The sequence below is a fragment of the Lysobacter sp. P5_B12 genome (assembly GCF_056400425.1).
In genome coordinates, this window is the sequence record NZ_JBFULG010000004.1 from 113006 (window position 1) to 170676 (window position 57671).

Annotated in this window: 46 protein-coding genes and 2 tRNA genes (2 of these 48 running past the window's edge); 33 read left to right on the plus strand and 15 right to left on the minus strand. The window is 66.3% G+C overall.

The window, feature by feature from the left end; all coding sequences use genetic code 11:
• Together dnaK and dnaJ are read left to right on the plus strand one after the other, a co-directional pair.
• On the plus strand, positions 1 to 178 hold the final stretch of the coding sequence (dnaK, locus tag AC1DOM_RS08340) for a molecular chaperone DnaK (RefSeq protein ID WP_498962140.1). Its footprint begins 1739 nt before the window's first position; the window shows 178 of its 1917 coding nt (coding positions 1740-1917); its start codon lies beyond the left edge, outside the window; it ends in the stop codon at positions 176 to 178.
• A 7-nt stretch (positions 179 to 185) separates the two neighbouring features.
• Positions 186 to 1316 (plus strand): molecular chaperone DnaJ, encoded by a 1131-nt coding sequence (gene dnaJ / locus AC1DOM_RS08345; protein ID WP_498962142.1) that lies wholly within the window; start codon positions 186 to 188, stop codon positions 1314 to 1316.
• A gap of 21 nt (positions 1317 to 1337) precedes the next feature.
• Here the strand turns inward: dnaJ and AC1DOM_RS08350 are convergent, their stop codons facing one another.
• Entirely contained in the window at positions 1338 to 2831 is a 1494-nt protein-coding gene (locus AC1DOM_RS08350) for a tyrosinase family protein (RefSeq protein ID WP_498962144.1), read from the minus strand.
• A gap of 179 nt (positions 2832 to 3010) precedes the next feature.
• Positions 3011 to 4561, minus strand: a complete 1551-nt coding sequence (locus AC1DOM_RS08355; RefSeq protein WP_498962146.1) for a tyrosinase family protein — start codon at positions 4559 to 4561, stop codon at positions 3011 to 3013.
• 214 nt (positions 4562 to 4775) lie between these two features.
• Between AC1DOM_RS08355 and dapB the strand changes: the two genes are divergently transcribed.
• From dapB to AC1DOM_RS08420, 13 genes are all read left to right on the plus strand, one after another.
• Positions 4776 to 5507, plus strand: coding sequence for a 4-hydroxy-tetrahydrodipicolinate reductase (dapB, locus tag AC1DOM_RS08360; RefSeq protein WP_498962148.1), 732 nt, complete (start codon positions 4776 to 4778; stop codon positions 5505 to 5507).
• Between the two features lie 173 nt (positions 5508 to 5680).
• Entirely contained in the window at positions 5681 to 6823 is a 1143-nt protein-coding gene (gene carA, locus AC1DOM_RS08365; RefSeq protein ID WP_498962150.1) for a glutamine-hydrolyzing carbamoyl-phosphate synthase small subunit, read from the plus strand.
• Complete coding sequence (locus AC1DOM_RS08370) at positions 6820 to 7245, plus strand: DUF6973 domain-containing protein (RefSeq protein WP_498962152.1); 426 nt, start codon at positions 6820 to 6822, stop codon at positions 7243 to 7245. The genes carA and AC1DOM_RS08370 overlap by 4 nt, the downstream gene beginning before the upstream one ends.
• A 10-nt stretch (positions 7246 to 7255) precedes the next feature.
• Positions 7256 to 10504 carry a carbamoyl-phosphate synthase large subunit gene (carB, locus tag AC1DOM_RS08375; RefSeq protein WP_498962154.1) on the plus strand — a complete coding sequence of 1083 codons (3249 nt, stop codon included), beginning with the start codon at positions 7256 to 7258 and terminating at the stop codon, positions 10502 to 10504.
• A gap of 17 nt (positions 10505 to 10521) precedes the next feature.
• Entirely contained in the window at positions 10522 to 10986 is a 465-nt protein-coding gene (gene greA / locus AC1DOM_RS08380; RefSeq protein WP_498962495.1) for a transcription elongation factor GreA, read from the plus strand.
• Positions 10987 to 11056: 70 nt separating this feature from the next.
• Positions 11057 to 11932 carry a phosphoglycerate mutase gene (locus tag AC1DOM_RS08385; protein ID WP_498962497.1) on the plus strand — a complete coding sequence of 292 codons (876 nt, stop codon included), beginning with the start codon at positions 11057 to 11059 and terminating at the stop codon, positions 11930 to 11932.
• On the plus strand, positions 11929 to 13644 hold the full coding sequence (gene recJ, locus AC1DOM_RS08390; RefSeq protein ID WP_498962156.1) for a single-stranded-DNA-specific exonuclease RecJ: 1716 nt from the start codon (positions 11929 to 11931) through the stop codon (positions 13642 to 13644). The genes AC1DOM_RS08385 and recJ overlap by 4 nt, the downstream gene beginning before the upstream one ends.
• A 60-nt stretch (positions 13645 to 13704) precedes the next feature.
• Positions 13705 to 16386 (plus strand): DUF2135 domain-containing protein, encoded by a 2682-nt coding sequence (locus AC1DOM_RS08395; protein ID WP_498962158.1) that lies wholly within the window; start codon positions 13705 to 13707, stop codon positions 16384 to 16386.
• Between the two features lie 75 nt (positions 16387 to 16461).
• Positions 16462 to 17590, plus strand: a protein-coding gene (gene prfB / locus AC1DOM_RS08400; protein WP_498962160.1) for a peptide chain release factor 2 whose coding sequence is annotated in 2 segments (ribosomal slippage) — positions 16462 to 16536 and positions 16538 to 17590 — 1128 coding nt in all. Because the reading frame shifts where the segments join, the coding sequence is not laid out codon by codon here.
• Positions 17591 to 17603: 13 nt separating this feature from the next.
• Positions 17604 to 19124 carry a lysine--tRNA ligase gene (gene lysS, locus AC1DOM_RS08405; RefSeq protein ID WP_498962162.1) on the plus strand — a complete coding sequence of 507 codons (1521 nt, stop codon included), beginning with the start codon at positions 17604 to 17606 and terminating at the stop codon, positions 19122 to 19124.
• An 87-nt stretch (positions 19125 to 19211) separates the two neighbouring features.
• Entirely contained in the window at positions 19212 to 19583 is a 372-nt protein-coding gene (locus tag AC1DOM_RS08410) for a PilZ domain-containing protein (RefSeq protein ID WP_498962165.1), read from the plus strand.
• A gap of 114 nt (positions 19584 to 19697) precedes the next feature.
• Entirely contained in the window at positions 19698 to 20774 is a 1077-nt protein-coding gene (locus AC1DOM_RS08415; protein ID WP_498962167.1) for an HD domain-containing phosphohydrolase, read from the plus strand.
• A complete protein-coding gene (locus tag AC1DOM_RS08420) occupies positions 20774 to 22957 on the plus strand; it encodes an ATP-binding protein (RefSeq protein WP_498962499.1) in 2184 nt (727 codons plus the stop codon). The genes AC1DOM_RS08415 and AC1DOM_RS08420 overlap by 1 nt, the downstream gene beginning before the upstream one ends.
• 47 nt (positions 22958 to 23004) lie before the next feature.
• On the opposite strand, the gene AC1DOM_RS08425 is transcribed toward AC1DOM_RS08420, so the two are convergent.
• The gene (locus AC1DOM_RS08425; RefSeq protein ID WP_498962169.1) at positions 23005 to 23877 is read right to left on the minus strand and encodes a crotonase/enoyl-CoA hydratase family protein; all 873 of its coding nucleotides are present in this window, start codon (positions 23875 to 23877) and stop codon (positions 23005 to 23007) included.
• A 175-nt stretch (positions 23878 to 24052) separates the two neighbouring features.
• Positions 24053 to 25735: a long-chain fatty acid--CoA ligase gene (locus AC1DOM_RS08430; RefSeq protein WP_498962171.1), complete on the minus strand. Its 1683-nt coding sequence runs from the start codon at positions 25733 to 25735 to the stop codon at positions 24053 to 24055.
• A 145-nt stretch (positions 25736 to 25880) separates the two neighbouring features.
• On the opposite strand from AC1DOM_RS08430, the gene AC1DOM_RS08435 reads away from it, so the two are divergent.
• Positions 25881 to 26306, plus strand: coding sequence for a nuclear transport factor 2 family protein (locus AC1DOM_RS08435; RefSeq protein ID WP_498962173.1), 426 nt, complete (start codon positions 25881 to 25883; stop codon positions 26304 to 26306).
• A gap of 51 nt (positions 26307 to 26357) precedes the next feature.
• Here the strand turns inward: AC1DOM_RS08435 and acnA are convergent, their stop codons facing one another.
• The 4 genes from acnA to AC1DOM_RS08455 form a co-directional block, all read right to left on the minus strand.
• Positions 26358 to 29129: an aconitate hydratase AcnA gene (gene acnA, locus AC1DOM_RS08440; protein ID WP_498962175.1), complete on the minus strand. Its 2772-nt coding sequence runs from the start codon at positions 29127 to 29129 to the stop codon at positions 26358 to 26360.
• Positions 29130 to 29251: 122 nt separating this feature from the next.
• Positions 29252 to 29884, minus strand: a complete 633-nt coding sequence (hflD, locus tag AC1DOM_RS08445; RefSeq protein WP_498962177.1) for a high frequency lysogenization protein HflD — start codon at positions 29882 to 29884, stop codon at positions 29252 to 29254.
• A 19-nt stretch (positions 29885 to 29903) separates the two neighbouring features.
• The gene (mnmA, locus tag AC1DOM_RS08450; RefSeq protein WP_498962501.1) at positions 29904 to 31001 is read right to left on the minus strand and encodes a tRNA 2-thiouridine(34) synthase MnmA; all 1098 of its coding nucleotides are present in this window, start codon (positions 30999 to 31001) and stop codon (positions 29904 to 29906) included.
• A 44-nt stretch (positions 31002 to 31045) separates the two neighbouring features.
• Positions 31046 to 31507 carry an NUDIX hydrolase gene (locus AC1DOM_RS08455; RefSeq protein WP_498962179.1) on the minus strand — a complete coding sequence of 154 codons (462 nt, stop codon included), beginning with the start codon at positions 31505 to 31507 and terminating at the stop codon, positions 31046 to 31048.
• 125 nt (positions 31508 to 31632) lie between these two features.
• Between AC1DOM_RS08455 and clpS the strand changes: the two genes are divergently transcribed.
• Both clpS and clpA read left to right on the plus strand, forming a co-directional pair.
• On the plus strand, positions 31633 to 31953 hold the full coding sequence (clpS, locus tag AC1DOM_RS08460; protein ID WP_498962181.1) for an ATP-dependent Clp protease adapter ClpS: 321 nt from the start codon (positions 31633 to 31635) through the stop codon (positions 31951 to 31953).
• 119 nt (positions 31954 to 32072) lie between these two features.
• Positions 32073 to 34343 (plus strand): ATP-dependent Clp protease ATP-binding subunit ClpA, encoded by a 2271-nt coding sequence (gene clpA, locus AC1DOM_RS08465; protein ID WP_498962183.1) that lies wholly within the window; start codon positions 32073 to 32075, stop codon positions 34341 to 34343.
• 69 nt (positions 34344 to 34412) lie between these two features.
• Here clpA and infA read toward each other — a convergent pair whose 3' ends face one another.
• The 4 genes from infA to trxB all read right to left on the minus strand — a co-directional run bounded on the left by infA (position 34413) and on the right by trxB (position 37549).
• Positions 34413 to 34631 carry a translation initiation factor IF-1 gene (gene infA, locus AC1DOM_RS08470; protein ID WP_036168934.1) on the minus strand — a complete coding sequence of 73 codons (219 nt, stop codon included), beginning with the start codon at positions 34629 to 34631 and terminating at the stop codon, positions 34413 to 34415.
• A 93-nt stretch (positions 34632 to 34724) separates the two neighbouring features.
• Complete coding sequence (gene aat / locus AC1DOM_RS08475; RefSeq protein ID WP_498962185.1) at positions 34725 to 35471, minus strand: leucyl/phenylalanyl-tRNA--protein transferase; 747 nt, start codon at positions 35469 to 35471, stop codon at positions 34725 to 34727.
• Positions 35468 to 36586, minus strand: coding sequence for a GNAT family N-acetyltransferase (locus tag AC1DOM_RS08480; RefSeq protein ID WP_498962187.1), 1119 nt, complete (start codon positions 36584 to 36586; stop codon positions 35468 to 35470). The genes aat and AC1DOM_RS08480 overlap by 4 nt, the downstream gene beginning before the upstream one ends.
• Positions 36587 to 36595: 9 nt before the next feature.
• Positions 36596 to 37549, minus strand: coding sequence for a thioredoxin-disulfide reductase (gene trxB, locus AC1DOM_RS08485; RefSeq protein ID WP_498962189.1), 954 nt, complete (start codon positions 37547 to 37549; stop codon positions 36596 to 36598).
• A gap of 132 nt (positions 37550 to 37681) precedes the next feature.
• Here trxB and ald point away from each other — a divergent pair, with 132 nt between their 5' ends.
• The 15 genes from ald (at position 37682) to AC1DOM_RS08560 (ending at position 54362) form a co-directional block, all read left to right on the plus strand.
• Positions 37682 to 38749, plus strand: coding sequence for an alanine dehydrogenase (ald, locus tag AC1DOM_RS08490; protein ID WP_498962191.1), 1068 nt, complete (start codon positions 37682 to 37684; stop codon positions 38747 to 38749).
• A 60-nt stretch (positions 38750 to 38809) separates the two neighbouring features.
• Positions 38810 to 41158 carry a DNA translocase FtsK gene (locus AC1DOM_RS08495; RefSeq protein ID WP_498962193.1) on the plus strand — a complete coding sequence of 783 codons (2349 nt, stop codon included), beginning with the start codon at positions 38810 to 38812 and terminating at the stop codon, positions 41156 to 41158.
• 144 nt (positions 41159 to 41302) lie between these two features.
• The gene (lolA, locus tag AC1DOM_RS08500; RefSeq protein WP_498962195.1) at positions 41303 to 41920 is read left to right on the plus strand and encodes an outer membrane lipoprotein periplasmic chaperone LolA; all 618 of its coding nucleotides are present in this window, start codon (positions 41303 to 41305) and stop codon (positions 41918 to 41920) included.
• 16 nt (positions 41921 to 41936) lie between these two features.
• Positions 41937 to 43316 carry a replication-associated recombination protein A gene (locus AC1DOM_RS08505; protein WP_498962197.1) on the plus strand — a complete coding sequence of 460 codons (1380 nt, stop codon included), beginning with the start codon at positions 41937 to 41939 and terminating at the stop codon, positions 43314 to 43316.
• Complete coding sequence (locus AC1DOM_RS08510; RefSeq protein WP_498962199.1) at positions 43316 to 44497, plus strand: MFS transporter; 1182 nt, start codon at positions 43316 to 43318, stop codon at positions 44495 to 44497. Before AC1DOM_RS08505 ends, AC1DOM_RS08510 begins: the two co-directional genes overlap by 1 nt.
• Entirely contained in the window at positions 44494 to 44892 is a 399-nt protein-coding gene (gene crcB, locus AC1DOM_RS08515) for a fluoride efflux transporter CrcB (protein WP_498962201.1), read from the plus strand. The genes AC1DOM_RS08510 and crcB overlap by 4 nt, the downstream gene beginning before the upstream one ends.
• A gap of 68 nt (positions 44893 to 44960) precedes the next feature.
• A complete protein-coding gene (locus AC1DOM_RS08520) occupies positions 44961 to 45527 on the plus strand; it encodes a hypothetical protein (RefSeq protein WP_498962203.1) in 567 nt (188 codons plus the stop codon).
• Between the two features lie 25 nt (positions 45528 to 45552).
• Positions 45553 to 47685 carry a diguanylate cyclase domain-containing protein gene (locus tag AC1DOM_RS08525; protein WP_498962205.1) on the plus strand — a complete coding sequence of 711 codons (2133 nt, stop codon included), beginning with the start codon at positions 45553 to 45555 and terminating at the stop codon, positions 47683 to 47685.
• 210 nt (positions 47686 to 47895) lie between these two features.
• Positions 47896 to 48300, plus strand: coding sequence for a hypothetical protein (locus AC1DOM_RS08530; protein WP_498962207.1), 405 nt, complete (start codon positions 47896 to 47898; stop codon positions 48298 to 48300).
• 113 nt (positions 48301 to 48413) lie between these two features.
• Positions 48414 to 51440 (plus strand): tyrosinase family protein, encoded by a 3027-nt coding sequence (locus tag AC1DOM_RS08535; RefSeq protein ID WP_498962209.1) that lies wholly within the window; start codon positions 48414 to 48416, stop codon positions 51438 to 51440.
• Between the two features lie 74 nt (positions 51441 to 51514).
• Positions 51515 to 52144, plus strand: coding sequence for a VC1465 family Xer recombination activation factor (locus tag AC1DOM_RS08540; protein ID WP_498962210.1), 630 nt, complete (start codon positions 51515 to 51517; stop codon positions 52142 to 52144).
• Positions 52141 to 52359: a hypothetical protein gene (locus AC1DOM_RS08545; protein ID WP_498962212.1), complete on the plus strand. Its 219-nt coding sequence runs from the start codon at positions 52141 to 52143 to the stop codon at positions 52357 to 52359. The genes AC1DOM_RS08540 and AC1DOM_RS08545 overlap by 4 nt, the downstream gene beginning before the upstream one ends.
• Before the next feature lie 67 nt (positions 52360 to 52426).
• Positions 52427 to 52843 (plus strand): hypothetical protein, encoded by a 417-nt coding sequence (locus AC1DOM_RS08550; protein ID WP_498962214.1) that lies wholly within the window; start codon positions 52427 to 52429, stop codon positions 52841 to 52843.
• 369 nt (positions 52844 to 53212) lie between these two features.
• Entirely contained in the window at positions 53213 to 53758 is a 546-nt protein-coding gene (locus AC1DOM_RS08555; RefSeq protein ID WP_498962216.1) for a helix-turn-helix transcriptional regulator, read from the plus strand.
• Between the two features lie 241 nt (positions 53759 to 53999).
• The gene (locus AC1DOM_RS08560; RefSeq protein WP_498962218.1) at positions 54000 to 54362 is read left to right on the plus strand and encodes a hypothetical protein; all 363 of its coding nucleotides are present in this window, start codon (positions 54000 to 54002) and stop codon (positions 54360 to 54362) included.
• A gap of 136 nt (positions 54363 to 54498) precedes the next feature.
• Here the strand turns inward: AC1DOM_RS08560 and AC1DOM_RS08565 are convergent.
• The 3 genes from AC1DOM_RS08565 to AC1DOM_RS08575 form a co-directional block, all read right to left on the minus strand.
• Positions 54499 to 54574 (minus strand) — tRNA-Glu (locus tag AC1DOM_RS08565).
• A 25-nt stretch (positions 54575 to 54599) separates the two neighbouring features.
• Positions 54600 to 54675, minus strand: a tRNA-Ala gene (locus AC1DOM_RS08570).
• A 66-nt stretch (positions 54676 to 54741) separates the two neighbouring features.
• A protein-coding gene (locus AC1DOM_RS08575) for a hybrid sensor histidine kinase/response regulator (protein ID WP_498962220.1) crosses the window boundary here: on the minus strand, positions 54742 to 57671 show its 3' portion. It continues 1024 nt past the right edge of the window; only the last 2930 of its 3954 coding nucleotides appear in the window; the start codon falls outside the window, past its right edge; it ends in the stop codon at positions 54742 to 54744.

Consider the following 57671-nt stretch of genomic DNA (forward strand, 5'->3'; position numbering starts at 1 on the left):
CGACAAGGGCCAGATCGAAGCCAAGACGCGTGCGCTGGAGGAAGCGGCGCAGGCGATCGCGGCGGCGGCCTCGGCCGGGCAGGGCGGCGGCGACGCCGGCGGCCCGCAGGGCGGTGGCGCGGCGGGCGACGACGTCGTCGATGCCGAATTCACCGAGGTCAAGGACGACAAGAAGTAATTGACGGATGAAACGCGACTACTACGAAGTCCTCGGCGTTGCCCGGGACGCCAGCGACGATGACCTGAAGAAGGCCTATCGCCGCTGCGCGATGAAGCATCACCCGGACCGCAATCCCGGCGACCACGCCGCGGAAGCCGCGTTCAAGGAATGCAAGGAAGCCTATGAAGTGTTGTCCGAGCCGGCCAAGCGCCGGCTCTACGACCAGCACGGCCATGCCGCGTTCGAACACGGCATGGGCGGTGGCGGCGGGCCCGGCGGTGCCGGGTACGCCGACATGGGCGATATCTTCGGCGACATCTTCGGCAACATCTTCGGCGGTGGCGGTGCGCGCGGCGGTCCACGCCGCGGCGCCGACATCGGCTACGTGATGGAGCTGGACCTGGAGGAAGCCGTTTCGGGCCTCGAAAAGCGCATCGAAGTGCCGACGCTGGTCTCGTGCCACCACTGCGCGGGCACCGGTTCCAACGACGGCATCCTCGAAGACTGCAAGACCTGCCACGGTCGCGGCCAGGTGCGCATGCAGCGCGGCATCTTCCAGATGCAGCAGACCTGCCCGCACTGCGCCGGCCGCGGCAAGACGATCCCCAATCCGTGCAAGCCGTGCATGGGGCAGGGGCGTCTTGAAGAAGAAAAAGTCCTGTCGGTGAAGATCCCCGCGGGTGTCGACAACGGCGACCGCATCCGCCTGCAGGGCGAAGGCGAAGCCGGCCCGGCCGGCACGCCGCCGGGCGATCTGTTCGTCGAAGTGCGCGTGCGTCCGCATCCGATCTTCGAGCGCGACGGCGACGACCTGCACTGCGACATCCCCTTGCGCATTTCGCAGGCCGCGTTGGGCGACACGATCCGCGTGCCCACGCTGCATGGCGATCTCGAATTGCGCGTGCCCGCCGAAACGCAGACCGGGAAAGTCTTCCGCCTGCGCGATCGCGGCGTGCGCTCGGTGCGCAGCCGCGCGCCCGGCGATCTCTACTGCAAGGCGGTCGTCGAAACGCCGGTCAACCTCACGGCCGAACAGCGCGAGATCCTGGAGAAGTTCGAAGCCACCTTCGTCGGCGACGGCGCGCGCAAGCACTCGCCGAAGTCGAGCACCTTCATCGATGGCGTGAAGGGCTTCTGGGATCGGATGACGAACTGATCCCGGTTTGGATCCGGCAGATTACTGCCGGATCAGATCGACCTGGGCGACCATCGCATCGGCGCCCTTTTCCGGAACGCCACCGGGCACGAGCTTCACGAACAGCATGTCGCGCGTGGAGCTCGAATGGCTGGTCTTCGCCAGGCCCGCCAGCAGCGGCGTGACATCGAAGCTGTAGAAGTTGTCGCCCAGCGCGGTATCCAGCTTGCTGCCGCCGCCGTGTTCGTGGAACTCGGCGTCGAAGAAGTTGATGTTGCCCACGTAGTTGCGCGCGGCGGGCGCCACGTTCGGCGACTCGCACAGATAGACGTGATACAGCACGCCCGGCTGCTTCCACGCATGCAACTTGCGAAGCACCAAGTAGGTGTGGCGAGCATCGGCATCCAGGCCGAGCATCGCCGTGGCCTTCGCATTCGGCTCGCGCGCGAGTTTCACAGTCGTCGCCGCGTTGCCCAGGTTCACCATGTTCACCGCGGAGGCGACCTTCTGCGCCCCGGCCACGCCCTTCGCAGCCAATGTCGCCGGCGGCGGCGTCGTGGGTGCGACAGGCGGACGCGGGAAGAACGCGTCGTAGTCGTAGCCCAGTTGCAGCGCACTGAACAGATTCTTAGCGCTGCGCTGCTGGCGCAGGCCGCGTTCGTCGGCGAGCGTGAACGCGGTATTGATCCAGGGATTGGCGACCGCGTCGGTCGGATTCTTGTTGCCGTTCCGGTTCCAGCTGGCCCACATGCGGTCGATGTTGGCGTGGTGCACGAAGAACAGCGGATCGTTGCCCGCATACGGCACCGCGCCCATGCCGCGCGTGTTGCCCACGAGCGTGTGGATGCGGCCGTGGATGGTCGAATCGATCGTGCGGCCGAAGCCGGTCACGCTGCCGACGGTGGAGTAGTTCGTCTTCGACATCGCCTCGTCGATGTTCATCGCATCGCCGGGCTGCAGTGCGTGGATGGGCAGGCCGCTGTTCGCGCGCGAGGCGCGGTTCGGGCGATACAACACGCCGAACACTGGGTCGTCGGGCATGCGGAATTGCTCCGGTACCACGCCGCGCTGCGCCGGATCGGACGAGGTGTAATTCCAGTACGGCATCGTGAAATCGGTGCGCCCGGTGACCACGCGGATCATGCGTTCGAGCATGTAGACGTAGTAGCGATGCCACGGCAGGAAGAAGTTCGAACTCTGGCCGGAGTGCGACTGGCAGGTGTTCCAGACTTCTTCGGCGAGCGTGCGCTGCGGCGTGACGGTATCTCCCCACACGCGCGTGATTTCGTCGGTCTTGACCGTCGCGCCGTCGACGAAGTGCGTGTACCACTGCCACATCCAACTGCACGGATTGTCGGGCGTCATCGCCTGCATCAGGCGGATGCCGTTGGCATACGTGGCCAGCATGTCCAGGCCGCCGGGCGTGGACAGATCGCAGCGCAGCAGCGTTGCCGCGCTTGCGTTGCGCGCGAAGCCGAAGACCAGCGGCGTGGCCGCCATGGCCTTGATCAGATTGCGTCGGGTGATGTCGCTCATACGGGCACTCCTGCAAATTCACATGCAGCAGTGGCGCTCGCACCCCCTGCCGCGATAGGGGCGAGCATGCCCCCCGCTCGGGTGATGGCAGGGTGTAAGCGGCTCTTGCGCAACGCGAAGTACATCCCCCGACAACCCTTCGCCGCGCGCCCGTCCCCAGGCGCGCGGCGTTTCGCGCCTTACTGGCGCACCAGCTCGATGCTCGCGACCATGCTGCCGGCGCCCGCGGTGGGCTTGCCGCCCGGCACGAAGGTCACTTGCAGGGCATCGCGCGAAACCGCGCCACTGCGTTCGAAACGGCGCAGCAGATCGGTCACGTCGAAGCTGTAGAAGTTCTCGCCCAATGCGGTGTCCAGCTTCGCGCCGTGGCCGCCGTGATCGTGGAATTCAGCGTCGAAGAAGTTGATCGCACCGACGTAGGTGTTCTTGTTCAGCGCAACGTTACTTTGCGCACCCTTCGCCGGGCCGAGGTACACGTGGTAGAGCACTTCCGGCTGCTTCCACGTATGCAGGTTCTTCAACACCAGGTAAGTGCGTTGCGGTGCGGTGGCGGGCACGAGGCCCAGCACGGGCGAGACCTGCTTGGCGGCCGCAAGGCGCTGGACGTTCACGCGCGTGTTGGTCGCGCCGAGCTCGGCCATCGTGCTCGAGGAGGCGACGCGCTCGGGCGTGCTCGCCATGAGGGCGGCGACGCGCTGCACCGTGGTGAGCGTCTTCTTTCTCTTCGGCGCCTGCTGCTGCTGTTGCGGCGGCGGCGGAGGCGGAGGCGGCGGTGCGATCAGCGAGTCGTAGCTGTAGCCGAGCAGGTTGGTGTCGAAGAAGTCCTTCAACTTGCCCGTCACGCGCTGGCCCAGGCGATCGGCGAACACGAACTGGGTGTTGCCCCACGTCGAGAGCGGATTCACGCCGGCGTAGTTCGCGTTCCAGCTCGCCCACATGCGATCGATGGTGGAGTGATGCACCCAGAACAGCGGGTCGCGCGCGGCGTAAGGCACGGCGCCCATGTTCGACGCAGTGCCCACGAGCACGTGGATGCGCCCGTGGATGTTGGAATCGATCGAGCGGCAGAAGCCCAGCACCGTGCCGACCGTGCTGTAGGCCGCGCACGCCATGGTCGCGCTGATGTCCATCTGGTCGGTGGGCTGCGTCTTGTCGATGCGCTGGCCGGTGTTGGCGAGCGAGGTTCGATTGGAGCGATACAGCACGTTGAACACCGGATCCAGCGGCAGACGGAACTGCAGCGGCACGATGCCGCGCTTGAGCGGATCGGCGGAGGTGTAATCCCAATAGGGGAGGGTGAAGTCCGGGCGGCCGCTGACTTCGCGGATGATCTGTTCGAAGAAGAACACGAACATGCGGTGCCAGGGCAGGAAGTGGTTGGTGTTCTGCCCGGCGTGCGACTGGCAGGTATTCCACATTTCGTTGGCGAGCATGCTCTGCGGCGTGACGGTGGTGCCGAAGATGCGCGCTTGCTCGGCGGCCTTGGTGGTCGCGCCGCTGACGAAGTGCGTGTACCACTGCCAGAGCCAGCTGGTCGGATCGGTTTCGGGACGCGCGAGCATCGTGCGCATCGCATTGGCATACGTCGTCAACATGTCCAGGCCTTGCGGCGAGGCGATGTCGTAACGCACGAGCGACATGGATTGGGCGAACGCGTTGTTCGAAAGCCATGCGGCCAGCGGCATCGCGCTGGCCCCTTGCAGGAAGCGGCGGCGGGACAGCGAAATCATGGTGGAGCTCTCCGCGAAACGAATCGATTGGGGAAGTCGCCGCGGATGGTCCTTCCCAGTCCCATCCAACCCTTTGGTCGGCGTCCTTCGACACACAAGACCGTGTTTTGCGTGAGATTCCGGTCACGGCCGCTCGCATCCGCACAAGGAGTTCAGCAACGTCATCGCGTCGTCACGCGTGCGCGGACAAAGCACTTCCGTTAGCCTCACCCGCATGGACGAACCCCTCACGCCGGCTTCACCGATTCGACTGCTGGTTCACGGCGCCAACGGGCGCATGGGCCAGGCACTGCTCCGGCTGGCGGCCGAGCGACCGGACTCTTTCATCATCGTGGGCGCGGTCTCGCGCAAGGTGGGGCAGCGCGTGATCGACGGCGTGCCGCAATTCGCCGCCAGCGAACTGGCCGCCGCTCCCGATTGCGACGTGGTGGTCGACTTCAGCCTGCCCGAAGCCTTCGACGGCGTCCTCGCGCATTGCGCCGGCAAGGGCTGCGCGCTGGTCAGCGGGACGACGGGGCTGTCCGAATCGCAGGTCGCCGCGCTCGACGCGGCCGCCGCGCGCATCCCGGTGTTGTGGGCGTCGAACTTCAGCCTCGGCGTCGCGGTGCTGGCCGACCTGGTCGAACGCGCCGCGCGTGCGCTGCCCGGGTGGGACGTCGACATCGTCGAACAACACCACGTGCGCAAGGTCGACGCGCCCTCGGGCACGGCGCTCACCCTCGGCGACGCCGCGGGGCAGGGCGGCGCGATCCCGCGCTATGCATCGCTGCGCGCAGGCGACATCGTTGGCGAGCACACGGTGCAATTCGCGACCCTGGGCGAGCGCATCGAGCTGGTCCACCGCGCGACCAACCGCGACATCTTCGCCCGCGGCGCGCTCCACGCCGCCGCTTGGCTCGCGCGCCAGGGGCCCGCGCGCTACCGGATCGGCGACCTGCTGGGCTGAACACCGCGGGGCGGCCCGGCAGCATCGTTTGTCGGAAGCGTCCGGCATCGGTACAATCCCGGCTCGCCTGCCACCTGCCAGCACGGACCGGAAGAAACGCCGCGTTCGCGCTTTGCTGCAACCTCTCATCGGGGGTTCGCGCCAGGGGCATCCCCCCGACATAGGCGAAGCCCGTGATCCCAACCGCACTCCTCGCACTCGAAGACGGCACGATCTTCGAGGGCGTTTCCGTCGGCGCGCCCGGCCTGTCCGTCGGCGAAGTGGTGTTCAACACCGCGATGACCGGCTACCAGGAGATCCTCACCGATCCCTCCTACGCGCGCCAGCTCGTCACGCTGACCTATCCCCACATCGGCAACACCGGCTGCACCGACCAGGACGACGAAGCCCGCCAGGTCTGGGCCGCCGGCCTGATCGTGCGCGACGTCCCGCGCCGCCCGAGCAACTGGCGCAACCAGCAGGCGCTGCCCGAGTGGATGAAGCAGCGCGGCGTGGTGGCCATCGCCGACATCGACACCCGCAAGCTCACGCGCCTGCTGCGCGATCGCGGCGCCATGAACGGCGCGCTGCTCGCAGCGTCCGCGCCCGGCGAAGTGCTCGACGTCGACAGGGCGATCGAAGCCGCCCGCAAGTTCCCCGGCCTGAAGGGCATGGACCTGGCCAAGGAAGTCAGCACGCGTACGGCGTACGGCTGGCGCGAAGGCCAGCTCGACCTGGACCGCAACGTCTTCGTCGACACGCCGTCCAAATACAAAGTGGTTGCCTACGACTTCGGCGTGAAGCAGAACATCCTGCGCATGCTGGCCGAACGCGGCTGCGACGTGACCGTCGTGCCCGCGCAGACACCGGCCGACCAGGTACTCGCGATGCAGCCCGACGGCGTGTTCCTGTCCAACGGCCCCGGCGACCCGGCTCCGTGCGATTACGCGATCGACGCCATCCGCACCTTCGTCGACCGCAAGGTCCCGACCTACGGCATCTGCCTGGGTCACCAGCTCCTCGGTCTGGCCATTGGCGCGACGACGAGCAAGATGAAGTTCGGCCACCACGGCGCGAACCACCCGGTGATCGACCTGGACTCCGGCCGCGTGATGATCACTTCGCAGAACCATGGGTTCGCGGTGGATGAAGCCTCGCTGCCGAAGAATGCGCGCGTGACGCATCGTTCGCTGTTCGATGGTTCGAACCAGGGCATTGCGCTCACCGACGCACCGGCCTTCTCCTTCCAGGGGCATCCGGAAGCGAGCCCGGGCCCGCACGATGTCGCGCCGCTGTTCGACCGCTTCATCGATGCGATGGAGGCACGCGCGAAGTGAAGCGCCCGTCCCGTCGCCTGCGGGTGTTCGCCGCCGCCTTCGTGGTGCTGGCTGCCTATCCGGCGTTCGTGTTGGGCACTGTGTACGCGCATTGGTTCGGCGCCAATCTTCCGGGCGGCCGCAACGGCCCGGCGGATGCCTATCGCCACACGCTCGCAAGCGCGACCGTCGCTTACACCACCTCGCCGCGCCTGGTCGCCTTCGTGACGCGCGTGATGGAACGCGACGGGCAGGGCAGCCCGATGCGCTGGATGGATGCGCACAACAACCGCATCGGCGCGCGCATCGGCACGCAGGCGGGCAGTTGGAACGACATGCAGGCGCGCGTGCGCGCCGCGATCGACGCCGGCGCCATCGGCGCCACCGACCAAAACCAGATCACCTGGCTGCCGCGCGAGCGGTGGCAGGACCGAATGTACTGAAGGGCGAGAAATGCCGAAGAGAACCGACCTCAAGACCATCCTCATCATCGGCGCGGGCCCGATCGTCATCGGGCAGGCGTGCGAGTTCGACTACTCCGGCGCGCAGGCCTGCAAGGCGCTGCGCGACGAGGGGTATCGCGTGGTGCTCGTCAACAGCAATCCGGCGACGATCATGACCGACCCGGAGATGGCCGATGCGGTCTACATCGAGCCGATCAACTGGCAGACGGTCGAAAAGATCATCGCCAAGGAAAAGCCCGACGCGCTGCTGCCGACGATGGGCGGCCAGACCGCGCTGAACTGCGCGTTGGACCTGGCCGACAACGGCGTGCTCGAGAAATACAACGTCGAGCTGATCGGCGCCAAGCGCGACGCGATCCGCATGGCCGAAGACCGCGAGCTGTTCCGCGTCGCGATGTCCGAGATCGGCCTGGAATGTCCGAAGGCCGCGGTGGCGCGCACCTTCGAACAGGCCGTCGAGATCCAGGCGACCGTCGGCTATCCGACGATCATCCGTCCGTCCTTCACGCTCGGCGGCACCGGCGGCGGCATCGCCTACAACAAGGAAGAATTCGAGGAGATCGCACGCCGCGGCCTCGAACTCTCGCCCGTGCACGAAATCCTCGTCGAGGAATCGGTGTTGGGCTGGAAGGAATTCGAGATGGAAGTCGTCCGCGACACCGCGGACAACTGCATCATCGTCTGCTCGATCGAAAACCTCGATGCGATGGGCGTGCACACCGGCGATTCGATCACCGTCGCGCCGGCGCAGACGCTCACCGACAAGGAATACCAGCGCCTGCGCGATGCCTCGGTCGCGGTGCTGCGCAAGATCGGCGTCGATACCGGCGGCTCGAACGTGCAGTTCGGCATCAACGCGCAGACCGGCCGCGTGGTCGTGATCGAGATGAATCCGCGCGTGTCGCGTTCCTCGGCGCTGGCTTCGAAGGCCACGGGCTTCCCGATCGCCAAGGTCGCCGCCAAGCTCGCGGTGGGCTACACGCTCGACGAGCTGCGCAACGAGATCACCGGCGGCAAGACGCCGGCCTCGTTCGAACCGACGATCGATTACGTCGTCACCAAGATCCCGCGCTTCGCCTTCGAAAAATTCCCGGCCGCCGATGCGCGCCTGACGACGCAGATGAAGTCGGTCGGCGAAGTGATGGCGATCGGCCGCAGCTTCCAGGAATCGCTGCAGAAGGCGCTGCGTGGCCTGGAAACCGGCAAGGTCGGCCTGGATCCCACGGGCCTGGATCTATCGAACGAAGACGACCTGGCCAAGATGCGCCGCGAACTCAAGGAGCCGGGCCCGGAACGCATGTTCCACCTCGGCGATGCCTTCCGCGCGGGCATGTCGGTCGAAGACGTGCATGCGCTGTCCTTCGTCGATCCGTGGTTCCTGGACCAGATCGAAGAACTGATCGCGATGGAACGCGATGTCGTCGCCGCGGGCCTGGACGGGCTCGATGCGCGCCACCTGCGCCAGCTCAAGCGCCGCGGTTTCTCCGACGCGCGCCTGGCGCAGTTGGTCGGCACCAATGAATCGGCGGTGCGCGCACTGCGCAAGGCCTTCAACGTGCGCCCGGTGTACAAGCGCGTGGACTCGTGCGCGGCCGAATTCGCCACCAGCACCGCCTACCTGTATTCGACCTACGAGGACGAATGCGAAGCGCAGCCCACCTCGCGCGACAAGATCATCGTGCTCGGCGGCGGCCCCAACCGCATCGGCCAGGGCATCGAATTCGACTACTGCTGTGTGCACGCGGCCATCGCGCTGCGCGAGGACGGGTTCGAGACCATCATGGTCAACTGCAACCCCGAAACCGTCTCGACCGATTACGACACGTCCGATCGCCTGTACTTCGAACCGCTGACGCTCGAGGACGTGCTGGAAATCGTCGAACTCGAACAACCCAAGGGCGTGATCGTCCAGTACGGCGGCCAGACGCCGCTCAAGCTGGCGAAGGCGCTGGAAGCCAACGGCGTGCCGGTGATCGGCACTTCGCCCGATTCGATCGACCTGGCCGAAGACCGCGAACGCTTCCAGCACCTGGTCACCGACCTGCAATTGCTGCAGCCGCCGAACGGAACGGCGCGCAACCATGACGAAGCGCTCGCCATCGCGCGCAACATCGGCTATCCGCTGGTCGTGCGTCCGAGCTACGTGCTCGGTGGACGCGCCATGGAGATCGTGTATTCCGATGCCGACCTCTCGCGTTACATCCGCGAAGCGGTGAAGGTGTCCAACGACTCGCCGGTGCTGCTCGACCGCTTCCTCGACAACGCGGTGGAAGTCGACGTCGACATCATCGCGGACAAGGACGGCAACGTCCTGATCGGCGGCGTGATGGAGCACATCGAGGAAGCCGGCGTGCATTCGGGCGATTCCTCGTGCTCGCTGCCGCCGTATTCGCTGTCGGCGCAGACGCAGGATCGTTTGCGCGAACAGGTCGTCGCGCTCGCCAAGGCGCTGAAGGTCGTCGGGCTGATGAACACGCAGTTCGCGATCCAGCAGAACGATGACGGCGAAGACACGATCTTCCTGCTCGAAGTGAACCCGCGCGCCTCGCGCACCGTGCCCTTCGTGTCGAAGGCCACCGGCGTGCCGCTCGCGAAGATCGCCGCACGCTGCATGGCGGGCAAGACGCTGGCCGAGCAGGGCGCGACGAAGGAAGTCGTGCCGGGCTACTACTCGGTGAAGGAAGCGATCTTCCCGTTCGCCAAGTTCCAGAACGTCGATCCGATCCTCGGACCGGAAATGCGTTCCACCGGCGAAGTGATGGGCGTGGGCCGCAGCTTCGGCGCCGCCTTCGCGCGCGCGCAGGAAGCCGGCGGCATCAAGGCGCTGCCGCCGACGGGCAAGGCATTCATCTCCGTCCGCGATCCGGACAAGGTGCGCGTGCTGTCGGTCGCGCAGGACCTGGTGCGCCGCGGGTATGCGCTCGTCGCCACCGGCGGTACGGCGGATTTCCTGCGCCGGAACGGGTTGGATTGCACGAGCATCAACAAGGTGATCGAGGGCCGGCCGCACATCGTCGACCTGATCAAGAACGGCGAGATCGTGTATATCGTCAACACGACCGAGGGCAAGCAGGCGATCGCCGACTCGTTCTCGATCCGGCGCGAAGCCCTGCAGCATCGCGTCACGTACTCGACCACCATCGCGGGTGCCCGCGCGCTGCTGAATTCGCTCGACCATCGCGGTGCGGGCGACGTCAACGCGCTGCAGGCGCTCCACCAGGAATTGAAGCAAGCATGAGCACGACGCGGGCACCCATGACGGCGAAAGGCGCGCTGCGTTTGCGCGCGGAACTGGAAGAACTCAAGTCGGTGAAGCGGCCGGCGGTGATCCACGCGATCGCCGAGGCGCGCGCGCACGGCGACCTGAAAGAAAACGCCGAGTACCACGCCGCGCGCGAGCAGCAGGGGTTCATCGAAGGCCGCATCAAGCAGCTCGAAGCCGAGCTCTCGCATGCGCAGGTGATCGACGTGTCCTCGCTCAACGCCGGTTCGCGCATCGTGTTCGGCGCAGTCGTCGAACTGGCCGATGCCGACAGCGGCGAAGAAAAGAAGTACCAGATCGTCGGCGACCTGGAAGCCGACATCAAGCTGGGCATGATCGCGATTTCCTCGCCGGTGGCGCGTGCGCTGATCGGCAAGCACGAAGGCGACACGGTCACCATCGAAGCGCCGGCCGGGCAGCGCGAGTACGAAATCGTCGCGGTCAGTTACGAGGCCTGAGGACGTGACGGCCCAGGCGGCGTCGGCGACCTTCCTGTTGCCGGCGCGCGTGCGCTTCGGCGGGCAGGCGATGTCCCCGGGGCTCGCGACGGCGTTGGGGCGTGCGGATCGCAATAGCGCCGATGCCGGCGAGCGTGCGCAGTTGTTGCGGCATTTCGAATTGTTGCCGCGCGGCTGGCCCGTCGCGGCAATCACGCGTGCGTTGGATGCGAACGACGCGAACCTCGGTGCCTGGCTGCGCGCCGATCCGGCCTTCGTCCGCCCCGATCTCAACGGCGCACGCTTGCTTGCGTGCGGCGATGCCTTGCAACTGACGCAGGCCGACGCCGATGCATTGCTCTCGGTCTTGCGCCCCTTGTTCGGTGACTCGGGCATGCCGATCGATGCGCCGCGCCCTGCGCGCTGGTACCTGCGTTTGCCACGCGAGGCGAAGCTGCCTTCGATGGCTTCGCCGGACGAAGCGCTCGGTGCGGATCTGTTCGACCATCTTCCCGAAGGTCCGGAAGGCCGCCGCTGGCGCGCGTTGTTGAGCGAAGCGCAGGTCACCTTGCATCAGCATCCCTTGAATGCGCAGCGCCAGGCCGCGGGCAAGCCGCCGGTGAACTCATTGTGGTTCTGGGGCGGCGGCGTGTCGCCGGATCACGTGACGACGTCGCACGCGTTGGTGGAGTCCAATGAAGTCACGCTGCGCGCGTTGGCGAAGTCGGCGAAGATCGATGGCATCGACCTGACGGCGAAGCTGGGCATCGCGGGCCTCGTCGATTTGCGTGCGGTGCGCGACCTGCGCGAACTCGAGTCGCATTGGTTGCAACCGGCTTTGCAGCGCCTGCGCATGGGCGGGTTGGCGTCGCTGCATCTGGATTGCGAGGACGGCGCGCAGTTCACGCTGCAACGCAAGCAGCGTTGGCGTTTCTGGCGCAAGCCGCTGAAGGCCTTCGACGCATGACGATGCTGCGTCGCATCGTCCGCCGCCCGGAGATCACGCCCGAAGGCGATTGGCCCGACCACGTGCCGATGCTCCTGCGTCGGCTTTACGCCACGCGCGGTGCCGCGGACTTCGACACGGCGCGGCCGAAGCTGGCCCGCCTGCACGCGCCCGACACCCTGGGCGGCATGGACGCGGCGACCGCGTTGCTGCGCGATGCGATCGTGCAGGGCAAGCACATCGTGGTCGTCGGCGATTTCGATTGCGACGGCGCGACGGCCTGCGCGGTCGGCGTGCGCGGCCTGCGCATGCTCGGCGCGCAGCGCGTGTCGCATGCGGTGCCCAATCGTGCGGTGCACGGGTATGGCCTGTCGCCGGGCTTGGTCGACGATCTGGCGGCGCTCGCACCCGACCTGCTCGTCACCGTGGACCACGGCATCGCGTGCCACGCAGGCGTTGCCGCCGCGCGAGCGCGTGGCTGGCAAGTGCTCGTCACCGACCATCATCTCCCCGGGCAGACGCTGCCCGATGCGCACGCGATCGTCGATCCGAACGTGCGCGGCGACGGCTTCCCGAGCAAGGCGCTCGCCGGCGTCGGCGTGATGTTCTACGTGCTGCTCGCGTTGCGTGCGCGCTTGCGTGCCGAAGGTTTGCCGAGCGAGGCCGACCTCACCACGCTGCTGGACCTCGTCGCGGTGGGCACCATCGCCGACCTCGTGCCGCTGGATGCCAACAATCGCGCGCTCGCCGGCGCGGGCTTGCGTCGCCTGCGCGCAGGGCAGGGGTGCGCAGGTTTGCAGGCCCTGATCGAAAGCAGTGGCCGCGACGCGCGCACGCTGACGGCCTCCGACATCGGCTACGCGCTCGCGCCGCGCATCAATGCGGCGGGCCGGCTCGAAGACATGGCGCTGGGCATCGAATGCCTGCTGACCGATGATCCCACGCAAGCCCGCCAACTGGCCGGCGTGCTCGGCGAAATCAATGCCGAACGCAAAGGCGTGCAGCAGCAGATGACCGACGAAGCCGAGGCCGCGCTCGCGCGCGTCGCGCTCGACGGTGCGTTGCCGCCCGTGCTCTGCCTGTTCGATCCGGCCTGGCATCCGGGCGTCGTCGGGTTGGTGGCGTCGCGCATGAAGGAACGCGTGCATCGCCCGGTCGTGGCCTTCGCACCCGCCGAACCGGGCAGCGACGCGCTGCGTGGTTCCGCGCGTTCGATCGCCGGCCTGCATATCCGCGATGCGCTCGCGGCGGTGGACGCGGCGATGCCGGGCCTGATCCCGCGCTTCGGCGGCCACGCGATGGCGGCGGGCCTGAGTCTTTCACACGATGGGCTGGATGCCTTCGCCAATGCCCTGCGCACACACGTCGAAAGCGTGCTCGATCCTGCGCTGTTGCAGGCGCAGGTCGTCAGCGATGGCGCGTTGCAAGCGCACGAGTTCGATCATGCGAGCGCGCAGTGCCTGCGCGACGGCGGACCCTGGGGCCAGGCGTTCCCCGAGCCCTTGTTCGACGGCGTGTTCGACGTCGTGGGCCACAAGGTCGTGGGCTTGCGGCATCTGAAGTTGTCCCTGCGGATCGCCGGCCGCGCCGCGCCCATCGACGCGATCCACTTCAACGGGTGGACGGGTACGCCGCCCCCGGCGCGCATGCACCTGGCCTATCGCCTGGCGGTGGACGACTACCGCGGCGGGGACGCCGTGCAGCTGATCGTGGAATACGCGACCGACGCCTGACCCCGTTCGCGCAAGCCGTGCGTTCGAGGGGAACATCACGGGCCAGCTGGGGGATTTCGCATGCATCGTTCCATCGTCGCGGGGATCGCGTGCGCGATCACGTTCGCCATCGGGTTGTCGTCGCCTGCCTCCATCGCACAGAACCTCGTCGCGCCGGTGGTGCGGATCGGCGGCGATGCCAGGGACCTCCAACCCATCCAGGTGCGCGCCATCGGCGACACCGTCGATCGCGCCGGTCCGATCGAACGCAGGACCATCACCCTGGCCCTGCGCAATCGCAACGCGCGCGTGCTCGAAGGCACGCTGGAATTTCCCCTCGCCGCGGGGCAGCAGATCGTCGGTTTCGCGCTCGACATCGACGGACAGATGCGCGAGGCCGTGCCCGTGCCCAAGGACAAGGGGCGGCAGGTGTTCGAGGCCATCGAACGACGCGGCATCGATCCGGGTTTGCTCGAACAGACGGCAGGGAACAACTTCCGGCTGCGGGTCTATCCGATTCCGGCGCAGGGCGAACGTCGCGTACAACTGATCATCGATCGGGAGATCGTCGGCGATTCCAAATCGGCGAAGGCCGCGTGGATGGCGCGTCGCGATGACGGCCAAACCTATGTACTCGGGCAGGTCGCGGTCGGCAAACCCGCGTTCACGCAACGCGCCATGCCCAGGCACGTGCAGATCCTGTGGGATGCCTCGGCCTCGGCGCGCGGGCGCAACCGCGCGGGAAACTGGTTCTTGCTCAACGACTATTTCCGCGCCATGGGGTCGGGCACGGTCGCACTCCGGTTGCTGCGCGATGTCGGCGAAGACGCGGGCGTGTTCGAAATCCGGAACGGTGATTGGTCGGCGCTGCGTCGGCGCCTGGAGTCGGTGACCTACGACGGCGCGACCGACCTCGCTGCCTGGACACCGCGCGCGGACATCGCCGAATACCTGCTCTTCAGCGACGGACAGCGCACCTATGGCGAAGCCCAGGTGCCGCGGCTCGATGGGCGCCAGCGTTTGTATGCCATCGCGCCGCAGGATGCCGGCGTGGATGCCATCCGACTTGCGACGTTGGCACAACAGCGCAACGGCCGACTGATCTTCGCCGCGCACCGCGGTGACGTCGCGACACGTGGCTTGCTCGGGCAGGGCCTGCGCATCGTCGGCCTCGCGCCGCATGGTGTCACCGATCTCGAAGTGCCGGGCCGTTTCATCGATGACGGACTGCTGCGTGTCGCCGGGCGCGCGACGCAAGCCGACGCATACGTCGATGTCACGCTCGACGATGGGGCAGGGCAGCGCATCGTGCGCGTGGACATGCCCATCGCGGGTTCATCGCATCCGCAGGTCGCATCGCTTTGGGCGAACTGGAAGGTGCGTGCGCTGTCCGCAGATCCGGAGCGCAATGCCGCGCAGATCGCGCGCGTCGGGCAGCAGTTCGGCATCGTCACGCCGGGCACTTCGCTGATCGTGTTGGAGAACGCGGACGACTACGTGCGTTATGACATTCCCGCGCCTGCCGCGCTGCGCGAGGAAGTGACGCAATTGCAGGCCACGCGCGAGAAGGCACGCAAGCAAGAGCGCAGCGAGCGCATCGACAACGTCGCGGAGAAATTCGCGGAGCGCATCCAATGGTGGGAACGCAAGTTCCCGAAGACTGCGCCGAAGCCGAAGGTGTCGGCCACTGTCGCAGTCGCCGCCGCCGCGGACGAGCGCCGCGAAGCGTCCGCCGAGAGGCAGTACGCCCCTGCCGCTGCGATGGCACCGCCGCCACCCGCGCCCGCACCCGCATCCGCACCCGCGGAGCTGGATGCGTTCGAATCCACGACGCCCGGCCAGGGGCCGAAGCACGCGGCCACCATCACGCTGCAACCCTGGCAATCCGACGCGCCTTACGCGCGACGCCTGCGCGAGGCGAAACCCGCCGAGATCTACGCGCGTTACCTCGACGAACGCGATGCGCACGCCGACAGCACCGCTTTCTACCTCGATGTCGCCGACCTCCTGCTGGCGAAGGGCCGTCGCAACGAAGCCTTGCGCGTGCTCTCGAACCTGGCCGAGATGCAACTCGAAAGCCGCCACGTACTGCGCGTGCTCGGCTACCGCCTGATGCAGGCCGGGCAATCGGAGCGCGCGGTCGAAGTGTTCCGCAAGGTCCTCGCGATGGCCGACGAAGAGCCGCAAAGCCATCGCGACCTCGGCCTCGCGCTGGCCGCCACGGGCCGGCGGCAGGAAGCGATCGAGCATCTGTACGAAATCGTCGCCACGCCGTGGGACGGCCGTTTCGACGAAGTGGAACTGGTCGCGCTCAACGAACTCAATGCGATCGTCGCCACCAGCCCGACGCGGCTGGACACCCGCTTCGTCGACCCACGACTGCTGCGCAACCTGCCGGTCGACCTGCGCGCCGTGCTCGCCTGGGACAGCGACAACAGCGACATGGACCTCTGGGTGACCGACCCCAATGGCGAGCGCTGCTACTACGGCAACCGCCTGACCGCCCAGGGCGGGCAGCTCTCCGACGACTTCACCGGCGGCTACGGCCCCGAGGAATTCCTGCTGCGCGATGCCAAGCCCGGCAAGTACCGCGTGGAGGCGAACTTCTACGGCGACCGCCAGCAGATCGTCACCGGCGCCACGACCCTGATGCTGACGCTCACCACCGGGTGGGGCACGCCCGCGCGCAAGGACCAGGCCGTGACCCTGCGCCTGAACGATGCGAAGGAGACGGTCCTGGTCGGTGAGTTCGAAGTGCAGTGAGGCCGCCGCGGCAGCCGGGGGCCTTCCCCCGGCTGGTATCATTCGCGACCGAACGCAACACCTCGCAAAGCACCCATGATCGAACTCAATCCCATCCGCCAGCGCATCGCCGACCTCACCGGTCGGCTGGATGCGCTGAGGGGGTATCTTTGACTACGACGCCCGCAAGGAGCGTCTGGAAGAAGTCAACCGCGAACTGGAAAGCCCGGATGTCTGGAACGACTCCGAACGCGCGCAGGCCCTCGGCCGCGAGCGCAGCTTCCTGGACAAGACCGTCAACGGCATCCGCGACCTGACCGAAGGCCTGGCCGGCGCGAACGAACTGCTGGAACTGGTCGAGATGGAAAACGACGAGGAGACGTACAACGCCATCGTCGCCGACGTCGAGCGCTACGCGCGCGGCGTGGACCAGCTGGAATTCCAGCGCATGTTCTCCGGCAAGATGGATTCGCACTCGGCCTTCGTCGACATCCAGGCCGGCGCCGGCGGCACCGAAGCGCAGGACTGGGCCGAAATCCTGCTGCGCATGTACCTGCGCTGGGCCGAATCGCGCGGTTGGAAGACCGAACTGCTCGAAGTCTCCGGCGGTGAAGTCGCGGGCATCAAGTCGGCCACCTTCCGCGTGGAAGGCGATTACGCCTACGGCTGGCTGAAGACGGAAATCGGCGTGCATCGCCTCGTGCGCAAGTCGCCGTTCGATTCCGACAACCGTCGCCATACCTCGTTCACCTCGGTGTTCGTTTCGCCGGAAGTGGACGATTCGATCGACATCGACATCAACCCGGCGGACCTGAAGACCGACGTCTATCGTTCCTCGGGCGCCGGCGGCCAGCACGTCAACAAGACCGAATCGGCGGTGCGCATCACGCACGTGCCCAGCGGCATCGTGGTGGCGTGCCAGACCGAACGCAGCCAGCACGCCAACCGCGACCGCGCGATGAAGATGCTCGCGGCCAAGCTGTACGAGGCCGAGATCCAGAAACGCAACGCCGAGAAGGATGCGCTGGAAGCCACCAAGTCCGACATCGGCTGGGGCAGCCAGATCCGCAACTACGTGCTGGACCAGAGCCGCATCAAGGATCTGCGCACCGGCATCGAACGCAGCGATACCCAGAACGTGCTGGACGGCGACCTCGATGAGTTCATCGAGGCCAGCCTCAAATCCGGGCTCGAAGCCGGCTCCAAGCGCAGCGACGCAGCCTGATCCGAAGAACACGATGACGATGACCGACGACACCCAGCCGCAACACGACGAAAACCACCTGATCGCCGAGCGCCGCGCGAAACTCGCGCAGTTGCGTACGCAGGGCAACGCGTTCCCGAACGACTTCCGTCGCGAAGACCACGCCGGCGACCTGCAGGCCGATTACGCCGACGCCGAAACCTGGACGGGCGAAGCGCTCGAAGCGCAGGGCCGCCGCGTGAAACTCGCCGGCCGCATGCTGGCCAAGCGCGTGATGGGCAAGGCGGCGTTCGCGCAGGTGCAGGACGTCAGCGGTCGCATCCAGTTGTTCCTGCAATCCAACACGCTGGGCGAAACCTACGACGCCTTCAAGGGCTGGGACGCCGGCGACATCCTCGCGGCCGAAGGCACGCTGATGCGCACCAAGACCGGCGAGTTGTCGGTCAAGGTCGATGCGCTGCGCCTGCTGACCAAGTCGCTGCGCCCACTGCCGGACAAGTGGCACGGCCTGGCGGATGTCGAGCAGCGTTATCGCCAGCGTTACGTCGACCTGATCGTGACGCCCGAGGCGCGCGATGTGTTCGTCAAGCGTTCGCAGGTCATCGGCGCGATCCGCCGCTGGCTCGACGCGCGCCGCTTCCTGGAAGTGGAAACGCCGATGATGCATTACATCGTCGGCGGCGCCACCGCCAAGCCGTTCACCACGCACCACAACGCACTGGGCCTGGACCTGTTCCTGCGCGTGGCGCCGGAGCTGTATCTCAAGCGCCTGGTCGTGGGCGGTTTCGAGCGCGTGTACGAGATCAACCGCAACTTCCGCAACGAAGGCGTCAGCACCCGGCACAACCCGGAGTTCACGATGCTGGAGTTGTACGAGGCTTACGCCACGTACGACGAGGTCATGGACCTGACCGAGGACATGATCCGCCACGCCGCGCAGGAAGCCATCGGCACCACCGCGCTGACGTGGGAAGGCAATGCGATCGACATCGGCCCGCGCTTCCGTCGCTGGAAGCTCGAAGAAGCCGTGCGCGAACACAACCCCGAAATCACCGCCGCCGATTGCCGCGACCGCGCCGCACTCGCGCGCCATTGCGAGCGTTTGCGCATCCCGGTGAAGCCGGGTTACGGCTGGGGAAAGCTGCTGCTGGAAATTTTCGAAAAGACCGTGGAAACCGGCCTGATCCAGCCGACCTTCATTACCCACTATCCGGTGGAAGTCTCGCCGCTCGCGCGCGAATCGGACACCGAACCGGGGATCACGGATCGCTTCGAGCTCTTCGTCGGCGGCAAGGAACTGGCCAACGGCTTCTCCGAGCTGAACGATCCGGAAGACCAGGCGGCGCGTTTCCGCGCGCAGGTCGAGGCGAAGGAAGGCGGCGACGACGAGGCGATGCACTACGACGCCGATTACATCCGCGCCCTCGAAGTCGGCCTGCCGCCGACCGGTGGCCTGGGCGTGGGCATCGATCGCCTGGTCATGCTGCTGACCGATTCGGACTCGATCCGCGACGTGCTGCTGTTCCCCTACATGCGACCGGAAGCGCACGGTTGAGCGCTCTTCGCGGCCGGGATGTCCGCTGGTGGTGCCCTTGCCCGTAGAAACCGGGAACAGGGGAAGCATCGGCGGTACACCATGGGCATGGCGCCGACGGCGCAGTCCGACATCCGGCGCTCGCGCGTGTACGTGGAAGGCGAGGCGCTCATCCGGGGGCCGGAAGGCGACTTCCGCGCGCCCCTGCACGACCTGTCGATCTCCGGCCTTCACATGCTTCGTCCGCCCGGCTTCGCCTTGCGCGTGGGGCAGGCGGTGGAGGTCGAGGTGCGTTGCGGGCCGGCGGAGGCGGGGATCGAGTTCCTCCTCATGGCGCGCGTTGCACGCACCGATTCGGATACCGTGGGCCTGCGCTTCGCACCGATGCCCGACCGCATGGCGCGAACGCTGGAACGCGTGCTTTCGCGTTACGGCACCCTGCACACGGGCGGCCCCGACGAACGGCGGGGGCGCCGTTGATCCCTTGCGTTGCGGACGCCGTCGCGGATTGCACTGCCGTTCCGTATTCCCCGCCGTCCGGCGGGGTATGCTCCCGGCCAACGCCGGGGGAAGGATTCCGGGGGGCGCCAACGCATGCGGGTCAATGAAGTGAACGTGGTCATCGTCGACGACCAGACATCGGCGCGCACGATGTTGCGCCATATCCTCGAGGACATCGGTCCCGAGTTGGCCGTGCACGATTTCGGCGATCCCACCGCGGCGCTGACCTGGTGCGAGAACAACCGGCCCGACCTGTTGCTCCTGGACTACCGCATGCCCGGCATGGATGGCCTGGAGTTCGCGCGCCGCTTCCGCCGCCCGCCGGTGCACCGCGACGTGCCGATCGTGCTGGTCACCGTGGTCGGCGACGAACCCGTCCGCCAGGCCGCGCTCGAAGCCGGCGTGATCGACTTCCTGGTCAAGCCCGTGCGCCCGCGCGAACTGCGTGCGCGTTGCCGCAACCTGTTGCACCTGCGCCAGCAGGCCGAGACGGTGAAGCAGCGCGCGCTCTCGCTCGAACAACGCCTGCTCTCGAGCATGAACGAAGTCGAGGAGCGCGAACGCGAAACGCTGTCGCGCCTCGCACGCGCCATCGAATACCGCGACATCGGCACCAGCGCCTACCTGGAACGCATGGCGCATGTTGCCGGGCTCATCGCCGAAGGCCTGGGTCTGACGGAAGAAGAAGCCCGCCTGATCGAACTCGCCGCGCCCCTGCACGACATGGGCAAGATCGCGATCCCCGACGCCATCCTGCTCAAGCCCGGTCCGCTGACGGACCAGGAGACGCAGATCATGCGTCGCCATCCGCGCATCGGCCACGAGTTGCTGAGCGGCAGCCAGAGCCGCTTCATCCAGACCGGCGCGACCGTCGCGCTGCGCCACCACGAGCGCTACGACGGCAGCGGTTATCCCGACGGCCTGGTCGGCGAAGCGATCCCGCTGGAAGCGCGCATCGTCGCCGTGGCCGACGTGTTCGACGCATTGATTTCGCCGCGCCCGTACAAGGATGCGTGGACGATCGAGGCGGCGCTTGCGTTCCTCTACGCGCAACGCGGCCGCCTGTTCGATCCCAAGTGCGTCGAAGTGCTGATCAAGCAGCGCGCACGCCTCGACGATATCTGCCAGCGCTTCTCCACCGTCAGCGCGCGGCCGGCCCTGGAAGCCTGATCGTGGCGTTCGCGGCACTCCGGCAGCGTTTGATCAACCGGCCCGACAGCGAACACGGGCAGGCGCTGGTCCGCCTGGCGGTGCTGTCGGTCGTGCTGGTGTACCTGCTGGTGCGCGGCCCGGGTTCGGAACCGTGGGCCGAATATCGCGACGTGTTGCTGATGGTCGGCACCGGTTTCGCCGTGGGCCTGGCGATCGTGTTGTCGATCGTCGCGCGCCCGGGCGTTTCGCACGTGCGGCGCGCGATCGGCATGTTGTCGGACTACGGGCTCATGGGCCTGGCGATGGTCCGCATGGGCGAACCGCTCGCGTGGGTCTACGTCATCCTGATGTGGGTGACGGTCGGCAACGGCCTGCGCTTCGGCAACCGCTACCTGTACCTCGCCGTCGCGGGTGCGGTGACGAGCTTCGGTTGCACGCTCCTCTTCAGCGATTACTGGCGCGCCAACAGCAGCCTGGGCATCGGTTTGCTCGTCGGCCTGGTGGCTGTGCCCTTGTATCTGTCGGGCCTGTTGCGCGCATTGACGAAGGCCACCGAGGAGGCACGGCGCGCCAACGAGGCGAAGAGCCGCTTCCTGGCGAACATGAGCCACGAGTTCCGCACGCCCTTGAACGGCCTTGCGGGCATGTCGGAACTGTTGGCCACCACGCGCCTGGACGCCGAACAGCGCGAGTGCCTCAACACCATCCAGGCCTCCACGCGGACCTTGCTGTCCCTGGTGGAGGACGTGCTCGACATCTCCGCCATCGAGGCGGGCAAGCTCAAGCTGCACGCGGTCGAATTCTCGCTGGCCGAAATGCTCGAGAACATCGGCGCGATCCTGCAGCCCACCGCGCGCAACAAGCGCATCGAGTACATCGCGCGCCTGGCGCCGGACGTGCCCGATCGCGTGATCGGCGACGCCGGCCACGTGCGCCAGGTGCTGATCAACCTGGCGGGCAATGCCATCAAGTTCACCGACGAAGGCTCGGTGCGCCTGGAAGTCGCGCTCGCGCATCCCGACTCCGACGGCAAGCAGGTGCGCCTGCGTTTCACCGTCATCGATACGGGCATCGGCATTCCGGCGGCGGCGCGCGCGCGTTTGTTCGAAGCTTTCGAACAGGCCGATGCGAGCCTGTCGCGCCGTTACGGCGGCACGGGCCTGGGCACCACGATCGCCAAGGGCCTGACCGAAGCGATGGGAGGCAGCATCGGCTTCGAGAGCTCCGAGAAGCGGGGCAGCCGGTTCTGGGTCGAATTGCCTTTCGACCAGGTGGAAGTCGTGCCCGTCGCCAGGCCTGCACCGGCGGTCGAAGGGAAGCCCGCGGCGCCGGCGCCGGTGTCCTTCGGCGACACCGCGGCCAACGTCATCGCCTTCGGCGATCCGTTCCTGCGCCATCGCGCGCGCGTGCGGTCGCTCGAGCTGCTCATCGCCGACGACCACGCCGCCAACCGCATGGTGCTGCAACGCCTGCTGCAGAAGGCGGGGCATCGCGTGACCAGCGTCGCCGACGGCGAGGAAGTGCTCGACGCGATGTCGGCCAACACCTTCGACGCGGCGATCGTCGACCTGCACATGCCCGGCGTCAGCGGCCTGGACCTGTTGCGCGAGTTGCGCGTGATGGAAGCCGGCGGCGGCAAGCGCACGCCCGTCATCGTGCTCACCGCGGATGTCACGCCGGAGGCCATCCAGCAATGCGCGCAAGCCGGTGCCCGCGCGTTCCTGCCCAAGCCCGTGGTGGCGGCGCGCCTGCTCGACACGCTGGCGGAAGTCGCCATCAGCGGCCAGGCGAACGTGCAGGCGGCCAACCCGCGCATCGAGCTGCCGGTGTCGGAGGACGATTTCGATCCGGGCGTCCTCGAGGAGCTCGGCTCACTCGGGATGGGGGAGACCTTCGTCCGCGAGTTCATCGCCCAATGTCTGCGCGACGCCGAGACCTGCCTTGCGTCGCTGGAAAAGTCCGGCGAAGCCGGCGATTGGGCGGCGGTGCGCGATCACGCGCACGCGCTGAAGGGTGTGTCGAGCAACCTGGGCCTGGTGAAGCTCGCCGCGGCCAGCAGCGAGTGGATGCGCATCCCCGAGTGGCAACTCACGCGCGAATGGCGCCCACGGCTGACCGTGCTGCGCGAACGCATGGCGCAAGGCCGGGCTGCGCTGGACGCGCGCGGGCATCGTGCCGCGCGCGACAACGAAAACAGCTAGATCTGCCGAAACACGACGTCAGGTCGAGCGGTCGATCCCTGTCTTGATCAGGCGGCGGCTTCGGCTCCCGAGCGGCGCTCCTGCGCGCGGACGATGCGGTCCATGGTCTTGAGCGAACGATCGCCCAGCGCCAGCGCCGTATCCACCCACACTTCGGTGATGCCCATCAGCTCGTCGTAACCCACCGGCTGCGCGATCTGGCGCACCTGGTTGAGCGCGAGATGCGAATGCGGCGAACGCTGCTGCTGGCGGATCAGGTCCTGCACGGCCAGCTCGCCTTCGCCCTTCGGCACGAGGATGTCGACGACGCCCAGCTTGAACAGTTCTTCGCTCGAATAGATCTGGCCGCTGAGGATCATCTTCTCGGCCTGCTGCGGCGAGACGCGCTTGCAGAGGAAGGAGTAGGCGCCCATGCCCGGGAACAGGCCGAACAACACTTCCGGCAGGCCCATGCCCACGCCTTCTTCGGCGACGATCGTGTGGCAGGACAGCGCGAGTTCCATGCCGCCGCCGAGGGCGTCGCCCTGGACCAGCGCGATGGTGCGCACGTCGCCGCCCAGTCCGCCGTGGATGCTGTGCACGCCATCGATGCAGCGGCGCGCATAGGCCAGCAGTTGCTCGCGGTTGTTTTCACGAATGAGGCGAGCGAACAGTTCGAGGTCGCCGCCGAGATTGAACGCGGGGGCGTCCGAGGCGATCACGACGTGGCGCAGGTTGCCGGGATGGCGCTGGCCCTTGTTGAGCGTGATGCTGCTGAGGTAACGCCACATCTCGTCCATCAGTTCCGTGCGGAAACACGGACGGATGCCGGTGCCGGCGTCGGCGTGCATGTAGAGCCAATGGGCCGCGCCCGACGGCTCTGCTTCGACACGCAGGGTGGGATAGCGATGGCTGCGCTGCAGCTTCTCGATGTTGCTCATGTTGGTGTTTCCCCTTGGGAGCCCGTCCGCGAACAGGGGTGGGTAGCGGGCGGGCGAATGACCCACGCAGGGGATGCTACACCCGGTGAAACGTCGTCGCCGGGTGAAAATGCAAGCGTTTCCAGTCACGGGGCGACGGACGGTAGCCATTGGCGACCAATCCGCCGATTGCAGGTCAGCGCTTGGCTGATTGCTCCCGGAGCTCGCGTCTCAGGATCTTGCCGACGTTCGTCTTCGGCAGCTCGGTGCGGAACTCCACGTACTTGGGCTGCTTGTACCCGGTGAGGTTCTCGCGGGCATGCGCCTTGACCTCTTCGGCCGTCAGGTTCGGGTCCTTGCGGACGATGACGACCTTGACCGCCTCGCCGGACTTCTCGTCGGGCACGCCGACCGCACCGACTTCCAGGACGCCCGGCAACATCGCGATCACGTCCTCGACCTCGTTGGGGTACACGTTGAAGCCCGAGACCAGGATCATGTCCTTCTTGCGATCGACGATGTAGAAGAAGCCCTTCTCGTCCATCTTCGCCATGTCGCCGGTATGCAGCCAGCCGTCGGCATCCATGACGTTGGCGGTTTCGTCGGGGCGGTTCCAGTAGCCGCGCATGACCTGCGGGCCCTGGATGCACAACTCGCCGACTTCGCCCAGGGCGCTGACGATGTTGCCGTCCTCGTCCTTCAGGCAGGCATCGGTGGACGGAATCGGCAGGCCGATGGCGCCGTTGTACTCGGCCAGGTCCATCGGGTTGATGCACGCGGCGGGCGAGGTTTCGGTGAGGCCGTAGGCTTCGACCAGCGTGCAACCGGTGACCTGCTTCCAGCGCTCGGCCACCGCACGTTGCACGGCCATGCCGCCGCCCAGCGTGAGGTGCAGGCGCGAGAAATCGATGTCGGCGAAGCCCGGCGTGTTGAGCAGGCCGTTGAAGAGGGTGTTCACGCCGGTGATCGCGGTGAACGGGATCTTCTTCAACTCTTTCACGAACCCGGGCATGTCGCGCGGATTGGTGATCAGGTGGTTGTGGCCGCCGAACTTCATGAAGACCAGGCCGTTCGCCGTCAACGCGAAGATGTGGTACAGCGGCAACGCGGTGATGATGGTTTCTTCGCCGTAACGCACGTTGGTGCCGATCCACGCAGCGGCCTGCTGCATGTTGGCCACGAGGTTGCGGTGGGTGAGCATCGCGCCCTTCGCCACGCCCGTCGTACCGCCGGTGTATTGCAGGAACGCGAGATCCTGCGGATCGATCGCGATGTCCGGCAGCGTGTGCATCTGCCCGAGCGTCAGCGCGTCGCGGAAGCGGATCGCGCCGTCGATGTCGTAGTCGGGCACCATCTTTTTCACGTGGCGCAGGACGAAGTTGACGATCGCGCCCTTCGGGAAACCGAGCATGTCGCCCAGGCCCGTGGTGATGACCTGCCGGACCTGCGTCTGCGCGAGCACTTCCTGCACCACCGCGCCGAAGTTGTCGAGCACGAGCAGCACGGTCGCACCCGAGTCGACGAGCTGGTGCTTGAGCTCGCGCGCGGTGTACATCGGGTTGGTATTGACCACCGTCAGGCCCGCGCGCAACACACCGAAGGTGGCGATGGGGTACTGCAGGCAGTTGGGCATCATGATCGCGACGCGATCGCCCTTCTTCAGCTTGAGCTCGCCGAGCAGGTAGGCTGCGAACTGCTGGCTCAGGCGGTCGACGTCGGCATAGGTGAGCGTCTTGCCCAGGTTGGAAAACGCGGGGCGGTCGCGATACTTTTCCAGCGAGGACTGCAGGACCGAAACGATGGACGGGAATTCATCGAGGTCGATCTGCGCCGGCACGCCTTGCGGGTAACTGGCCAACCACGGACGTGCCTGCTGCATGCGATCTCCCCGATGTAATCGCGTTCAAAACCAGAGGTGCGGTACCGATGCGGGACCGTACGGATCGCTCCCGATTGGAGCATAGGCACCAAACGCTGGCAAGGCGCCGTATCGGGCAATCTGTGTTGCTTCATGGGAGACAGCGATGCGGCGGTTCCTGAAAGTGGTGGCGATTGTTCTTGTGCTCGCGGCTTGTACGAGAACGCCGCCGGAACAATCGCTGCGCCGCACCATCGCGCAGATGCAGACCGCGATCGAAGCGCGCGACGCATCGACGCTGGCCGACGGCATCGCGCGGGATTTCATCGGCCCCGACGGCATGGACCGCAAGGCGGCGCAACGCCTGGCCGCGGTGGTGTTCCTGCAGAACAGGCAAGTGGGCGTGACCCTCGGTCCGCTCGACATCAAACTGCAACCCGGTGGGGCGACGGTCCATTGCACCGCGGCGATGACGGGCGGCGATTCGGCGTTGTTGCCGACGTCGGGTCAGGTGTACGACATCACCACGCAATGGCGGCAGGACGGCGAGGACTGGGAGCTGGTGAGCGCGGAGTGGGAGCCCAGGCTCTGAACGAAAAAAGGCGGCCCCGGGGCCGCCTTTTTCGTTGCGACACGGTGCGGATTACGCCGCTTTCTTCGCCGCCAGCTGGCGCAGCACGTAGTGCAGGATGCCGCCGTTGCGGAAGTACTCGACTTCCTTCGGGGTCAGCAACAGCACGCGCACGTCGAAACGCTTCTCGCCTTCCGGGCCGCGCGCGATGACCGTCGCCGTGCGCGACTTGCCGTCGTCCAGGCCGACGATGTCGATCGTCTCCGAGCCGGTCAGGCCCAGCGACTTCGCGTTTTCGCCTTCCATGAACTGCAAGGGCAGCACGCCCATGCCGACGAGGTTGGAGCGGTGGATGCGCTCGAAGCTCTCCGCCACGACCGCCTTGACGCCGAGCAGGTTGGTGCCCTTCGCCGCCCAGTCGCGCGACGAACCGGTGCCGTATTCCTTGCCCGCGAACACGACCAGCGGCACCTTGTCGGCCTTGTACTTCATCGCCGCATCGTAGATCGCGAGCTTTTCGCCCGGATTGCCGGCGCGGTCGAAGTACAGCGTGTTGCCGCCTTCCTCGCCGCCGAACATCAGGTTCTTGATGCGGATGTTGGCGAAGGTGCCGCGCACCATGACGTCGTCGTTGCCGCGGCGCGAACCGTAGCTGTTGAAGTCCGCCGGCTGCACGCCGCGCGCCTGCAGGAAACGGCCCGCCGGCGAATCCTTCTTGATGTTGCCGGCCGGCGAGATGTGGTCGGTGGTGATCGAATCGCCGAACAGGCCCATGACGCGCGCGCCATGGATGTCGTCGATCGAACCGATGTCCATCGTCATGCCGTCGAAGTAGGGCGGGTTCTTGATGTACGTCGAGGCCGCATCCCACTGGAAGGCCGCACCGTCGGGCGAGGCGATCTGGTTCCAGCGCGAATCGCCCTTGAACACGTCGGCGTAGTTCTGCGCGAACAACTCCGGACCGACGGTGGCGGAAATCATGTCGCCGATTTCCTTGTTGGTCGGCCAGATGTCGCGCAGGTACACGTCCTTGCCGTCTGCGCCGCGGCCGATCGGTTCGCTGACCAGGTCGATGTCGACCGTGCCGGAAATCGCGTAGGCGACGACCAGCGGCGGCGAGGCGAGGTAATTCATCTTCACTTCGGGATGCACGCGGCCTTCGAAGTTGCGGTTGCCCGAGAGCACCGAGGCAACGACGAGTTCGTTCTCCGCGATGCCCTTGGACACTTCGTCCGGCAGCGGGCCGGAGTTGCCGATGCACGTGGTGCAGCCGTAGCCCACCACGAAGAAGCCGAGCTTCTCCAGGTCGGCGAGCACGCCGGCCTTCCTGAGGTAATCGGTGACCACCAGCGAACCCGGGCCGAGCGAGGTCTTCACCCACGGCTTGACCTTGAGCCCGAGCTTGACCGCGTTGCGCGCGAGCAGGCCGGCGCCGAGCATCACGGCGGGGTTGGAGGTGTTGGTGCAGGAGGTGATCGCGGCGATCACGACCGAGCCGTCGGTGAGTTCGCAATCCTGGTCGGCGATGCGGATCTTCGACTTGGGCTTGGCGGCGAGGTGTTCGGCCTGCGGCTGGTCGCCGCCTTCGGCGTCGAAGCGCACGACTTCGTTCTTCTTCGCGCCGCGATTGGCGATCAGGCCTTCGAGGTTGGCGTGGAAGTTGTCCTTGACCTTCTCGAGCAGCACGCGGTCCTGCGGGCGCTTGGGACCGGCGAGCGAGGGCTTGACGTCGCCCAGGTCCAGTTCGAGCGTCGCCGAATACGTGGCGTGCGGCGAGTTCGCGTCATGCCACAGGCCCTGCGCCTTCGCGTAGGCCTCCACCAGCGCGATCTGCGCTTCGCTGCGGCCCGACAGGCGCATGTAGGTCAGGGCTTCGGCGTCGATCGGGAAGATGCCGCAGGTCGCGCCGTATTCGGGCGCCATGTTGGCGATCGTCGCGCGGTCGGCGAGCGGCAGGTGCTGCAGGCCGTCGCCGTAGAACTCGACGAACTTGCCGACCACGCCGAGGGCGCGGAGCATCTGGGTCACGGTGAGCACCAGGTCGGTGGCCGTCGTGCCTTCCGGCAGCCTGCCGGTGAGCTTGAAGCCCACGACCTGCGGGATGAGCATGGAGGACGGCTGGCCGAGCATCGCGGCTTCGGCTTCGATGCCGCCCACGCCCCAGCCGAGCACGCCGATGCCGTTGATCATCGTGGTGTGCGAGTCGGTGCCGAACACCGTGTCGGGGAAGGCCTGCAATTCGGTGCGGCCGTCCGGCGTCTGCACTTCGCGTTCGACGACCACGCGCGCCAGGTTCTCGAGGTTCACCTGGTGCACGATGCCGGTGTTCGGCGGCACGACCTTGAAGTTGTTCAGGGCCTTCTGGCCCCAGCGCAGGAAGCTGTAACGCTCCTTGTTGCGCGAGAACTCGATCTCGCCGTTGAGCTCCAGCGCATCGGCGCGTCCGAAGACGTCGACCTGCACCGAATGGTCGATCACCAGTTCGGAGGGGATCAGCGGATTGATGCGCGTGGCATCGCCGCCCAGGCGCTTGACCGCATCGCGCATCGCCGCCAGGTCCACCACGCACGGCACGCCGGTGAAGTCCTGCAGCACCACGCGCGCCGGCATGAAGGCGATCTCGGTGTCCGGCTCGTCCTTCGCATCCCACGTGGCGACCGCTTCGATGTGCTCGGGCGTCACCGTGACGCCGTCTTCGTGCCGCAGCAGGTTCTCGAGGAGGATCTTCATCGAGTACGGCAGCTTCGACAGGTCGAAACGCTGCCCGAGGCGGGGCAGGCTGTAGAAGGCGAGGGACTTGCCGTTGACGTCGAGTTGGGCGCGGGTGGCGAAGGAGTCGGCCATCGGTTGGGGCTCCGGTGTCTTGCGGGGTGGGGGCCGGCGCATCGCGGCAAGCCGCGGAATTGCCTGGGCCGAGCCCCGTAATTATGCCGGATCGGGGGTGTCCCCGCCCACCTTTGCCGTGTTCACAGACGCAAGTGCGATTGCACGGCGCCGACCATCGCGCGCCTGCGGATCACGAAATCCCAGAAGCTGCCGCCGAGTTGGCGCCACAGCACGGCCGAACGCAGGGCCGCGAGCAGCACCGCGCGGATCTCCGAAACGATGGCCGCCTGGCCGAGGTAATGCGGGTTGCCTTGCACCATCACGCGCGGGCGCAGGTGGCTCACCGTGTCGGCATACAACGTGCCGAGCGATTCGAGCACGTCCGGATGCGTGCTGCCCAGGCGCTGCGCGGTCGGCGCGAGCGCGAGGATGCCATCCTGCACTTTCTGCGCGGTCGCGCCTTCGCGCACGAAGCGGCGTTCGAGTTGCAGCACGGCGAAGGCCAGACGCGGCAGGAGTTCGTCGCGCGCATCGTTGCCGCGGGTGAAATAGTCGAGCAGCAACTGCATGCCCGGCGCGAGCGCGCGTTCGTCGCCATAGACCTCGACCGGCGTGTCCGCATCCAGGCGGAAGACGCTGTCGGTCGCCGTCTGCAGCACCGCGGTGTCGGCCTGGCCGGTTTCGGCGATCTGGCGCACCTGGCGCAAGGCCTGCGCGAGGCCGGCGAGCGCAAGCACGCGTTCTTCGATCGAATTGGCCGGGGCCGGGTTCATGCTCATTTGAGATCCGCCGTCATGCGTTCTGTCGCTCCTTCGAAAGCATCGCGTCGGTCCGTGCATCCGTGCGGGCGATGACCGCACCGCCGAGGCACGCATCGCCGTCGTACAGCACCAGCGATTGCCCGGGCGTGACCGCGCGCTGGCCACGGGCGAAGCGTACCGCCAGCGTGCCGTCGTCGGCGACCTCGACCGTACATTCCTCGTCACGCTGGCGATAGCGCGTCTGCGCGGTGCACGCGAAGCGCGCCGCCGGCGGGCTGCCGGCGATCCAGTGCGCGGCTTCCGACCAGAGCGTGGAGGAATACAGGTGCGGGCTGTCGCTGCCCTGGTCGACGACGAGCACGTTGTCGTTCACGTGCTTGTCGACCACGTACCACGGCGCCGGATCGCGACCGCGCACGCCGCCGATGTGCAGGCCTTCGCGCTGTCCGAGGGTGAAGAAGAAAACGCCGGGGTGTTCGCCGACCACGTTCCCCTGCGGATCGCGGATTTCGCCGGGCCGGGCAGGGAGGTAGCGCGCGAGGAATTCGCGGAAGTCGCGTTCGCCGATGAAGCAGATGCCGGTCGAATCCTTCTTGGCGTGCGTGGGCAGCGCAGCGTCGCGCGCGATCGCGCGGACCTGGTCCTTCGGCAGGTGGCCGAGCGGGAAGACCGTCGCCGCGAGTTGCGCCTGGCCGAGCTGGTGCAGGAAGTAACTCTGGTCCTTGTTGCGATCCACCGCACGCAGCAGGCGCACGCGACCGCCTTGATGATCCACGCGCGCGTAATGGCCCGTCGCGATGCGCTCGGCGCCCAGCGCATGCGCCGCATCGAGGAAATGCTTGAACTTGATCTCGCGGTTGCACAGCACGTCGGGGTTGGGCGTGCGGCCCGCGGCGTATTCGTCGAGGAAATGCTGGAACACTCCGTTCCAGTATTCGCCCGAGAAGTCGCGGAAGTGGATCGGGATGCCGAGCCGCCCGCACACGGCGACCGCATCGCGACGATCTTCGTCGGCGCGGCAGTCGCCGCTGCCGTCGTCGGCCCAGTTCTGCATGAAGAGCCCGGCGATCGGTTCGCCCTGGCCCTGCAGCAACAAGGCCGCGACCGACGAATCCACGCCGCCGGACATGCCGACGATGGTGCGCACCTGTGTTTTCGCGTCCACGCAGCGCCTCAGGCCAACTGCTGCACCATCGACAACGGATGTCGACGTCCGGCGAGATGGTCGGCCACCACGCGCCAGACCAGCGGGCTGCGATGGCGATCGCGCGCGGCCTCCAGTTCGGTGGGCGTCATCCACACCGTGCGTTCGATGCCGGTGTCGAGCGGGCGCGCGGGATCATGGTTTTCGGGTTCGGCGGCGAACGCGAAACGCAGGTAATGGCGGCCGGTTTCGGCCTTCCACTGGTAGGCGCCGACGAAGGCCGTCAAGCGCACGTCCCACCCGGTTTCCTCGCGCGTTTCGCGCAGGGCCGCGTCGACCAGGCTTTCATCGGGTTCCAGGTGGCCGGCGGGCTGGTTGAACACCAACGCGCCGTTCACCCGCTCCTCGACCATGAGCAGCCGCCCGTCGCGGACGACGATCGTCGCCACGGTGACGTCGGGTTGCCAGAAACGGCCTTCGCGGTAGCTCACGTGGGGTGTCGTCCTTGCGGGGGGTCAATGCGATTTCACCACGGGGCATTGTGACGGCCGCGGCTGGCGGCCGTCCAACGATGCGCGTGTCGGGAGGGCTTGCGCCCCTCCGTATAATCCCGCCCATGGCACGAAAGAACGAACAAGAGCGCGACCACGGCGCAATGGTGGAAACCAGCAAGCCCGAAACGGCGCGTCCGCCGCTGTATTCGGTCCTGTTGCTCAACGACGATTACACGCCGATGGACTTCGTCGTGGACGTTTTGATGAGGTTTTTCGCCATGAACCTGGAAAAGGCGACCCAGGTCATGCTGCACGTGCACACGCGCGGCCGCGGCGTGTGCGGAGTATTCACACGCGACGTCGCAGAGTCGAAGGTGGCGCAGGTGAATGAGTATGCAAGGGTCAACCAGCACCCCTTGCTGTGCACGATGGAAAAGGCGTAAACACCTCGCAACGGCCGTTGTCGGCAAGCCCTGACGAAGGCCACTGGAAAAGGTATTTGGCGTTCCCCATATAGGACGCTGGATACCTAACAGGGCCAAGCCGTCGGAGGCCACGCAACATGTTCAGCAAGGATCTCGAGCAGACCATCGGCCAGTGCTACAAGCGGGCACGCGAGGCCCGCCATGAGTTCATGACCGTGGAGCACCTGCTCCTCGCGCTCCTCGACAACCCATCGGCCGAAGCCGTGCTCAAGGCGATCGGCGCCGATTTCCCGCGCCTGCGCCACGAGCTGGAAAAGGCGATCGAAACCTCGGTCGCGCGGCTGGCGGACGACGACGGGCGCGACACGCAACCCACGCTGGGGTTCCAGCGCGTGTTGCAGCGCGCCGTCTACCACGTGCAGTCCTCGGGCAAGAAGGAAGTCACGGGTGCGAATGTCCTGGTCGCCATCTACGGCGAGAAGGATTCCCACGCCGTCTATTTCCTGAACCAGCAGGACGTCACGCGGCTGGATGTCGTCAACTATCTCTCGCACGGCATCACGCGCACGGGCGAAGGCGAGGAATCGCAGTCGCAGGACGAATCCCGCCAGGGCGAGGAGGGCGAACACAAGGGCGACGCGCTCGCCGAATTCGCCAGCAACCTCAACGACCTCGCGCTCGCCGGCAAGATCGATCCGCTGGTCGGCCGCGCCGATGAAGTCGAACGCACCATCCAGGTGCTGTGCCGCCGTCGCAAGAACAACCCGCTCTACGTCGGCGAAGCCGGCGTGGGCAAGACCGCGCTCGCCGAAGGACTGGCCAAGCGCATCGTCGAAGGCAACGTGCCCGAAGTGCTGGCCGACGCGGTGATCTACGCGCTCGACCTGGGCGCGCTGGTCGCGGGCACCAAGTACCGCGGCGATTTCGAGAAGCGCCTGAAGGCGGTGCTCGCGCAATTGAAGAAGCACCCCGGCGCGATCCTCTTCATCGACGAGATCCACACCATCATCGGCGCCGGCTCGGCGTCGGGCGGCACGATGGATGCGTCGAACCTGATCAAGCCCGTGCTGGCCTCGGGCGAGCTGCGTTGCATCGGTTCGACCACCTTCCAGGAATACCGCGGCATCTTCGAGAAGGACCGCGCGCTCGCGCGTCGCTTCCAGAAGATCGACATCGTCGAGCCGACGGTGGGCGAGACGGTCGAAATCCTGCACGGCCTCAAGCCGCGCTACGAATCGCACCACGGCGTGACCTACGCCGACGAAGCGCTGCAGGCCGCGGTCGACCTGTCGGTGAAGCACATCGGCGATCGCCTGCTGCCCGACAAGGCCATCGACGTGATCGACGAAGCCGGTGCACGCCAGCGCCTGTTGCCGGCCGCCGTGCGCAAGTCGCTGATCGATGTCGAGGAAATCGAAACCATCGTCGCGAAGATGGCGCGCATTCCGACCAAGCAGGTCAGCGCGTCGGACAAGGACGTGCTCAAGAACCTGGATCGCAACCTGAAGATGGTGATCTTCGGGCAGGACCCGGCGATCGACACGCTGGTCTCGGCGATCAAGCTCGCACGCTCCGGCCTGGGCAATCCCGACAAGCCGATCGGCAACTTCCTGTTCTCCGGCCCGACCGGCGTGGGCAAGACCGAAGTGACGCGCCAGCTCGCGCTGCAGCTGGGCATCGAGCTCGTGCGCTTCGACATGTCCGAGTACATGGAGCCGCATTCGGTCAGCCGCCTGATCGGCGCGCCTCCCGGTTACGTCGGGTTCGACCAGGGCGGCTTGTTGACCGAGAAGATCGTCAAGACGCCGCATTGCGTGCTGTTGCTCGACGAAGTCGAGAAGGCGCATCCGGACATCTTCAACATCCTGTTGCAGGTCATGGACCGCGGCGTGCTCACCGACACCAACGGGCGCGAGGCGAACTTCAAGAACGTGATCGTGGTGATGACGACCAATGCCGGCGCCGCGCAGGCCGCGCGTCGCACGATCGGTTTCACGCGCCAGGACCACAGCACCGACGCCATGGAAGTGATCCGTCGCAGCTTCAGCCCGGAATTCCGCAACCGCCTCGACGCGGTGGTGCAGTTCCAGGCGCTGGGCATGGACCACATCCTGCGCGTGGTCGACAAGTTCCTGATCGAGCTGGAAGTCCAGCTGCACGAGAAGGACGTGTCGATGTCGGCCACGCCGGCGGCGCGCGACTGGCTCGCCCAGCATGGCTTCGATCCGCTGATGGGCGCCCGCCCGATGGCCCGCGTGATCCAGGACAAGATCAAGCGGCCGCTCGCGGACGAGTTGCTGTTCGGCAAGCTGGTCGGCGGCGGCAAGGTGTCCATCGACGTGGTCGATGGCGAGCTGAAGGTCGAGGCGCAGCCCGAACCGGAGAAGCTGTTGCCGGTGACGGTCTGACCATCGAAACCGGCGCAAACGAAAAAGGCGACCCTCGGGTCGCCTTTTTCATTCAACCACTTGCGTGGTTTACTTCATACGGTACGTAATGCGCCCCTTGGTCAGGTCGTAAGGCGTCATTTCCACCTTGACCTTGTCGCCGGTGAGGATGCGGATGTAGTTCTTCCGCATGCGCCCGGAGATGTGGGCGATGATTTCGTGGCCGTTCTCGAGCTTCACCCGGAACATGGTGTTCGGGAGGGTTTCGGTGACCGTACCCTCGAACTCGATGACGTCGTCTTTGGCCATGTATTTCCTGATCGGATAGGGCGGTCCGGCGTTCGGCCGCCCGCAAAGTCGCGCATTCTGGCACGCGCGGCGCTGGAGCGCCAAGCGTCCGGTTCAGCCGGCGTGCGAGTCGGCGAGGGTGGCGGCGTTCAGTTCGCCGAAGCGCATCGTCCACGGGCCCGGTTCCACGGGCAGCCCGACCCGGTCGGCCACGATGCGCTGGAACGCCTCGCGCGGCAGCCGTTCGCCGCCCAGGCTGACCAGGTGCTCGTTCTCCACCTGTGCATCGATCAGCGGCCAACCCCATTCGTGGAGGCGGTGGGCGAGGGCGGCCAGGGCGACTTTCGAACCGCCCGAGACCGCGCTGTACATGCTCTCGGCGAAGAACATCCCGCCGACCGACACACCGTAGAGCCCGCCGACCAGGCGATCGCCGTCGAAGACTTCGACGCTGTGCGCATGCCCTTGTTCGTGCAGCGCGCCATACGCCCGACGCATCACCGGCACGATCCAGGTGCCGTGCTGGCCCGGGCGCGGGGCGGTCGCGCAAGCGTCGATCACCGCGTCGAACCGCGTGTCGGCGCGCACCACCCACGACGATCCGCGCAACCGGCGTCGGAACTTCGACGACAGCCGCACGCCCCCGTCGGTGCGGAACACCATGCGCGGATCGGGCGACCACCACAGGATCGGCTGCCCCGCGGAGAACCATGGGAAGATCCCGTGCCGATAAGCCGCCAGCAACCGCGGCACCGTCAGGTCGCCACCGACCGCCAGCAAGCCATCGGGCTCGCGCAGCGCCAGTTCCACCGGCGGAAACACCGGGTCGGGACCGAGCAACACGGGAATGCGCGTCGTCATTCGGAACGAAACGGCGAATGCGACCGCAACGTCGCGCAGTAGCGGCGCACCGATTCCGCTTCTTCCGCGCACCAGTGCGCGATCGCATCGGCGAAATCCTTCTCGCCGATCCAGTGTCGGCTGTGCACGAGCGTCGGCAGGAAACCACGCGCGAGTTTGTGTTCGCCTTGCGCGCCGGGTTCGAAACGGCGCAAGCCTTCGCGCAAGCAGTAATCGATGCCCTGGTAGTAGCAGGTTTCGAAATGCAGCCCGGGCATGAGGCGCGTCGCGCCCCAGTAACGTCCGTACAAGGTGTCGCCGCCGCGCAGGCAGAGTGCGCCGGCGATGATCTCGCCATCGAGTTCGGCCAGCATCATCACCAGGGCGCGCGGCATCGTGCGCGCCAGGTGGCGGAAGAAATCGAGCGTCAGCGCGGGCGTGTTGCCGTATTCGTGGAAGGTCTGCAGGTAGAAGCCGTACATCGCGGACAGATCGTCTTCGCTGGCTTCATCGCCATGCACGATCCGCATCTGCACGCCGGCGCGCGCGACCTTGGCGCGTTCCTGCCGGATGTTCTTGCGGTGCTTGTGGTCCATCGCCGCGAGGAAGGCATCGAAGTCGGCCCAGCCGCGATTTTCCCAGTGATATTGCACGTCGATGCGTGGAATCCAGTCCGCGTCGAAGGCCTGCGCCTCGTCGGCGCGGTGGAAGTTCACGTGCGCCGAGGACCACCCGGCTTCGCGCACCACCGCGACGATCGCCGCGGCCAACAACGCACGCGTTTGCGCATCGCGCGCGAGCAAGCGCGGGCCGGTGACGGGCGAGTAGGGCACGGCTCCGAGCCATTTCGGGAAATACGCCAGCCCGTGATGCGCATAGGCCTGCGCCCACGCATGGTCGAACACGAATTCCCCGTGCGAATTGCGCTTGCGATAGCCCGGCGCCGCGCCCACGAGCGTTTCACCGTCGAACAAGGCCAGGTGCGCAGGCACCCAGCCGAGCGACGCGCGCACGCATTGGTGTTCCTCCAGGCCCGCCAGGAACGCGTGCGCGACGAAGGGATTGCCGCCGTCGTGCAACGCGTCCCACGCATCGGCAGGCACATCGGTCAGCGCGCCGAGGATGCGCGCGTGCATCGGGCGGCCTCAGCCTTCCTTGTCGAGGAATTTCTCGGCATCGAGCGCGGCCATGCAGCCGAAGCCCGCGGACGTCACCGCCTGGCGATACACCTGGTCGGCGACGTCGCCGGCGGCGAACACGCCCGGCACGGAGGTCTGCGTCGCCATGCCCGACAGGCCGGAACGGATCTCGAGATACCCGTTGTGCATCGCCAGCTGGCCTTCGAACAAGGACGTGTTGGGCGTATGCCCGATCGCGACGAACAGGCCGTGGATGTCGAGGTCCTTCGTCGAACCATCCTGCGTGGACTTCAGGCGCAGACCGGTGACGCCGGCATCGTTGCCGATCACCTCGTCGACGGTGTGGTGCCAGATCGTTTCGATCTTGCCGGCCTGCACCTTCGCGAACAGCTTGTCCTGCATGATCTTTTCGGCGCGCAGCGTGTCGCGGCGATGCACGACGTACACCTTGCGCGCGATGTTCGACAGGTACAGCGCTTCCTCGACCGCGGTGTTGCCGCCGCCGATGACCGCCACGTCCATGTCCTTGAAGAAGAAGCCGTCGCACGTGGCGCACGCCGAGACACCGCGGCCCAGGAACTTCTGTTCCGATTCGATGCCCAGGTACTTCGCCGTCGCGCCCGTCGCGATGATCAGCGCATCGGCGGTGTATTCGCCCGAGTCGCCCTTCAGGCGGAAGGGACGCTGCGACAGGTCGGCCGTGTGGATCTGGTCGAAGATCACTTCGGTTTCGAAGCGCTCGGCGTGCTGCTGCATGCGCTCCATCAACGCCGGCCCCATCAGGCCGTGCGCATCGCCCGGCCAGTTGTCGACCTCGGTGGTCGTCATCAGCTGGCCGCCTTGCGCCAGGCCGGTGATCACCACCGGCTTGAGGTTGGCGCGCGCGGCGTAAACGGCCGCGGTCCAGCCGGCGGGGCCTGAGCCGAGGATGAGCAGGGAGACGTGCTTCGCAGAAGTCATGCAGGGGCGTCCGAATGGGAGTTCGCGTAAGATGCGCGACTGGTTTTTCATCCCACGTCGCGTCGCGGAATAGTGGCGGCGCCCCCTCGACAACACAAGGCGCTTGCGCCTCCCCACGAAGAGAACACTGCAATGCGGATCGGCGTCCCCAAGGAAACCAAGACCCTCGAAGGCCGCGTCGCGCTGGTGCCGGCGGCGGCAGGCGACCTCGTCAAGCGTGGCCACGAAGTGTGGCTGGAGCAGGGCGCGGGCCTGAAGAGCGGCTTCAAGGACGAGCAATACACGCAGCTCGGCGTGAAGATCGCCGCCGACGCGGCCGCCCTGTACGAGAAGGGCGAACTCATCGTGAAGGTCAAGGAGCCGATCGCCGGCGACCTCGCGCTGCTGCGCAAGGACCACCTGCTGTTCTGCTACCTGCACCTGGCGGCCGAGCCCAAGCTCACGCGCCAGTTGCTCGACATCGGCCTGACCGGCGTCGCGTTCGAAACCGTCGAGCTGCCCAACGGCGATCTGCCGCTGCTGGCGCCGATGTCGGTGATCGCCGGCAAGATCGCGGTGCAGGTGGGTACGCACCTGCTGCACCAGCCCGAAGGCGGCAAGGGCAAGCTGCTCGGCGGCCTGCCGTCGACCGAGCGCGGCAAGGTCGTGGTGTTCGGCGGCGGCAAGGCCGGCCGCGCGTCGGCCGAGCTCGCCGCGGCGGGCGGTTCGAACGTGGTCGTGTTCGAAATGCGCCAGGACCGCATGGAAGAAATGATGGCGATGGGCAACAACGTCACCGCGCTGTATCCCTACGCCGACGTCGTCGCGCGCGAAGTGGCCTCGGCCGACCTGGTCGTCGGCGCCGTGCTCGTGACCGGCGCCCGCGCGCCGCACGTGCTGACGCGCGAAATGCTCAAGGGCATGCAGGACGGTTCGGTCGTCGTCGACATCTCGATCGACCAGGGCGGCTGCTTCGAAACCTCGCGCCCGACCACCTGGAAGGAACCGACCTACGTCGAAGAGGGCGTCACCCACTTCTGCGTGACCAACATGCCGGGCGCCGTACCGCAGACCTCCTCGCAGGCCATCTGCGCGGCCATCCTGCCGTGGGTGAACAAGCTCGCTTCGGGCAACTGGCGCTCCAACGAGGCGCTCGTGCGCGGCATCAATGTGGAAGCCGGGAAAATCGTGCATCCGGCGCTGCAGGACATGAAAGTTTGACGTAGGATCAAGGCCCTAGGGGATACACCTAAAGGCAGGTCGTACGTGTCGGCAAGGCCGGTGGCTTTGGAAGGCGGGAAATCCAGGCGCAAGAACGCGGCGGCTCCGGCCGCCGCGGGCGGTGGCGTGCGCCGCCAGCGCCTGTGGCGCGACCTCGCGCTGATCGCCATCGCCCCCGTGCTCGCCTACCTGATGGCGAGCCTCTGGACCTTCTCGCCGGCCGATCCGGGCTGGTCGCATTCCGGCAGCGTCACGGCCCCCTTGCACAACTTCGGCGGCATCGTGGGGGCGTGGACCGCCGACGTGCTGCTGTACCTGTGCGGCTACGTCGCCTTCCTGCTGCCGATCATGCTCGGGCTCATCGCCTGGATCGCCTTGTTCGGCATGGACAGCGATGGCGACGGCGATGCGGACCTCGGGCCGGCGTTGCGCTTGGTCGGGATCGTCGGCTTCCTCGTTTCGGCGACGGGCTTCCTGCACCTGCGCATCGGCGGCGCGCCGGATTTCTCGGCGGGCAGCGGCGGCATCCTCGGCCAGATCGTCGGGCGTTCGCTGTACCACGGCTTCGGGCCGGTCGGCGCCAACCTGTTCCTCGTCGCGTTGTTGCTGATTTCCACCACGCTCGCCACCGGCATTTCGTGGCTGACGGTGATGGATCGCATCGGCGGGTGGGTGCTCAAGATTCCGCCGCTGTTCCGCCGCGGCACGCAGCAGGCGGCCGAATGGCAGCAGGCGCGCGCCTTGCGCGAAGAGCGCGAAGAGACGCGCAAGGTCGAAACCGAACTGCGCGCCAAGCGTGCGCCGGTCAAGATCGAACCGCCACCGGCGCCCGTCGTCGAAAAGAGCGATCGCGCCAAGCGCGAAACGCAGATCCCGCTGTTCCATACCGGCGACGGCACGGGCATTCCGCCGCTCGCGCTGCTCGACGATCCCAAGCCGCAGGTGAAGGGTTACAGCGAGGAAACGCTCGAGACGCTCTCGCGCCAGATCGAATTCAAGCTCAAGGATTTCCGCATCGATGCGCAGGTCGTCGGCGCCTATCCGGGCCCGGTGATCACGCGCTTCGAATTGGAGCCCGCGCCGGGCGTCAAGGTCAGCCAGATTTCCTCGCTCGACAAGGACATCGCGCGCGGCCTGTCGGTGAAGTCGGTGCGCGTGGTCGACGTCATCCCGGGCAAGTCGGTGGTCGGCCTGGAAACGCCGAACACCTCGCGCGAGATGATCTATCTCAGCGAGTTGCTCCGCTCGAAGGAATACGACAAGTCACCGAGCCCGCTGACGCTCGCACTCGGCAAGGACATCGCGGGCCGGCCGACGGTGGCCGACCTCGCGCGCATGCCGCACTTGCTGGTCGCCGGTACGACGGGCTCGGGTAAATCCGTCGCGGTCAACGCGATGGTGTTGTCGCTGTTGTACAAGGCGTCCGCGAAGGACGTGCGCATGTTGATGATCGACCCGAAGATGCTGGAGTTGTCCGTGTACCAGGGCATCCCGCACCTGCTGGCGCCGGTGGTCACCGACATGAAGGAAGCCGCCAACGGCCTGCGTTGGTGCGTGGCCGAGATGGAGCGCCGCTACAAGCTGATGTCCACCGTCGGCGTGCGCAACCTGGCCGGCTTCAACAAGAAAGTGAAGGACGCCATCGACGCCGGCCAGCCGTTGATGGATCCGCTGTTCAAGCCCAATCCGGAACTCGGCGAAGCACCGCGTCCGCTGGAAACGCTGCCCTTCATCGTCGTGTTTATCGACGAATTCGCCGACATGATGATGATCGTCGGCAAGAAGGTCGAAGAGCTCATCGCGCGTCTCGCGCAGAAGGCGCGTGCGGCGGGCATCCATCTGATCCTGGCCACGCAGCGTCCGTCGGTCGATGTCATCACCGGCCTGATCAAGGCGAACATCCCGACGCGCATCGCGTTCCAGGTTTCGAGCAAGATCGACTCGCGCACGATCCTCGACCAGTCGGGCGCCGAAACGCTGCTCGGCCACGGCGACATGCTCTACCTACCGCCGGGCACCGCGATGCCCGAACGCGTGCACGGCGCATTCGTCTCCGACGAAGAAGTGCATCGCGTCGTCGAACACCTCAAGCAGGTCGGCGGCAAGCCCGATTACATCGACGGCGTGCTGGACGAAGTGCAGACCCTGGGCGACGGCGTGGTCGTCGGCGCGACCGGCCTGCCCGAATCGGGCGGCGGTGGCGGCGATGAATCCGATCCGCTGTACGACGAAGCGGTGCGCATCGTGACCGAGACGCGGCGTGCGTCGATTTCCGGCGTGCAACGCCGCCTGAAGATCGGCTACAACCGCGCCGCGCGTTTGATCGAAGCGATGGAAGCGGCGGGCGTCGTAACGCCACCGGAGCACAACGGCGACCGCAGCGTCCTGGCCCCGCCGCCCCCCAAATAGCGCGTGGCTTTCATCCCCCTTCCAAGGGGGATCGAGCGCGCAAAGCGCGCTCGAGGAGGATAAACCCCCGCGCACACCCGTGATCCCCCATTCATGCTTTCCCGGGCAGACTTCGCCCCAACGACTTTCGTGGGACTTCCCGCCATGCGCCTGTTGACGCTCGCATTGACCACCGCGCTGTTCGCCACCGCCGCCCATGCCGGCGGCCGCGACGACCTCACCGCGTTCACGAAGAACCTCAAGGGCCTGGACGGTACGTTCACCCAGCAGGTCTTCGACGCCAACGGCAAGAAGAAGGAAGCTTCCAGCGGGCGCGTCGCGATGTCCGCACCGCGCAACTTCCGCTGGGAATACGCCAAGCCCTTCGAACAGTTGATCGTCGCCGACGGCAAGGCCGTGTGGGTCTACGACCCCGACCTCAAGCAAGTCACCAAGCGCGCGCAGGGCGTGGAAGAGCGCAGCTCGCCGCTCACCGCGCTGATCGATCCCACGCGCCTGGACAAGGAATTCGCGGTGACCGAGCTTCCCACCGCCGACGGCCTGGACTGGATCGAACTGCGCCCGCGCAGCCCCGACAACGCCAGCTTCGAATCCGCGCGCCTGGGCTTCGACAAGGCCGGCCTCAAGCACATGCGCATCGTCGACCAGTTGGGCCAGCGCACCGAACTGCAATTCTCGGCCTGGAAGAAGAACCCCGGTTTCGCGAAGGGCACGTTCTCCTTCGCGCCGCCGAAGGGCGTCGACATCGTCGCGGGCGGTTGATCGTTATCATCGCGCTGTGGCGAGACAGCGCACCCCCGAGATTCCCGACGCCGATCTGCTGACCGTGGATCGCGACGCGCTGCGTCCGCTCGCCGAGCGGATGCGGCCGCGCACGCTCGATGAAATGGTCGGCCAGCGCCGCCTGCTCGCGCCGGGATCTGCATTGCGGCGTGCCATCGAATCCGGCCATGTGCATTCGATGATCCTCTGGGGCCCGCCGGGCTGCGGCAAGACGACGCTCGCGCAATTGCTGGCGACCTATGCCGACGCAGAATTCCGCGCGGTCTCCGCGGTACTCGTCGGCTTGCCCGAAGTGCGCCAGGTCCTCGCCGAAGGGGGCCTGCGTTTTTCGCAAGGCCGCCGCACCGTGTTGTTCGTCGACGAAGTGCATCGCTTCAACAAGGCGCAGCAGGATGCGTTCCTGCCGCACATCGAACGCGGCACGATCCTGTTCGTCGGCGCGACCACCGAAAACCCGTCCTTCGAATTGAACTCCGCGTTGCTCTCGCGCTGCCGCGTGCACGTGATGGAATCGGTGTCGCCGGAAGACATCGTCGTCGCGTTGCAGCGTGCGCTCGACGACACCGAACGCGGGCTCGGCGATCGCGCGTTGCAAATCGCACCCGAACAACTGCTCCTCATTGCCCGCGCCGCCGATGGCGACGTGCGTCGCGCGCTGACCTTCCTGGAAATCGCCGCCGACCTGGCGGGGGAGGGCGGCACGCTCACCGAGCAGGCGCTCGCGCAGGTGCTGGCCGATCGCACGCGCCGCTTCGACAAGGGCGGCGATCAGTTCTACGACCAGATCTCCGCGTTGCACAAATCGGTGCGCAGTTCGAACCCCGATGCCGCCTTGTATTGGCTTGCGCGCATGCTCGATGGCGGCGCCGATCCGGGTTACCTGGCGCGCAGGCTCACGCGCATGGCGGTCGAGGACATCGGCCTGGCCGATCCGCGCGCGTTGCAAATGGCCGTGGACGCGTGGGACACCTACGACCGCCTCGGCAGTCCGGAAGGCGACCTCGCACTCGCGCAAGTCGCGATCTACCTGGCGACGACATCGAAGTCCAACGCCGCCTACACCGCCTGGAACCAGGCGCGCAGCGACGTCGAGGAATACGGCACGCTCGATGTGCCCATGCACATCCGCAATGCGCCGACGAAGTTGATGAAGCAACTCGGCTACGGCAAGGGCTACCAGTACGACCACGACGCGGCCGGCGGCATCGCGCTGGGCCAGACCGGATTTCCCGATGCGATGGGCGAGCGCGTGTACTACGCACCGACCGATCGCGGGCTCGAAGCGCGCATGAAGGAGAAGCTCGACGCCTTGCGCGCCGCACGTTCGAAAGCCCGGGGCGACGCGCCCGGAACGACAGACGGGGACGCCGCCTGATGCGTCGCGCGCTCGCAAGCCTGCCGAAGACGGTGTGGCTGCTGGGTGCGATCAGTCTGGTCAACGACGCGGCGAGCGACATGATCTATCCGCTCGTGCCGCTGTACATCGCAAGCGTGTTGATGGCGGGGCCGAAGGCGCTGGGCTGGATCGAAGGCGTCGCCGAAGCGGCGAGCAGTTTGTTGAAGTTGTTCTCCGGCGCCCTGGCCGATCGCATGCGGCGCATCAAGCCGTTCGTCGTCGTCGGGTATGGCCTTGCGGGGATCGCGCGGCCCTTGATCGGCATCGCGACCAGTTGGTTCGGCGTGCTGGTGTTCCGATTCGTTGATCGCGTGGGGAAGGGGCTGCGCTCGGCACCGCGCGACGCGATGCTGGCGGCGAGCGTTGCGCCGGAGCAACGCGGGCTCGCGTACGGGCTGCATCGCGGCATGGACAACGCCGGCGCGGTGGTCGGCCCCTTGATTGCGGCTGCACTGCTGGCGATGGGATTTTCATTGCGGCAAGTGTTCCTGTGCGCCTTCGTGCCCGCCGTCGTCGTCATGTTCATGGCCTTGCGCTTGCGCGAACCGGAACATGCGCAGCTGAAGTCGACGGGTCCGATCGATTGGCGCTTTTCCGCATTGCCCGCGCCGTATCGCCGTTATCTGTTCGCCCTGGGGCTGTTCACGCTCGGCAACGCATCGAACATGTTCCTGTTGCTGCGCGCACAGGGCCTGGGCCTCGGCGCGAGCCAGATCACGCTGTTGTGGGCGTCGTTCTCCGCGGTGGCGGCCTTGGCCTCCACGCCCTTGTCGGCGCTGTCCGATCGCATCGGGCGCAAGCGCCTGATCCTCGCGGGCTGGGCAGGTTATGCGTTGCTGTATGTGTTGTTGGGCGTCGTGCCGATCGACAAACACTGGCTGTGGTTGTTGTTCCCGGCCTACGGCCTGGTCACTGCGACCATCGAAGGTGCCGAACGCGCACTCGTCGCGGATCTGATTCCCGCACAGAGCGCGGGCACGGCCTTCGGTTGGTATTACCTCGTCACCGGCCTGTTGCTGTTGCCGGCGTCGGCGGTGTTCGGCGCGTTGTGGGAAAACGGTGCGCCGATGATCGCGTTCGGAACCAGTGCCGCGTTGGCGGTGTGCGCCGGGATCGTGCTCTGGCCGTTGCAGGCACGCCACGGTAAATTGGCCGAATGAGCGCATGGTGGCAACAGTTGTGCCTGGTGATGCTCGGTGGCGCGCTCGGTGCCGCCGGGCGGTTCTGGGTCGGGGGCGCGTTGCTGCGACGCATGGGCGACGGGTGGCCGTGGGGCACGCTGGCGGTGAACCTCACAGGCTCCTTTCTCGCCGGTTTCATCGCGATCTGGCTCGAGAATCGCGGTCCTTCGGCCCTGTATTGGCGGGCGTTGCTGATCGTCGGTTTCCTCGGCGGATTGACGACCTATTCGGCGCTGATGCTCGAGTGCCTGCTGTTCTCCCGTTCGCAGCGCAGCGACCAGGCACTGGTCTATCTCGGTGTGACGCTGGTCGCAGGCCTGATGCTCGTGTGGTTCGGCGCACGCACGGCGAGCTGGATTCGCCCGCCTTACTGAGTTGCCCGCGGGGCAGGGCCGGTGCATCCTCGGCCCGCGGCATCCGCCGCGCATCGAAGGGGACGGGCATGCGGACTTTCGTCGCCGGCTTGATCGGCGGAATCGTGTTGTTCCTGTGGGGCGCCATCGCCCACGTCGTGTTGCCCATCGGCGAGATGGGCATGAAGGTCGCGAGCAACCAGGATGCGGCGATGACCGCGCTGCACGCCAGCGCCGACAAGGGCCCGGGCGTGTACATGATCCCCGGCATGGACCCGGCGATGTGGCGCGACGCCGAGGCGATGAACGCCTTCACCACCAAGTACAAGGATGCGCCGTCGGCCTTCGTGGTGTGGGATCCCACGCCGAACCCGAACCTGCAGACGATGGGGCCGGCGTTGACCAAGCAATTCGTCATCGACGTGCTCGTCGCGTTGTTCGCCGCGTGGATTCTTTCGCTCGCTCCGGTCTCCTTCGGCAAACGCGTGCTGATGGGCGGCGCGCTCGGGGTGATGGCCTGGCTGACGACCAGCGTGCCGTACTGGAATTGGTATCGCTTCCCGATGGATTTCACCATCGGTGCGTTGCTCGATTCCGGCCTGGGCCTGTTGATCGCCAGCGTGCCGATCGCATGGTGGCTGGGGCGCGGCCGCTGAGACAGTCCTGCAGGGTGCGCGCGTGGTGAGCCCGTCCGCGCGCATCCACCGGTGGCCCGGAACGCCGGGCCGCCTGTTCCTGCTCGCCATCGCCACCGCGGTCTTCGCGTGGATCGCGATCGACCTCACGCGCGTGGCCGGCAGCGTGGCGTCGGTGTGGATCGCCAACGGCATCGTCGTCGGCGTGCTGCTGTTCAAGCCGACACGGCAATGGCCGTGGTGGTTCGCCGCAGGCTGGGCCGGCGAGTTCATCGCGCGTCTGTTGCATGGCGATCCGGCGATCATGTCGATCGCCAATTCCCTGGCGAACGTGGTCGAAGTCGCCTGCGTGGCCGGTGCCATCCGCCATCGCGTGCCGGATGTCACCGACGCCGCGCGGTTGATGACGCTTGCGTTCACGGCGACCGCAGCGACCTTGCTTGCGTGCGCGTTGTCGGCGTTGATCGTTGCAGTCGTCAATGCCGCGACCGGCGGTGCGTTCGGCACGGTTTTCCTGACTTGGTACTGCGGGCACGTCATCGGCATGGTGATCGTGGCGACGCTGATGGTCGTGGCGCGCAGGGAAGGGCGGTGGATCTTCGGGCGCCGCGGGCGCCACCTCGACTACGGGCTGTGCATGGGCACGCTGCTCGCGGTGTGCACGGTGGTGTTCACGCAGGAACAGATGCCGCTGCTGTTTCTGGTGTTCGTGCCCTTGTTGCTGGTGGTGTTCCGGCACGGGTTCGCGGGCGTGGTGGGCGCGACGGTGGTCATCGCGATCCTGAGCGGCATCGCGACGGCGTTCGATACGGGGCCCTTCGCACTGGTTCGCGCGCCCTCCTTGCTGGAACGCACCTTGCTGCTGCAATTGTTCATCGCGGCGACTTGCCTGATCGCGTTCCCGGTGGCGACCGTGTTGTCGGAGCGTCGCCGGCTGACGGTGCGCTATCGCACGCTGGCCGATCACAGCCGCGACCTGGTCGTGCGCATGTCGGCCGCAGGTGCGCCGTCGTATGTCTCGCCCGCGATTCGCCACGTGCTCGGTTACGAGCCGGAGGAATTCCTGCGGGCGCGCTGGGACCTGGTGAACCCGGAAGATATTCCGCAGGCGTCCGCGGCGTTCCAACGCATCGCGCAGACGGGGATTTCGGAACCGGTGACCTTCCGCATCCTGCACAAGGATGGGCAGGAACGCTGGGTCGAAGTCGCGGCCACGCGCGTGGAAAGCGGCGATCCCGGCGCGCCGTGGGAACTGGTCGCGTCGGCGCGCGACATCAGCAAACGGATGGAAGCATTGGCCGCGCTGGACGAAAGCCAATCGCACCTGCGCGCCGTGGCCGACAACATGCCCGCGCTGATCGTGCATATCGACGCGCAGGAGCGTTACACCTTCATCAACGCGTATTACGAGCGCTTGTTCGGACGCAAGCCCGAGGAACTGCTCGGGCGCACGATCCGCGAGGCGCGCGGGGAAATCGCCTATCGCGAATGGGCGCCCTTCATCCATCGTGCGCTGGAAGGGCAGGAGCAGAAGTTCGAGCGCGATCCGAGTGCCTCGTCCGGCGGCCGGTATCTGCAATCGCACTTCGTGCCCGACATCGCGCCGGATGGAACCCATCGCGGCTTCTACGCGCTGACCTTCGACATCACGCCGCTGAAGGAAGCCGAGCAGGCATTGGCGAAGCTGGCGCGCGTGGATGCATTGACCGGGCTCGGCAACCGGCGCCAGTTCGACGAGCGATTGGCGCAGGCGATCGCACGGTCGCGGCGGCAGGGTTCGCCGCTGGTGTTGATGTCGCTGGACCTCGACAAGTTCAAGGCGATCAACGATGTGTACGGGCATCTCGCCGGCGATGCGGTGTTGCAGGCGTTCGCCGAGCGGCTGTCGTCCTGCGTCCGCGACGTGGATGCGGTGGCGCGCCTGGGCGGCGACGAATTCGTCGTGTTGATCGAGGACGCGCGCACGCCGGAAGTGGCCGAAGTGATCGCGCAGAAGGTGTTGACGGTGGTGCGCGCGCCGGTGGTGTTCGAAGGTGTGCAACTGCAGATGGGCACGAGCATCGGGATCGCCTTCGTGCAGCAGGCGGCGTCGGCGACGGCGTTGCTCGCGTTGGCCGACAAGGCGTTGTACGAAGCGAAGTCGGCCGGGCGCAATACGTGGCGCGTGATCGAAGATTGATTGATCGGGTAGAAACCTGACATCGGGTTGCGGAGTTTCCTGACAGATTCCGCGCCGCCGAATCGGCAATCTGGACTCCGGTGGCGGCGGCGCCCGCTGCGATGGCCCCATGGAGCGACGACGACTCCTGCAGCGGTCGCTCGCCGCCATCGATGTTGCAACCCACAGGAAGTCCGGCCTGTCGCCGGGCGCGAAGGCAAGGATGCCGACATGCAACGGTTCGCGTGGTGCTTCGTGCTGTCGATCGCGCCGGGCCTGGCCTGCGCCGCGGAGTTGTCGCGATGCGTGGCTGCCGATGGCGCCGTGTCCTACCAGGACACACCGTGCGAGGCCGGGAGTCGTTTGACCAAGACCATTGCCGTACCGGAGGCCGCGCCAGAGCCGGCGCGTGTCGCGAAATCGAAGCCCGCGAAAGCAAGCAAGGGGAGCACTCAGAAGTCTTCCCGCACCGGCGCAAAGCCCCCCAAGGCCGACAAGCGCAATCGCCAGCGCCAGGCCTGCGCCGCGGCGCGCGCAGAAGAGGAGCGCGTGCTCGCCGGGCTGGGTCTGGAGCGCACGTTCGAGCAGTTGCGCGCGTTGGGGGACAAGGTGCACGCCGCGTGCAAAGGCTTGTAGCTACGCGAGCGCCGACGGGATGAATGCGGCTTTCGCTGCCTGGATCGCGCGCAGTGACCCATCCCGGCGATTGATTGCGTCCTTCCTCATTGCAGGGGCGCAAGGAGATCGTCATGCGCAAGCTCTTCAGGTTGCAGCAGTTCGTCGTCGCCGCGCTTGCGTGTTGCGCCGCGAACGCGGCGATCGCCCAGGACCTCTACATCCGCGACACGCCCGCCGATACCGGCGTGCAACCCAATCCCGATTCCGGGCCCATGTGGGTGTCCCAGGACATATGGGTGCGCACGAGCCCCGATCCCAATTGGCGGCCGACCGCATTCAATCCTGCCTCGCCGCCATGGACACCCGCGGCGCACCAGAATCCCGAATATCGCAATCCACGTTTTGGTTTGCCGAATTACGTCTACGTGCGCGTGCGCAATCGCGGCACCTCGGCGTCGGCCGGCACCGAGCAGTTGCATGTGTATTGGGCGAAAGCGTCGGCGGGCCCGGCGTGGCCCGCCAGTTGGGTGGACGCGTACTCGTCGGTGTGCGGCGCCGACCGACTCACGGGCGCCGAAATCACCAAGCCGCGCGTCAACGCCGCCACTGCGACGGCGACCCAACGCCAGCGATTGCGCGATGCCTACATCGAAGTCGCGACCACGCCCGCATTCGCGTTGCTCACCGGCTACGACTATTGGACCAAGCAACAGCAGGTGCACGTGCGTGCGCCCGAACACCACAACCCGGGCTTCCTGCCCTGGCATCGCGAATTCCTCAATCGCCTCGAGCTGCTGCTGCAAGAAGCCGACCCGCGCGTCAAATTGATGTATTGGCAGTGGACGACGGATCCGACCAACAGCACCGGCGGCGTGAATCTCTACACCGCAGGTTTCATGGGCAACTCCGGTCGCGGGACGGGCGGCACCGGCATGGGCGCGCCATTGACGCCCGCGCTCGATCCGATCGCTTCCGAAAGCGCGAGCGTCGTGCGCAACCTGCGCACGGGCCTGCCCGCAACGCAGTCGGATACGACGCAATTGGGCTGGAACAACTACCGCGGCACCAACGCGACGGAAAACTTCAGCGTCAATATCGAACAGACGCCCAACCACGACGCGAACCACGGCTACATCGGCGGCACGGGCGGGTCGATGGCGGTCGTCGCATCGGCCACGCGCGATCCGTTCTTCTTCCTGCTGCATGGCAAGGTCGACGAACAATGGGCGCGCTGGCAGCGGGGCAACACCTCACGCGTGGAAGCCGGCACCGCCTACGGTTCTTCGGCGACCAGCGCGGTGTTGGTGAATGGCTTGCGCCCGTGGAGCGGCGTGGTGCCGTCGGGCGCGCCGATCGATCCTTGGACATCGTCCGGTGGCTTCATCGTCAACAAGTCCAGCTTCGATCGCTCGGTGTTGTCGCCGCCGATCTACGACCTCGCACCACTCACGATTCCCGTACTCGCACCGGGGCAGGCGGTGATCCTCGAAGTCCCGTGGTATCCGCCCGATCCGGCCGACTACGCATGCATGGGCGACATGAACGGATTCGGCCTGTTGGCGCGCGTCACGCCGATCAGCACCGCCGAAGGCACCAATGTCACCACCAATGTGCGCAACGGCAACAACCTGGCCTGGCGGAACCTCCAGGTCCTCGACAACTTCGCCGGCACGACGGCGGTGATGGCGATGATGATCGGGAACGACACCGATGCACCGATGACGACGACGCTGCAGTTCCGCGAAGTGCCGCAACGCTATGCGCAGCTTGGGCAATCGGTGGAAGCCATCGACGTGGGCATGCCGGCCGCGTTGTCGGACCGGATCAGGGGGCAGGCCAAGCGGGGCAGGGGGCTGGCGAAACAGCAACAGGGCAAGCTCGCCCTGCCGAAGGACACCGTTTTTCATCGGTTGGGGGCGCAGCGCGATGCGTTGGACGGCATCGCATTGAAACCCGGCGAGCGGTTCCCGCTGCAGGTCGTGTTCCATTTGCGCGACGACTACAAAACGATGAAGGAACCGCTGTCGTTCGACGTCGTGCAGTCGCGAACCGATTGCAAGGAGCCGCGTGTCGTCGGCGGCGTGCGGTTCGACGTCGATGTCTCGCAACTCAACCTGGTGAACGCGCGCAGCGTTTGGCGGCATGCGACCTTCGATCAGCCGCCCCCGGATTGGACTGTGGTCGACTACGACGATGCACAATGGCAGGAAGCGCCGGCGCCGCTGGGCTTCGCACCGCACCTGGAGGCGATGACCGGTGTGTCGCCCGGAACCAAGGTCGCTTACTTCCGCAAACGCTTCGACGTGCAGGATCCGCGGGCGTTGCGCGATCTGACCCTGCATTTGCGCGCGGACGATGGCGCAGTCGTGTATCTCAATGGCCGCGAGGTGCATCGGTCGAACTTCGACAAGCAGGTCCTGAAGCCGGTTTCGGGTGCGGCGGAACTCGCGTATTTCCCCGTGCGGCTGCCTACCGACGTATTACGCGAAGGCACCAACGTGCTCGCCGTGGAAGTCCACCAATACGAGGACAACGCACAGGACGACCTGATCTTCGATGCAGCGCTCGCGGCGAACCGCGCCGACACGTCCGAACCACCGAGCGTGCGCATGGCGCTCGACGATGCGCTCGTACGCGCGGGCCAGCCGATGAAATTGAATGTCGATGCCGTCGACCCGAACGGCGAGATCCGCAAGGTGACGCTCTTCGTCGACGATAAGCCCGTGCAGTCGGAGGCGGGCGCTGCGACGTTCGAATGGACGCCGGCCGTCGGCCCGCAACGGCTGCGCGTGGTCGCCGAAGACAGCGAAGGCCTGACGACATCCGAAGACCGCCTGGTCCTGGGCGTCGAGAACCTGCCGCCGGTCGTGAGCCTGCAGGCCCGCGCCGGCGACGCACCGGGCACCGTGATCCTGACGGCCGACGCCAGGGACGCCGACGGCAAGATCCGCAACGTCGAATTCTTCATGGCCGACAGCGATCTGTTCGAGGCGAAGTTCGTGCCGGTGGGATCACGCTCGGAGGCGCCGTTCGAAGTGACCGTGCAGGTTCCGGAAACCGAGCACCGCATTGTCACCGTGCGCGTCACCGACGACGGCGGCGAAGTCGGGGATGCGAGTACGCATATCCACGTGGGGCCGCATCGAAGCGGGAAATGAGCCGGTGAAGGGCCTGGAGGTGGTCGGGGACGCAACGGGGACCCGACCACGCCCTATACCAGAGACTTCGCATAATGCATCCAAGGCGTCACCCGGCGCGAGCCGGAAAACACGGGAAATTCCCGCGTAAAACGCCCATTGTCACGCCCGAGCAGTTCGCGACAGAACGCAAGAAATCGGGCTTTTCCCGGGAGCAGGCAGCCGAGTTTCTCGGCGTCAGCCTGCGCACCATCGGCCATTGGGAGACTGGGAAGGCGCGTCCCGCGTGGGCTGCGTTCCGGCTGCTGCGCGTCTTCCGACACGGGGATCTGATCGATCCCCGTTGGGAGGGTTATTCAATCATCGGCGGCCGACTGGTGACGCCTGAGAACCACGCCTTCGAACCGCACGACCTGACGTGGCTCTCGCTGCTCGTCCGGCGCGCAGAGGCGTTTACGGAAACGCGCAGGAAGCTGGAGCTGGTGGGCGAGGGCGCGGCCTTCGCTGCGCGTAAGCGCAGCGATGCCCGCGCCCCGCACGTTGCGCTCAGCGCGTCCGCATTTCCGCACACGCAACTGCGCCGGTGGCCCGCCGTTGGGACAGTCGGCGTCGTGGAACACTCGTCGGATGGGGCTTTTCCCCGGTGGAACCCGGTGAAAAGGGTAGAGGCGGTGTTGGCGATTGGCCCGGGGAGTAACACGGGCCAAAAGGGGGTGGCTGCATGAGACGCCGGTCGATTATGGCCCTGACGGCCGACGAATTCCTCCCCGTGGCGCGTGCCATGAACGCGGTGATCGACTTCCGCCTGCGGCAGTGGGAAGGCCTTGAACCGGTCGACGCGGTTCACTCGGACCCCGACGTGCGCGTCCTCGATGCGTGGCTTCGGAGCGTCGCGCAGCAGGATGCGGCCACGCGCCGGACCAAAGGGGGTACGCAATGAAGACGCTGAAGCAGGTTGCGCGTTGTGCAGCTTTGACCGAACCGATATCCGAACGAGGAGAGACGAAATGATGCGCCAGGTCGAAACGTGGGCCCCTGCGAATTTGGATCGCTATCCAACGCTCGCGTCGTGCATCTTCATCGACGGCGACTCGTTCCTCGCACTGGCTCTCAAGGCCTACCTCGCGGCCGGGAAGAAAATGGTGCCGCCCGAGGGCCGACGCTGGTCCGAAGAAGACGCGCCGTGGGGCTCCGCGCAGGACTTCTTCGACGCGCTCACGTTCCAAATTTCGGAACGCCTGCGCATGGCCGCAATGCAAGCGGGGCATCTCTCGGAGCCGTCGTTCTGCGAGGGCGAGGAAGAACGCGTCGACGATCGGCGGACGGGTGCAGGGCAGCGCCCTGCGGTGACCGCTTTGCATCCTGCCAACCGCTCTAGAAAGATTGCCCCGGCCCAAGGCCTCCAAGATTTGAAGGTCACGTGAAGTCGTGGCCGGGGGCGCTTTAGGGCCCCAAACGGGAAAGGCTTCAGGTTGCAGGTTGACAACCCTAAAGCAGCTGCTTACAGTCCGCGAAGGAGTCTCATATGGCCCGGCAAAAACACCCAAAACCGGAGGTCGAGGAGGCTCTCCGGTATGCGGAAGAATTCGGGTGGCGTGTTGAAACCGGGCGGTCGCATTGGGGCATTCTGAAATGCCCCTTCTTCAAAGACTCGAAGTGCAATGCCTGTGCGGAGTGGTGCAGCAGCGGCATTTGGTCTTCGCCGAGAAACCCCGGCACACACGCGAGACAGATAAAGCGCAAGGTCGACAGGTGTATGGAATACCAGCAAGCCAAGCAGGAGAACGAAAAAGATGAATGACTACGAATTCGTTCTGAAGTTTGCGCTGCCCGATCCGGAAGGTGATGCGGAGGAATTCCTTGCGCGTCTGGAAGAAGCCGGGTGCGATGATGCGCTAGTTGGCATTGGTAAGCGCGGGCGAATCGCGCTGGAATTTGTGCGTTCTGAAGAATCGGCCGAGCGTGCTGTCATTACTGCCATTTCGGCCGTACTGCACGCGATTCCGGGCGTCCATTTCATTGAGGCGGGGCCGGACCTCATTAGCCTCCGGGAAGTGGCGGAACTGGCAGGCACTTCGCGCCAGAACTTCTACAAGATGAGCGCCAACAAACACTTGTTCCCTACGGCTGCGGTCATCGAAAACGGAACGGAGCTGTATCACTACTCAGACGTATTCGCGTGGCTGCGTTTGAACGGCTATGTGCAAGGGTCGCAGAAGGACCTGGACATCCGCGAAGAGACCGCGATCACCATTCGCATGGTCAATGTGGCGCTGGAAGTCCATAACCTTCCAAAGAAGATCACGCCTGAGATTGAGCGTGTCGTCGAGGCCGCTTAAGGCCTCGGCTTTTTTTTGCCGCAAGAGGCAAGATTTGCCAATCGTGGGGTAGTTGGGGAAGCTGGAAGCCCGTAGGAGGGCCATGACGTGAGTACGAGACTTCGCATAATGCATCTTACGTAGTATCTCGAATGGGCTACGGACGGGTCTGCACTTGCTGGGCGGCGTTTCCGAGGCCTCACACCACGGTCCCCCATCGCTCCCTAGCGTACGCACCGAATCCACCGCCAGGGAGGCTCCCATGCACATGCTGCAAACCTCCGCCGCACTGTTCGCAATCGCGGCACTGGGCGGCCTGCTGATGGCCGGCATCCGGTTTACCCGGCACGTCAATCCGCCGGCATGGATCGCCATGGGCCATGGGCTGCTCGCTGCATCCGGCCTGACCTTGCTGGTCTATGCGATCTGCACGGAACACGCTGCGCCCGGCATGTCGCTAGCAACCGGCGCGTTGGTGTTGTTCCTGTTGGCGGCACTCGGCGGCACCGTGATGAGCCTGAAGTACAAATGGAATCGCGTGCTGATTCCGGCGTGGCTCGTGCTCGGGCACGCGACCGCTGCGGTCCTGGGTTTCGTCGTGCTCCTGCTCGCTACGTTTCGCTGACAGCGCTCGCCGCACACAACGACAAGGCGAAAAATTGCCATGGCCTGCGCACGGTGATCGCGCCCGTCGCGCTTTCGCACGACGCAACGTCCAAAAACAATCAGGGCCGCCTTTCGGCAGCCCTGATTGTTTTGATTGGCGTCCCCACGGGGATTCGAACCCCGGTCGCTACCGTGAAAGGGTAATGTCCTAGGCCTCTAGACGATGGGGACAGTAGCGGTTTGCAGCTTAATTTTTTGGTGGAGCCAGCCGGGATCGAACCGGCGACCTCCTGCATGCCATGCAGGCGCTCTCCCAGCTGAGCTATGGCCCCACTGCTGGCGAGCCCGAAAGTTTAGGGGCGGTCCTGCAGAGCGTCAACACTTTTTTGAACAGAATTTCATGCGAGACGTGGGGTGCGACGCTCGGCGGCGCGCGCCACCGCGGCTTCGAGCTCCCGTTGCGCCTGTGCGGCCAATGCCTCCAGCTCGATGTCCGGTCCGCCGTGTGTTTCGACGCGCTCGAGGCAATCGGTCAGCGCGTTCTCGCCGATCACCATGCTGCCGGTCTTCAGCTTGTGTGCGAGTTGCTGCAATCTCGCGCGGTCGCCGCTCCGGCGCGCTTCGCGCCAGCCTTGCATCTCCGCACGGGTGACCGTCTCGAAAATCTCGAGCAGGCGTTGTCGAAGCTTCGCATCGTCTTCGGCGCTGGCGGGCGTCGGCGTTGGCGTCGGTGCATCGGGGAACATGCGGGAAAGCACGCGCCGCAGGGCCGCCATCTGCACGGGTTTGATCAGGAACGCGTCCATGCCCGCGCGCAGGCAGCGCTCGCGCTCGTCTTCCAGTGCGTTGGCGGTGAACGCGACGATGGGAAGCCGCGCCTGGCCCGTGGCCGCTTCCTCGGCGCGGATGCGCCCGGCGAGTGCGAATCCATCCAGTCGCGGCATCTGGCAATCGGTCAACAACAACCCGTAGGCACGTCCGGACTGCAGCATCTCCCAGGCTTGTTCGCCATCTGCGGCGACGTCGAAGCGATATCCGAGCCGCCGGAGCTGGCGCGTGAGGACTTCGCGATTCATCGCGTTGTCGTCGACGATCAGGATCGTGGCCGCGGCACTCGCAGCGGGCGGAGCCGTCCCCGGCGTGACATGGGCTCCGATCGCCCGGACCTGCGCGATCGAGGCATCGCGACGGCCAACGTCGATCGATTCCATCGGCAAGTCGACGTAAAMACGACTCCCCTTCCCCACCTCGCTTTGCATCTGGATATCGCCGCCCATCAGCGTCACGAGGTGGCGGACGATCGTGAGGCCCAGGCCGGTGCCGCCGAAGCGTCGCGCCGTGCCTGAATCGGCCTGGTGGAATGGTTGGAATAACTGCGACAGCGTTTCGGGCGCCATGCCGATGCCGGTGTCGACGACCTCGAACCGGATCCGGTGAAGGTGCGTCCCCGGCGAATCGGCGACGCGCACGAACACCTGCACGCCGCCGGCTTGCGTGAACTTCACCGCATTCGCCACGAGATTGGTGAGCACCTGTCGCAGTCGGACCGCGTCGCCGAGCAGGCGGCGCGGGACCGCTCGTGCCACGTGCATTTCGATACCGATGCCCTTCCCTGCCGCTTCCAGTCGGAGCGATTGGACGACCGACACCACGAGCCTGCGCAGGGAAAGCGGTGCATTTTCGAGCGCGAGCTTGCCCGCTTCGATTTTCGAAAAATCGAGGATGTCGTTGACGATCGCAAGCAGCAAGTGTGCCGAATCCTTGCACACGGACAGTTGCGCACGCTGTTCGTTGTCCATCGGCGAATCCGACAGCAGTTCCACCATGCCGATGACGCCGTTGATCGGCGTGCGGATTTCATGGCTCATCATGGCCAGGAAGCGTGCCTTTGCTTCCGTGGCGTGTTCGGCCGCCTGCAAGGCGATGGACAGGCGCACGTTGCCTTGCTTCAGTTGCGACCGCAGTTCCCGATGGCGCCATGCCATGAACGCACGCCCCGCGGCGACCAACAACGCCGCACTTGCGAGCGCATAAAGTGCGTACGCCCACGCCGTGCGCCACCAGGGCGGTGCGATGTCGATGGGCAGCGACAACTCCGCATTCGCCCCCCACGTTCCGTCCCGCTGCAATTGCCGAACCTGCAGGCGATAGGCGCCCGGTGGTAGCCAGTGATACGCGATGCCAAGGTCCGCCGGCATTTCGCGCCAGCGATCGTCGAGCCCGAGCAGGCGATACGACAGGCGCCGTGCGTCGCCCAGGACCGCGATGTGCATCACCAGGCGCCCATCGACGTAGTTGGCGCGGATGCCGGGCAACTGCGCGCCCCACAAGTTCACGACGTTGCGATCACCGGACTCGTAGCTGCCGAGGACCACGGGCGCGGGAGTGGCGATCCGGATCGTGCGCGGATCGATGCGCAGCAGCCCGTCGATCGCGCCGAGATACAGCGCGCCGTCGGCGCTGGAGAGCGCCGACTTCGGGTGGATGTCCGAATCGGGAATGCCATCGGCGGGCAGGTAACTCTGGAAACGGTCGTGCCCGGCGTCCCATCGCGCGATGCCGCGGCCGGTCGCGACCCAGACCGCACCCTGCGCATCGGCAAGGACCGCCTCGATGGTGATGTCGGGAAGTCCGTCGACGATCCCGTAGCGACGGAAGCGCGTTCGTCCGAGATGATCGTGCACGAGCCGATCGAGCCCGGCGCGCGTTGCGATCCACAGGTTCCCCGCGCGATCGGTGAAGGTCTGCAACAGATAATCGTCGGACAGGCTCGTCCGGTCATCGCGATCGTGCTGGTAACGCCGCACCTGGCGCGTGGCGGGGTCGTAGGACAGCAAGCCCTTCATCGTCGCCAGCCACAGCGTCCCGCGGGGGCCTGGCGTCACGTCCTGGGTGAAGTCGAAGGTGAAGCGCTGCCGGCCTTCGAATGCCTCCACGTTTCGCAGATCGCGCGCATCCGGCTCGAGGACGGCCAGCCCGAGATGGTGCGAAATCCAAAGTCGCCCCTGTCCATCGAGAAAGGCGCCGGTCATCGTCGGGTTGTTCAGTCCCTGTGTAAGCGGCAGCGACCAATGGCGGACGGCGCCATCGGGGCGCCAATGAAACAAACCCAGGCGAAAGCTGGTGATCCAGAGCCCACCGGCGCCGTCGCTCAGCATTGCGCGTGCGCTGACCTCGGGAATGCCATCGCCCGTAAGCGCAACGAGCTGCCCCGTCCTCCGATCCAGTTCCATCGGCTTGCCCAGGCACAGCGACACGATGAGCCTGCGCTGCGTGGTCTCGGCCATCGCGCAAACCGTGCTGCCGGCGTCGGGGCGATAGCGCGTGA

Coding starts and splice junctions, on each gene's coding strand:
- dnaJ (WP_498962142.1), top strand. CDS start 186: ATGAAACGCGACTACTACGAAGTCCTCGGCGTTGCCCGGGACGCCAGC.
- AC1DOM_RS08350 (WP_498962144.1), bottom strand. CDS start 2,831: ATGAGCGACATCACCCGACGCAATCTGATCAAGGCCATGGCGGCCACG.
- AC1DOM_RS08355 (WP_498962146.1), bottom strand. CDS start 4,561: ATGATTTCGCTGTCCCGCCGCCGCTTCCTGCAAGGGGCCAGCGCGATG.
- dapB (WP_498962148.1), top strand. CDS start 4,776: ATGGACGAACCCCTCACGCCGGCTTCACCGATTCGACTGCTGGTTCAC.
- carB (WP_498962154.1), top strand. CDS start 7,256: ATGCCGAAGAGAACCGACCTCAAGACCATCCTCATCATCGGCGCGGGC.
- greA (WP_498962495.1), top strand. CDS start 10,522: ATGACGGCGAAAGGCGCGCTGCGTTTGCGCGCGGAACTGGAAGAACTC.
- AC1DOM_RS08385 (WP_498962497.1), top strand. CDS start 11,057: ATGTCCCCGGGGCTCGCGACGGCGTTGGGGCGTGCGGATCGCAATAGC.
- recJ (WP_498962156.1), top strand. CDS start 11,929: ATGACGATGCTGCGTCGCATCGTCCGCCGCCCGGAGATCACGCCCGAA.
- AC1DOM_RS08395 (WP_498962158.1), top strand. CDS start 13,705: ATGCATCGTTCCATCGTCGCGGGGATCGCGTGCGCGATCACGTTCGCC.
- lysS (WP_498962162.1), top strand. CDS start 17,604: ATGACGATGACCGACGACACCCAGCCGCAACACGACGAAAACCACCTG.
- AC1DOM_RS08410 (WP_498962165.1), top strand. CDS start 19,212: ATGGCGCCGACGGCGCAGTCCGACATCCGGCGCTCGCGCGTGTACGTG.
- AC1DOM_RS08415 (WP_498962167.1), top strand. CDS start 19,698: ATGCGGGTCAATGAAGTGAACGTGGTCATCGTCGACGACCAGACATCG.
- AC1DOM_RS08425 (WP_498962169.1), bottom strand. CDS start 23,877: ATGAGCAACATCGAGAAGCTGCAGCGCAGCCATCGCTATCCCACCCTG.
- AC1DOM_RS08430 (WP_498962171.1), bottom strand. CDS start 25,735: ATGCAGCAGGCACGTCCGTGGTTGGCCAGTTACCCGCAAGGCGTGCCG.
- AC1DOM_RS08435 (WP_498962173.1), top strand. CDS start 25,881: ATGCGGCGGTTCCTGAAAGTGGTGGCGATTGTTCTTGTGCTCGCGGCT.
- acnA (WP_498962175.1), bottom strand. CDS start 29,129: ATGGCCGACTCCTTCGCCACCCGCGCCCAACTCGACGTCAACGGCAAG.
- hflD (WP_498962177.1), bottom strand. CDS start 29,884: ATGAACCCGGCCCCGGCCAATTCGATCGAAGAACGCGTGCTTGCGCTC.
- mnmA (WP_498962501.1), bottom strand. CDS start 31,001: ATGTCCGGCGGCGTGGATTCGTCGGTCGCGGCCTTGTTGCTGCAGGGC.
- clpS (WP_498962181.1), top strand. CDS start 31,633: ATGGCACGAAAGAACGAACAAGAGCGCGACCACGGCGCAATGGTGGAA.
- clpA (WP_498962183.1), top strand. CDS start 32,073: ATGTTCAGCAAGGATCTCGAGCAGACCATCGGCCAGTGCTACAAGCGG.
- infA (WP_036168934.1), bottom strand. CDS start 34,631: ATGGCCAAAGACGACGTCATCGAGTTCGAGGGTACGGTCACCGAAACC.
- aat (WP_498962185.1), bottom strand. CDS start 35,471: ATGACGACGCGCATTCCCGTGTTGCTCGGTCCCGACCCGGTGTTTCCG.
- AC1DOM_RS08480 (WP_498962187.1), bottom strand. CDS start 36,586: ATGCACGCGCGCATCCTCGGCGCGCTGACCGATGTGCCTGCCGATGCG.
- trxB (WP_498962189.1), bottom strand. CDS start 37,549: ATGACTTCTGCGAAGCACGTCTCCCTGCTCATCCTCGGCTCAGGCCCC.
- ald (WP_498962191.1), top strand. CDS start 37,682: ATGCGGATCGGCGTCCCCAAGGAAACCAAGACCCTCGAAGGCCGCGTC.
- lolA (WP_498962195.1), top strand. CDS start 41,303: ATGCGCCTGTTGACGCTCGCATTGACCACCGCGCTGTTCGCCACCGCC.
- AC1DOM_RS08510 (WP_498962199.1), top strand. CDS start 43,316: ATGCGTCGCGCGCTCGCAAGCCTGCCGAAGACGGTGTGGCTGCTGGGT.
- crcB (WP_498962201.1), top strand. CDS start 44,494: ATGAGCGCATGGTGGCAACAGTTGTGCCTGGTGATGCTCGGTGGCGCG.
- AC1DOM_RS08520 (WP_498962203.1), top strand. CDS start 44,961: ATGCGGACTTTCGTCGCCGGCTTGATCGGCGGAATCGTGTTGTTCCTG.
- AC1DOM_RS08530 (WP_498962207.1), top strand. CDS start 47,896: ATGCAACGGTTCGCGTGGTGCTTCGTGCTGTCGATCGCGCCGGGCCTG.
- AC1DOM_RS08535 (WP_498962209.1), top strand. CDS start 48,414: ATGCGCAAGCTCTTCAGGTTGCAGCAGTTCGTCGTCGCCGCGCTTGCG.
- AC1DOM_RS08540 (WP_498962210.1), top strand. CDS start 51,515: ATGCATCCAAGGCGTCACCCGGCGCGAGCCGGAAAACACGGGAAATTC.
- AC1DOM_RS08545 (WP_498962212.1), top strand. CDS start 52,141: ATGAGACGCCGGTCGATTATGGCCCTGACGGCCGACGAATTCCTCCCC.
- AC1DOM_RS08550 (WP_498962214.1), top strand. CDS start 52,427: ATGATGCGCCAGGTCGAAACGTGGGCCCCTGCGAATTTGGATCGCTAT.
- AC1DOM_RS08555 (WP_498962216.1), top strand. CDS start 53,213: ATGAATGACTACGAATTCGTTCTGAAGTTTGCGCTGCCCGATCCGGAA.
- AC1DOM_RS08560 (WP_498962218.1), top strand. CDS start 54,000: ATGCACATGCTGCAAACCTCCGCCGCACTGTTCGCAATCGCGGCACTG.